General features: G+C 56.5%; 34 protein-coding genes and 1 other annotated feature. Of the genes, 17 read left to right on the top strand and 17 right to left on the bottom strand.

Features of this window, described 5'->3' with window-relative positions; genetic code table 11:
• Positions 1–256 precede the first annotated feature (256 nt).
• Both ybbP and ybbA read right to left on the bottom strand, forming a co-directional pair.
• Complete coding sequence (gene ybbP, locus HX778_RS16605; RefSeq protein WP_176982578.1) at positions 257–2,671, bottom strand: putative ABC transporter permease subunit YbbP; 2,415 nt, start codon at positions 2,669–2,671, stop codon at positions 257–259.
• Positions 2,668–3,354 (bottom strand): putative ABC transporter ATP-binding protein YbbA, encoded by a 687-nt coding sequence (gene ybbA / locus HX778_RS16600; protein ID WP_154187828.1) that lies wholly within the window; start codon positions 3,352–3,354, stop codon positions 2,668–2,670. The genes ybbP and ybbA overlap by 4 nt, the downstream gene beginning before the upstream one ends.
• Here ybbA and tesA point away from each other — a divergent pair.
• From tesA to HX778_RS16585, 3 genes are all read left to right on the top strand, one after another.
• Positions 3,322–3,945, top strand: coding sequence for a multifunctional acyl-CoA thioesterase I/protease I/lysophospholipase L1 (tesA, locus tag HX778_RS16595; RefSeq protein ID WP_038483278.1), 624 nt, complete (start codon positions 3,322–3,324; stop codon positions 3,943–3,945). The genes ybbA and tesA overlap by 33 nt on opposite strands.
• Before the next feature lie 77 nt (positions 3,946–4,022).
• Positions 4,023–4,793: an SDR family oxidoreductase gene (locus tag HX778_RS16590; RefSeq protein WP_176982577.1), complete on the top strand. Its 771-nt coding sequence runs from the start codon at positions 4,023–4,025 to the stop codon at positions 4,791–4,793.
• 58 nt (positions 4,794–4,851) lie between these two features.
• Positions 4,852–5,706, top strand: coding sequence for a co-chaperone YbbN (locus HX778_RS16585; protein ID WP_176982576.1), 855 nt, complete (start codon positions 4,852–4,854; stop codon positions 5,704–5,706).
• Positions 5,707–5,748: 42 nt separating this feature from the next.
• Here the strand turns inward: HX778_RS16585 and cfa are convergent, their stop codons facing one another.
• On the bottom strand, positions 5,749–6,900 hold the full coding sequence (gene cfa / locus HX778_RS16580; protein ID WP_176982575.1) for a cyclopropane fatty acyl phospholipid synthase: 1,152 nt from the start codon (positions 6,898–6,900) through the stop codon (positions 5,749–5,751).
• A gap of 243 nt (positions 6,901–7,143) precedes the next feature.
• On the opposite strand from cfa, the gene HX778_RS16575 reads away from it, so the two are divergent.
• On the top strand, positions 7,144–8,058 hold the full coding sequence (locus tag HX778_RS16575; protein ID WP_176982574.1) for an SPFH domain-containing protein: 915 nt from the start codon (positions 7,144–7,146) through the stop codon (positions 8,056–8,058).
• Positions 8,055–8,501 carry an NfeD family protein gene (locus HX778_RS16570; protein WP_061275271.1) on the top strand — a complete coding sequence of 149 codons (447 nt, stop codon included), beginning with the start codon at positions 8,055–8,057 and terminating at the stop codon, positions 8,499–8,501. The genes HX778_RS16575 and HX778_RS16570 overlap by 4 nt, the downstream gene beginning before the upstream one ends.
• Here HX778_RS16570 and cueR read toward each other — a convergent pair.
• The gene (gene cueR, locus HX778_RS16565) at positions 8,498–8,908 is read right to left on the bottom strand and encodes a Cu(I)-responsive transcriptional regulator (protein WP_038480251.1); all 411 of its coding nucleotides are present in this window, start codon (positions 8,906–8,908) and stop codon (positions 8,498–8,500) included. The two genes, HX778_RS16570 and cueR, sit on opposite strands and share 4 nt — an antisense overlap.
• A gap of 107 nt (positions 8,909–9,015) precedes the next feature.
• On the opposite strand from cueR, the gene copA reads away from it, so the two are divergent.
• The 3 genes from copA to ybaK all read left to right on the top strand — a co-directional run bounded on the left by copA (position 9,016) and on the right by ybaK (position 13,114).
• Positions 9,016–11,520, top strand: a complete 2,505-nt coding sequence (gene copA, locus HX778_RS16560; protein WP_176982573.1) for a copper-exporting P-type ATPase CopA — start codon at positions 9,016–9,018, stop codon at positions 11,518–11,520.
• Positions 11,521–11,624: 104 nt separating this feature from the next.
• A complete protein-coding gene (locus HX778_RS16555) occupies positions 11,625–12,425 on the top strand; it encodes a TraB/GumN family protein (protein WP_176982572.1) in 801 nt (266 codons plus the stop codon).
• Positions 12,426–12,634: 209 nt separating this feature from the next.
• Positions 12,635–13,114 carry a Cys-tRNA(Pro)/Cys-tRNA(Cys) deacylase YbaK gene (gene ybaK, locus HX778_RS16550; RefSeq protein ID WP_038480242.1) on the top strand — a complete coding sequence of 160 codons (480 nt, stop codon included), beginning with the start codon at positions 12,635–12,637 and terminating at the stop codon, positions 13,112–13,114.
• Positions 13,115–13,117: 3 nt separating this feature from the next.
• Here ybaK and ushA read toward each other — a convergent pair whose 3' ends face one another.
• A complete protein-coding gene (ushA, locus tag HX778_RS16545) occupies positions 13,118–14,770 on the bottom strand; it encodes a bifunctional UDP-sugar hydrolase/5'-nucleotidase UshA (protein WP_176982571.1) in 1,653 nt (550 codons plus the stop codon).
• 188 nt (positions 14,771–14,958) lie between these two features.
• Between ushA and HX778_RS16540 the strand changes: the two genes are divergently transcribed.
• Entirely contained in the window at positions 14,959–16,176 is a 1,218-nt protein-coding gene (locus tag HX778_RS16540) for an MFS transporter (protein WP_038480236.1), read from the top strand.
• A gap of 217 nt (positions 16,177–16,393) precedes the next feature.
• On the top strand, positions 16,394–18,070 hold the full coding sequence (gene ybaL, locus HX778_RS16535; protein ID WP_038480233.1) for a YbaL family putative K(+) efflux transporter: 1,677 nt from the start codon (positions 16,394–16,396) through the stop codon (positions 18,068–18,070).
• 72 nt (positions 18,071–18,142) lie between these two features.
• Here the strand turns inward: ybaL and HX778_RS16530 are convergent, their stop codons facing one another.
• The 3 genes from HX778_RS16530 to adk form a co-directional block, all read right to left on the bottom strand.
• On the bottom strand, positions 18,143–19,447 hold the full coding sequence (locus HX778_RS16530; RefSeq protein ID WP_038480230.1) for an inosine/guanosine kinase: 1,305 nt from the start codon (positions 19,445–19,447) through the stop codon (positions 18,143–18,145).
• A gap of 64 nt (positions 19,448–19,511) precedes the next feature.
• Positions 19,512–20,474 (bottom strand): ferrochelatase, encoded by a 963-nt coding sequence (hemH, locus tag HX778_RS16525; protein WP_038480228.1) that lies wholly within the window; start codon positions 20,472–20,474, stop codon positions 19,512–19,514.
• A 134-nt stretch (positions 20,475–20,608) separates the two neighbouring features.
• Positions 20,609–21,253: an adenylate kinase gene (gene adk / locus HX778_RS16520; protein ID WP_038480225.1), complete on the bottom strand. Its 645-nt coding sequence runs from the start codon at positions 21,251–21,253 to the stop codon at positions 20,609–20,611.
• A 400-nt stretch (positions 21,254–21,653) separates the two neighbouring features.
• Between adk and HX778_RS16515 the strand changes: the two genes are divergently transcribed.
• A complete protein-coding gene (locus HX778_RS16515) occupies positions 21,654–22,004 on the top strand; it encodes a hypothetical protein (protein WP_038480222.1) in 351 nt (116 codons plus the stop codon).
• A 154-nt stretch (positions 22,005–22,158) separates the two neighbouring features.
• Here the strand turns inward: HX778_RS16515 and htpG are convergent, their stop codons facing one another.
• The 3 genes from htpG to HX778_RS16500 form a co-directional block, all read right to left on the bottom strand.
• Positions 22,159–24,033 (bottom strand): molecular chaperone HtpG, encoded by a 1,875-nt coding sequence (gene htpG, locus HX778_RS16510; protein ID WP_176982570.1) that lies wholly within the window; start codon positions 24,031–24,033, stop codon positions 22,159–22,161.
• Between the two features lie 110 nt (positions 24,034–24,143).
• Entirely contained in the window at positions 24,144–24,749 is a 606-nt protein-coding gene (recR, locus tag HX778_RS16505) for a recombination mediator RecR (protein ID WP_176982569.1), read from the bottom strand.
• A 103-nt stretch (positions 24,750–24,852) separates the two neighbouring features.
• Positions 24,853–25,722 carry a pirin family protein gene (locus tag HX778_RS16500; protein WP_038480216.1) on the bottom strand — a complete coding sequence of 290 codons (870 nt, stop codon included), beginning with the start codon at positions 25,720–25,722 and terminating at the stop codon, positions 24,853–24,855.
• A gap of 108 nt (positions 25,723–25,830) precedes the next feature.
• Here HX778_RS16500 and HX778_RS16495 point away from each other — a divergent pair, with 108 nt between their 5' ends.
• Positions 25,831–26,736 (top strand): LysR family transcriptional regulator, encoded by a 906-nt coding sequence (locus tag HX778_RS16495; RefSeq protein WP_176982568.1) that lies wholly within the window; start codon positions 25,831–25,833, stop codon positions 26,734–26,736.
• A 40-nt stretch (positions 26,737–26,776) separates the two neighbouring features.
• Here HX778_RS16495 and HX778_RS16490 read toward each other — a convergent pair whose 3' ends face one another.
• The 4 genes from HX778_RS16490 to HX778_RS16475 all read right to left on the bottom strand — a co-directional run bounded on the left by HX778_RS16490 (position 26,777) and on the right by HX778_RS16475 (position 30,312).
• Positions 26,777–27,106, bottom strand: a complete 330-nt coding sequence (locus tag HX778_RS16490) for a YbaB/EbfC family nucleoid-associated protein (protein WP_008460260.1) — start codon at positions 27,104–27,106, stop codon at positions 26,777–26,779.
• 86 nt (positions 27,107–27,192) lie between these two features.
• On the bottom strand, positions 27,193–29,121 hold the full coding sequence (dnaX, locus tag HX778_RS16485) for a DNA polymerase III subunit gamma/tau (protein ID WP_038480210.1): 1,929 nt from the start codon (positions 29,119–29,121) through the stop codon (positions 27,193–27,195).
• Positions 27,793–27,857 (bottom strand) — a sequence feature (DnaX frameshifting element). (Overlaps the previous gene by 65 nt.)
• A 110-nt stretch (positions 29,122–29,231) precedes the next feature.
• The gene (gene apt, locus HX778_RS16480) at positions 29,232–29,783 is read right to left on the bottom strand and encodes an adenine phosphoribosyltransferase (protein WP_038480207.1); all 552 of its coding nucleotides are present in this window, start codon (positions 29,781–29,783) and stop codon (positions 29,232–29,234) included.
• A 151-nt stretch (positions 29,784–29,934) separates the two neighbouring features.
• Positions 29,935–30,312 carry a DUF454 family protein gene (locus HX778_RS16475; RefSeq protein ID WP_038480204.1) on the bottom strand — a complete coding sequence of 126 codons (378 nt, stop codon included), beginning with the start codon at positions 30,310–30,312 and terminating at the stop codon, positions 29,935–29,937.
• A 35-nt stretch (positions 30,313–30,347) separates the two neighbouring features.
• On the opposite strand from HX778_RS16475, the gene priC reads away from it, so the two are divergent.
• Both priC and rsmS read left to right on the top strand, forming a co-directional pair.
• Positions 30,348–30,884 (top strand): primosomal replication protein PriC, encoded by a 537-nt coding sequence (gene priC / locus HX778_RS16470; RefSeq protein ID WP_038480201.1) that lies wholly within the window; start codon positions 30,348–30,350, stop codon positions 30,882–30,884.
• 20 nt (positions 30,885–30,904) lie between these two features.
• Complete coding sequence (rsmS, locus tag HX778_RS16465; RefSeq protein ID WP_071842853.1) at positions 30,905–31,063, top strand: pleiotropic regulatory protein RsmS; 159 nt, start codon at positions 30,905–30,907, stop codon at positions 31,061–31,063.
• A gap of 9 nt (positions 31,064–31,072) precedes the next feature.
• Here rsmS and mscK read toward each other — a convergent pair whose 3' ends face one another.
• Positions 31,073–34,447 carry a mechanosensitive channel MscK gene (gene mscK, locus HX778_RS16460; protein ID WP_038480198.1) on the bottom strand — a complete coding sequence of 1,125 codons (3,375 nt, stop codon included), beginning with the start codon at positions 34,445–34,447 and terminating at the stop codon, positions 31,073–31,075.
• 150 nt (positions 34,448–34,597) lie between these two features.
• Positions 34,598–35,236 (bottom strand): multidrug efflux transporter transcriptional repressor AcrR, encoded by a 639-nt coding sequence (gene acrR / locus HX778_RS16455; RefSeq protein ID WP_176982567.1) that lies wholly within the window; start codon positions 35,234–35,236, stop codon positions 34,598–34,600.
• A gap of 143 nt (positions 35,237–35,379) precedes the next feature.
• Here acrR and HX778_RS16450 point away from each other — a divergent pair, with 143 nt between their 5' ends.
• The 3 genes from HX778_RS16450 to tomB all read left to right on the top strand — a co-directional run bounded on the left by HX778_RS16450 (position 35,380) and on the right by tomB (position 40,690).
• The gene (locus HX778_RS16450; RefSeq protein ID WP_038480192.1) at positions 35,380–36,579 is read left to right on the top strand and encodes an efflux RND transporter periplasmic adaptor subunit; all 1,200 of its coding nucleotides are present in this window, start codon (positions 35,380–35,382) and stop codon (positions 36,577–36,579) included.
• 22 nt (positions 36,580–36,601) lie between these two features.
• Positions 36,602–39,751 carry a multidrug efflux RND transporter permease subunit AcrB gene (gene acrB / locus HX778_RS16445; protein WP_038480189.1) on the top strand — a complete coding sequence of 1,050 codons (3,150 nt, stop codon included), beginning with the start codon at positions 36,602–36,604 and terminating at the stop codon, positions 39,749–39,751.
• Between the two features lie 564 nt (positions 39,752–40,315).
• Positions 40,316–40,690: an Hha toxicity modulator TomB gene (gene tomB, locus HX778_RS16440; RefSeq protein ID WP_008460297.1), complete on the top strand. Its 375-nt coding sequence runs from the start codon at positions 40,316–40,318 to the stop codon at positions 40,688–40,690.
• The last annotated feature ends 75 nt before the right edge of the window (positions 40,691–40,765 follow it).

Genomic DNA, 40,765 nt, shown 5'->3' with positions numbered 1-40,765 from the left:
AATCAGTAATGGTAAAGCGCGCAAATTTGCTTTCATGGAGATCCGTAGTAACCGTATTTATTATAAGCGCGGGCATATTAACGCTTATTAAGTCCGATTTCTGAGGGATTTTTATTAATTCGTGCGGTTATCTATCAGTCTTTTCTTAATAGATATTAAAAAAACATCAAAAAATGCAGAAAATATGTTCTGACGCAATAAATATCGAAATATAACAAATTTTATAACGGTAGCCGGGCGTCCCTGCCCGGCCTCCTCAGACGACAAACTGGCGGAACAGCGCCTTCCCTTTCAGTAAACGAACGCCCAGCCAGCCGCCGCAAAGCGACAGCAATATCGCCCCGGTAACAGGCAGCACGATCCACAGACGCAAATCAGGCTCCCACGGGAAGTCGAACACCCGGGTTTGCAGCACGCCAAGCGCTGTTTCGGCCCCGATGGCGGCCACCAGGCCGGATACCAGCCCCAGCACGGCGAACTCGCACCATAGCGTGGTTCTGAGCAGCTTTTTGCCCGCGCCCAGCGTGCGGTAAACCACCAGTTCCTGATGGCGCTGGCGCATGCCAACCTGTACCTGAGCCAGCAACAGCAGCAGGCCGCAGGCGGTCACCAGCACCACCATCACCTCCAGCGCGCGGCTGACCTGCTCCAGCACCTGGCCGATTTGTTTCAGGATAGCCCCGATATCCAGCAGGCTGACGGTCGGGAATTCGCGGTTAAGCTGGGTCAGCAGGCCGTTACTTCCCTCCCAGCGGAAGCTGGTGAGCCAGCTCTGCGGCTGCCCGTCGAGCGCCCCCGGCGGGAAGATAAAGTAGAAGTTTGGCCGCAGGCTTTCCCAGTCCACTTTGCGCAGGCTGGTCACCTTCGCGGTGAAGTCCTGGGTATCTCCCATGAAGGTCACGCTGTCGCCGAGTTTAATGTTCAGCCGCTTCGCCACGCCGTCGTCCATCGACACTTCCCCGGCCTTCGGCGGCCAGCTGCCCGCAAGGATCGGGTTGTGATCAGGCTTCTGGCTCTGCCAGGTCAGATTCAGCTCGCGGTTCAACGCTTCGTCCGGGTTGCCCTCGGTGGACTGGCCGTTAATCGCCGTCATGCGCGCCCGAACGATGGGGTAAAACGAATCCGGGATCACCTGATGGTCGGCGAGGAAGGTTTTCACCGGCTGAACCTGCTCCGGCGCAATGTTCACCAGGAAGTAGTTCGGGCTTTCCGGCGGCAGCTGCTGCTGCCATCTGTCCAGCAAATCGCCCCGCAGCACTAGCAGCAGCGCCAGCAGCATAAAGGAGAGCGAGAACGCCGCCAGCTGGCTGAGCGTCGCCCACGGCTGGCGAAGCAGGCGGTTAACCGCCAGGCGCAGGGCCAGGTTTTTTAGCGTCAGCTTCTTAAGCAGCTTCAGCACGCCCCAGCCAACGAGGCCGCACAGCGCCGCCAGCACCAGCGTGCCCGCCAGCACCGCCCAAAGTAGCGAACTTCCGCCCATGAGCAACGCCAGCAGCAGTACCACAACGACGCTAATCACCGGCAGATAAATTTTCAGCGGCCAGACGCTGGCTACGGCGTCACGGCGCAGCACGCGCAATGGCTGAGTCGCCAGCAAAAGTCGATACGGACGCAGTCCCACCAGCACGGAGATTGTTACCATCGAGCCGATAGCCCACACCCACGGCCAGAGGCTCGCTGGCGGCAGCGCGGCCGGCAGCACCGGCTTCAACAGCTGCATCAGTGCGGCTTCAAACAGCAGCCCGACGGCGCCCCCGGCAATCGCCGAAAGCAGCAGCACCATCAGCCACTGGCCGATAATCAGCTTACGCAGCGCCGCCCTGCCCGCGCCCAGCGTTTTCAGGATGGCCACCAGGTCGTAGCGGCTGCGGCAGTAGTGGCTCATCGCCACGGCAATCGCCGCCACGGCCAGCAGCAGCGTCAGCAGGGCAGAAAGCAGCAGGAACTGCTGAGAACGCTCCAGCGACTTGCCCAGCGCGCCTTCGTCCTGCTCCATGCCGATCCAGCGCTGCTCCGGCTTCAGCTTCGGCAGCAGGAAGTTTTCAAACTGCTGCAATTGCTGTGCGTCGCCGCCAAACTTGTAGCGCCAGCTAATGCGGCTGCCGGGCTGTACCGCCCCGGTTTTCTCGACGTCGGCCAGGTTCATCATCAGCCGGGGCGCAATCTGGAACGGGTTAAACCCGGCGTCCGGCTCCTGAATCACCTGCCCGGCAATACGCAGCGTGGCATCGCCCACGTCAATATTGTCGCCCACTTTCAGGTTGAGCAGAGCCAGCAGGCGAGGCGCAAGCAGCGCGGTGCCCGGCTCTGGTTTCAGGCCCGGCGGGTTAGTTTCCAGCTCGCCGTACATCGGGTAAACTCCGTCGACCGCTTTCACATCCGCCAGCTGCGGCGTGTCGCCGGCAAAGGTCATGGTGGCGAAGCTCAGCTGTTTGCCGACCTTTAAGCCATCGCTTTGCGCCTGAGTCAGCCATTCATCCGGCACGGCGCGGGCGCTACGCAATGTCCTGTCGCCCGCCATATACTCGCGGCTTTGCTGGCTGAGGCCTTTTTCCATTCTGTCGCTGATGCTGCCGAGCGCCAGCACGCAGGCCACCGCCAGGCTCAGCGCCAGCCAGACAATCAGCAGCGAGGGAGAGCGCCACTCGCGCCAGAACCAGCGGGCTATCATGCTTCCTCCCACAGTTTGCCTTCGCGCAGCCGCAGGCGGCGGTCGCAGCGTGCCGCCAGCTGCTCGTCGTGGGTGACGAGGATCAGCGTGGTGGAGAAATCGCGGTTAAGGGAAAACAGCAGGTCGGCAATGCGGTCGCCGGTTTGCCTGTCGAGATTACCGGTAGGCTCATCGGCAAACAGCACGCCCGGTTTGCCGTTAAACGCCCGAGCCAGCGCCACGCGCTGCTGTTCCCCGCCGGAGAGCTGTGCTGGCAGGTGATCCAGGCGTTTGCCTAAGCCCAACTGCTCCAGCAGCGCTTTGGCCTGAGCCCGGCTGGCCGAGCTGTTTTCACCGCGTAGCAGCGAGGGAAGCTCTACGTTTTCGAGGGCATTCAGGGTGGGCACCAGCATAAAGGACTGAAACACAAAGCCGACGTTCCTGGCACGCAAGGCCGCTCTCGCCTCTTCATCCATGCTGTGCAGCGGCTCGCCGCAAAGGTGGACTTCGCCGTCCGTGCCGTCATCAAGCCCGGCCAGAATCGCCAGCAGCGTGGACTTGCCCGAGCCTGACTCGCCAATCAGGGCGATGGTTTCGGCCGGTTTGACAACCAGCTCAACTCCGGTAAGGATGGAAAGCTCGTGTTCACCCTGACCCACGGACTTACTAAGATGATGAACTTCAACAATGTTTTCCGCTGGCATTTGCCCTTCCTGTTTCTGGCTTTGATGACCTTCCGCGCCGCCGCGGCGGACACGTTATTGATTTTAGGCGATAGCCTGAGCGCCGGTTACCGTATGGCAGCCACCAGCGCCTGGCCCGCTCTGCTGGATGCCAAATGGCAGCCGCAGAATACAAAAGTCGTGAATGCGAGCATCAGCGGTGATACCGCTGCGCAGGGCCTGTCTCGCCTGCCCGCGCTGTTAAAGCAGCATCAGCCTCGCTGGGTTTTAGTGGAGCTTGGCGGCAACGACGGCCTGCGTGGGTTCCAGCCTCAAGAGGTAGAAAAAACCCTTAAGCAGGTTATCACCGACGTGAAGGCCGCCAATGCCCAACCGCTGCTGATGCAAATTCGCCTGCCCGCCAACTACGGACGCCGCTATAATGAGGCGTTTAGCGCTATTTATCCGCAGCTTGCCAAACAGTTTGATATCCCTTTGCTTCCGTTCTTTATGGAAGAGGTGTATCTGAAACCGCAATGGATGCAGGATGACGGCATTCACCCTAACCGTGATGCTCAGCCGTTTATCGCCGACTGGATGGCGACGCAGCTGACTCCGTTACTCTCTAAATAACCGGCGCAGCAGCGCCAGGCATGACGAGATAGTTAAACACGACTGATAAATAATCGGGGCACCCTTCGGGTAAAGTTATGCAAAAATCCGTTTTAATTACAGGCTGCTCCAGCGGGATTGGCTTAGCCAGCGCGCAGGAGTTACAGAAGCTTGGCTACAACATTCTCGCCGCCTGCCGTAAACCGGAAGACGTAGAGCGCATGAATCAGCTCGGTTTTACCGGCGTTCAGCTCGATCTTGATGACCCGGAAAGCGTCAAACGTGCCGCCGCCGAAGTGATTGAAATTACCGGCAATCGCCTGTTCGGGCTGTTTAATAACGGCGGTTATGGCGTGTATGGCCCGCTGAACGCCATTTCCCGCGAACAGCTTGAACAGCAGTTTTCCACCAACTTCTTCGGCACGCACCAGCTCACCATGCTGCTGCTGCCCGCCATGCAGCCTCACCACGAAGGCCGCATCGTGATGACCAGCTCGGTGATGGGGCTGATTTCCACGCCGGGGCGCGGGGCCTATGCCGCCAGTAAATATGCGCTGGAAGCCTGGTCAGACGCGCTGCGCATGGAACTTCGCCACAGTGGGATTAAAGTCAGCCTGATTGAGCCCGGCCCAATCCGCACCCGCTTTACCGATAACGTTAATCAAACCCAGAGCGACAAGCCGGTAGAGAACCCTGGCATTGCCGCAAGGTTTACCCTCGGCCCGGAAGCGGTGGTGGCGAAAGTGCGCCATGCCTTTGAAAGCCCAAGGCCGAAGCTGCGCTACCCGGTGACCGTGGTGACCCACGTGATTACCGTGCTCCGCCGCCTGTTGCCGGCGTGCGCAATGGACAAAATTTTACGCAGCTGAGTTGAAGTCCCGGCCTCAGCCCCCATGTAAAAAACAAATGCTTAACAGAGAATCGCCCATGTCCGCAGAAAACATTATCAACATTACCGAAGCGAACCTGCACCAGACGCTGGAACAGTCCGTGGCTAAACCCGTGCTGTTTTATTTCTGGTCTGCCCGCAGCCAGCACTGCGAACAGTTAACGCCGGTTCTGGACAGGCTCGCAGCCCAATACAACGGCCAGTTTATTCTCGCCAAAGTTGACTGTGACGCAGAGCAGATGGTGGCTTCGCAGTTTGGCCTACGCTCCATTCCGACCGTGTATCTTTTCCAGAATGGTCAGCCGGTGGACGGCTTCCAGGGGCCGCAGCCGGAAGAAGCGATTCGCGCCCTGCTCGACAAAGTGCTGCCGCGTGAAGAAGAGCTGAAAGCCCAGCAGGCAGTGGAGCTGATGCAGGAAGGCAAACACGCCGAAGCGCTGCCGCTGCTGAAAGATGCGTGGCAGCTGTCCGACCAGAACAGCGAGATTGGCCTGCTGCTGGCGGAAGTGCAGATCGCCCTGAACCGCAGCGAAGACGCCGAAGCGGTGCTGAAAACTATTCCACTGCAGGATCAGGACACGCGCTACCAGGCGCTGATTTCCCAGATTGAACTGCTGAAACAGGCTGCCGACACGCCGGAAATTCAGCAATTGCAGCAGCAGGTACAAAACGAGCCGGACAACGCCCAGCTCGCCAGCCAGCTCGCATTGCAGCTTCATCAGGTCGGCCGGAACGAAGAAGCGCTGGAGCTGCTTTATACCCACCTGAAAAAAGACCTGGGCGCAGCAGACGGCCAGGCGCGTAAAATGATGATGGAAATTCTGGCCGCGCTGGGCACCGGCGACGCGCTGGCGTCCAAATACCGCCGTCAGATTTACGCCCTGATGTATTAATTAGCTAAAAACTAAAAAAGGCCGGTAATTCCGGCCTTTTGCTTATCTGTAAACGCGGATCCCGCCGTCCACGCCATTCGGACTGAACAGCACCTGCCAGAGCTGAATATTTCGCGCACGGAATGCGCCCGCACAGGCGTTTAAATAGTAGGTAAACATCCGTTTAAAACGCTCGTCATAATTGCGTGAAATATTAGGCCAGCAGCGGAGGAAATTATCGTTCCAGGCCATCAACGTTCTGTCGTAATCCGCGCCGATATTGTGCCAGTCTTCCATAATAAAATGTTTTTCACTGGCGCTGGCAATATGGCGCACGGACGGTAAACAGCCGTTGGGGAAAATATATTTATTGATCCAGGGATCGACGTTTAAATCCGTTTCATTCGAACCGATGGTGTGCAGCAGAAACAGGCCGTCGTCTTTAATATTGCGGGCGGCAACCTCAAAATAGGTGCTGTAGTTTTTCGGCCCGACGTGCTCGAACATGCCCACGGAAACAATGCGATCAAATTTGCTGTTGAGGTCGCGATAATCCTGCAGCAGGATCTCGACGTCCAGGCCCCGGCAGCGATCCTGCGCCATTTTTTGCTGCTCCGCCGATATCGTTACGCCGACCACCGACACGCCGTATTCCTGCGCCGCATACTGCGCCAGACCGCCCCAGCCGCAGCCGATATCCAGCAGCGTCATGCCCGGCTTGAGCTGCAGCTTTTCGCAGATCATGTGCAGCTTATTACGCTGGGCAGAGGCAAGATCCGTGGCGTCTTTCCAGTAGCCGCAGGAATATTGCATATACGGATCGAGCATCGCGGCAAACAGATCGTTGCCGATATCGTAGTGCTCCTTGCCGACTATCCAGGCACGCTTACGGGACTGCAAATTAAAGACTCTGGCCCCGGCAATACGCAGCAGGTCAGAGAAATGCTTCGGCATTTTGCTGTCCAGGCCGTGGCGCAAAATATGGGTAAATAAAATATCCATCCGGTCGCAGTCCCACCAGCCGTCCATATAGCTTTCCCCCAGGCCGAGAGAACCTTCCTGTAATATTCGCTTGAAGAAGTCTGGATTATTCACCCGAATATCTGCCGGACCGTTGCCGTCAATATCAATCGCCATGGGTGAAATTAATTCTTCCACGATTTTCTGCCAATGGCTGTTATTGGTCCGATGCTGCTCAGCTATTATTGTCCCCATTGCTTCCTCACCGGGATAAGTACTCTTGCCAAATACCGCCCGCCCAATAGCGCGAGCTGCCGAAGCATCCGATATTACGCCTGCGCACACCATGCGTGAAATGAACTTACTCCATGAAAATCATTCCATTTAGGAATAATTAAATGATAAGCAGCAATTAATTCTCAGCGGGCGCCGGACTGTTGCTGAATGTTTCAGGTTAAGCAGTTAGACTGAATGCAAAACAAACAGGAGGTTTTTTTAATGCTTATCGTGATCCCCGTATTAATTCTCGTGGCGCTGGTGGTTGTAGCGGCCGGGGTAAAAATCGTGCCTCAGGGCTTTCAATGGACCGTCGAACGCTTTGGCCGCTATACCAACACCCTGATGCCGGGCCTGAACCTTGTGGTGCCGTTTATGGATCGCGTGGGCCGCAAAATCAACATGATGGAACAGGTGCTCGACATCCCTTCCCAGGAAGTCATTTCCAAAGATAACGCCAACGTTTCCATTGACGCCGTGTGCTTTATTCAGGTGGTTGACGCCCCACGCGCCGCCTATGAAGTCAGCAACCTTGAGCTGGCGATCATCAACCTGACGATGACCAACATCCGTACCGTGCTCGGCTCAATGGAGCTGGATGAGATGCTGTCCCAGCGCGACAACATCAACACCCGCCTGCTGCACATCGTGGACGAAGCCACCAACCCGTGGGGCATTAAAATCACCCGTATCGAAATCCGCGACGTGCGCCCGCCGGCTGAGCTGATTGATGCCATGAACGCCCAGATGAAAGCCGAACGTACCAAGCGCGCCTACATTCTTGAGGCCGAAGGGATCCGCCAGGCAGAAATCGTCAAAGCCGAAGGTGAGAAACAGTCGAAAATCCTGAAGGCCGAAGGGGAACGCCAGTCAGCTTTCCTTCAGGCAGAAGCCCGCGAACGTAGCGCCGAAGCGGAAGCCCGCGCCACGCAAATGGTGTCCGAAGCTATCGCCAAAGGGGATATTCAGGCGGTGAACTACTTCGTCGCCCAGAAATACACCGACGCGCTGCAGCAAATCGGCTCGGCCAATAACAGTAAGGTGGTGCTGATGCCGCTGGATGCCTCCAGCCTGATGGGCTCCATCGCCGGGATCAGCGAACTTATCGCCCAGAGCGGCAACGAGAGTAAAAAATGATCGACAGTATTCTCGCGCACCCACACGTCTTCTGGCTTGCGCTAGGCGGACTGCTGCTGGCGGCGGAGATGCTCGGCGCCAGCGGCTATTTGCTGTGGAGCGGCGTGGCGGCGGTCATCACCGGGCTGCTGGTCTGGCTGCTGCCGCTCGGCTGGGAAACGCAGGGCGTCTGTTTTGCCCTGCTGACGCTGGTCGCCGCCTTTCTCTGGTGGCGCTGGCTGTCCAGCCGCAAGCAGCAAATTCCAGGTGAAGTGCTCAACCAACGCGGCCAGCAACTGGTTGGCCGCCGTTTCCGTCTGGAAACCGCGCTGGTCAACGGCCGGGGGCATGTTCGCGTGGCAGACAGCAGCTGGCCGGTGACCGCCGATGAAGATTTACCGGCGGGCTGTGAGGTTGTGGTGCAGGCCGTGGAAGGCATTACGCTAAAAATTAAAGCGGTTTAGTTTATCTCGTGGCGATGGCAGCAGCCGGAAAGGTTGTCGATGATCGGGCAGTCGGCGCTTTCATCGCCTGGGCAGGCTTCTGCCAGCGTCAGCAAATGCTGACGCATATTTTGTAGCTCAATAATGTGCCGTTCGATATCCGCGACCTTCTGTAAGGTGCGGGCTTTTACGTCCGCGCTGTGCCTCGCCGGATCGTTAAACAGGCTTACCAGCTCCTTGCACTCTTCCAGATTAAACCCGACCTGGCGGGCCTGGCGCAGCAGCGTCAGCTCATCGAGATGCTTTTGCGTATAGCTCCGGTAGCCGTTGTCGGCGCGAAACGGCGGCGTGACCAGGCCTTTCTCTTCGTAAAAACGAATCGCCTTGCTGGTTAGCCCGGTTTTTTTCGCCACATCGCTAATATTCATTTTTGCTCCTTGACCTTCCCCTTGATGGAAGGTTTAACCTTTCTCATAGTTAACCGAATCATCCTTTCGGTCAATATTTCACCTCACCATCATACAGGAGTCTTGCGATGTCACACATTGTGGATCTGAATCTGGATGGCCTGACCTGCGGCCATTGTGTTAAACGCGTGAAAGAAAGCCTCGAGCAGCGTGCAGACGTTGAGCAGGCTGAAGTCAGCCAAACCCACGCCCGCGTCACCGGCAGCGCCACGCCGGAAGCACTGGTAGAAACCGTGAAGCAAGCGGGATACGGCGCAGAAGTCGCCAGCCACCCAAAGGCTGAACCGCTGGCAGAGTCATCAACTCCGTCGGAAGCACTGACAGCGGTCGCCCCTTCGCTTCCGGCAGCGTCTACCGACGATGACAGCCAGCAGCTGTTGATCAACGGTATGAGCTGCGCCAGCTGCGTCTCCCGGGTGCAAAATGCCTTACAGAATGTCCCGGGCGTCAGCCAGGCACGGGTTAACCTTGCGGAGCGTAGTGCGCTGATAATGGGCACCGCCTCCGCTGAATCGCTGGTCAAAGCCGTGGAAAACGCAGGCTATGGCGCCGAAGCGATTGAAGACGACCAGAAACGCCGTGAACGTCAGCAGGAAACGGCGAACGCCGCCATGAAGCGCTTCCGCTGGCAGGCGATTGTCGCCCTTGCCGTCGGGATCCCGGTGATGGTCTGGGGCATGATCGGCGACAACATGATGGTCACCGGGAGCAACCGCTCCCTGTGGCTGACTATCGGCATTATCACCCTCGCGGTGATGGTCTTTGCCGGCGGCCATTTTTACCGTAGCGCCTGGCGCAGCCTGATGAACCGTGCGGCCACTATGGATACGCTCGTCGCCCTCGGCACCGGCGCGGCCTGGCTCTACTCAATTACCGTGAACATCTGGCCGCAGCACTTCCCGATGGAAGCCCGCCACCTCTACTACGAGGCCAGCGCGATGATCATCGGCCTGATAAACCTCGGCCATATGCTTGAGCAGCGTGCACGTCAGCGCTCCTCCAAAGCCCTTGAACGTCTGCTGGACTTAACGCCGCCGACCGCGCGAGTAGTGACGGATGAAGGCGAAAAAACCTTACCGCTGGCGGAAGTCACCGCCGGAATGACGCTGCGCCTGACCACCGGCGACCGCGTCCCCGTTGACGGCGAAATTACCCAGGGTGAAGCCTGGTTCGACGAAGCAATGCTGACCGGCGAACCGGTCCCGATGCAAAAATCAAACGGCGACGGCATTCATGCCGGTACCGTGGTGCAGGACGGCAGCGTGCTGTTCAAGGCCACCGCAACCGGCAGCCACACTACGCTGTCCCGTATTATCCGCATGGTTCGCCAGGCGCAGAGCAGCAAGCCGGAAATCGGTCAGCTTGCCGATAAAATCTCTGCCGTATTCGTGCCGGTGGTGGTGGCTATTGCGCTGATTAGCGCCGCTATCTGGTACTTTGTCGGCCCGGCGCCGCAAATCGTTTACACCCTGGTTATTGCCACCACGGTGCTGATTATCGCCTGCCCTTGCGCCCTGGGGCTTGCGACGCCGATGTCGATTATTTCAGGCGTGGGCCGTGCCGCCGAGTTCGGCGTTCTGGTACGCGATGCCGATGCCCTGCAGCGCGCCAGCACGCTGGATACCGTGGTCTTTGATAAAACGGGCACGCTGACCGAAGGCAAACCGCAGGTGGTTGCCGTGGAAACCCGTTCGGGGGTGGATGAAGTACAGGCAGTACGCCTTGCGGCCGCGCTTGAGCAAGGTTCAAGTCATCCGCTGGCTCGCGCCATTATTGAAAAAGCAGGCAGTTCGACGCTGCCGGAAGTCACCTCGTTTCGCACTCTGCGCGGGCTTGGCGTCAGCGGTGAAGTTGACGGGCATAAACTGCTGCTGGGCAACAAAGCGCTGCTTGATGAGCAGGGTGTGGACACGCAGCCGCTTGTCGACAGCATTGATACGCAGGCACGTTCAGGCGCCACGCCGGTTCTGCTGGCGGTAGACGGCCAGCTCATGGCGCTGTTAGCCATACGCGATCCGCTTCGCAGCGACAGCGTAAGTGCGCTGCAACGCCTGCATCGCAACGGCTATCGTTTAGTGATGCTCACCGGTGATAACGCCGTGACCGCCAACGCTATCGCCAAAGAAGTTGGCATTGACGAGGTGATTGCGGGCGTGCTGCCGGACGGCAAAGCTGACGCCATCAAACAGCTGCAGCAGCAGGGCCGCCAGGTGGCGATGGTGGGCGACGGCATCAACGATGCTCCGGCGCTGGCTCAGGCAGAAGTGGGGATTGCGATGGGCGGCGGCAGCGACGTCGCGATTGAAACCGCAGCCATTACCCTGATGCGTCACAGCCTGGTCGGCGTTGCCGACGCGCTGGCCATTTCTAAGGCTACGCTGCGCAATATGAAGCAAAATCTGATGGGCGCCTTCGTGTACAACTCGCTTGGTATTCCGATTGCCGCTGGCGTGCTGTACCCGCTGACCGGCACGCTGCTCAACCCGGTGGTTGCCGGTGCCGCGATGGCGCTGTCTTCCATCACCGTGGTCAGCAACGCCAACCGCCTGCTGCGCTTTAAACCGAAAGACTAACATCTCTGCGGCCTGCCGTTCTCCTTTTGAGCGGAAGGCCGACTTTTTACTTTCCCCTTCCAGCCCAGGGCGTTAGCATGGCTTTTTAGCCAGGGAATCGCGATATGGGTTTGTTCCAACGTCTTAGCTCACTGCTTTCCAGTCTGACAGCCTCTACTTATCCCTGGCCTGCCCTTGATATCACGCTCCCCGGCAAGCGCTATCTGCACCTCGTGGGCAGCATTCATATGGGCACACGCGACATGACTCCGCTTTCCTCGCGGCTGGTGAAAAAGCTGCGTGAGGCAGATGCGCTGATTGTCGAAGCGGATATCCGCACCGGTGATTCGCCGTTCAGTGAAATCGCGGAGGACATCGAGCTGGAAGCGCGTATGGCACCGGACGATTACCAGCAGGTGCTGAGCCTTTGCAGCGAACTGGGTATCTCGCTAAGCAGCCTTGAACGCCAGCCAGCCTGGCAGGTGGCGCTGATTTTACAGGCACACCAGGCGCAGCGGCTTGGTCTCCGTCCTGACTACGGCATTGACTATCAGCTCCTGGAAGCCGCGCAGCGCTATAACGTGCCGGTCACCGAGCTTGAAGGTGCACAAAGCCAAATCGAGTTACTGAAGGGGCTGCCTGAGGGTGGGATGCCGCTGCTGAACGACACGCTGGAGCACTGGCACACCAACGCCCGCCTGCTGCAAATTATGATCGGCTGGTGGCTGGAAACGCCACCCCAGCAGGGCAATATTGCTCTACCCAACACCTTCGGCGATGCGCTTTATGACGTATTAATGCATCAGCGAAACCGCCAGTGGCAGGCGTTTCTGCAGCAGTTGCCCGCCGGACGCTACGTGGTTGCGGTCGGCGCGCTGCACCTTTACGGCGAAGGTAACCTGCCGGAAATGCTGAAAAAAGGGTAAAAAAAATGGCCAATATTTCTATTGGCCCGTCAAAGAGGAATTTCATTTATTATTCTGTTTATCCCGGCTGCCGAAGCAACCGAAGCTGAATTGTCGCTCAATGTGATGGTTTACGCCATCACTATTGTGTAGCGCTATATTACTCGTCAAGTATATCACTACGATTACTATTTTGTGCGTTTTCAAAACAACGAATAAAGAAGGAAACCATGACTCCCGCGGTAAAACTCCTCGAAAAGAACAAAATCAGCTTTCAAATTCATGCCTATGAGCACGATCCGCTGGAAACCAACTTTGGTGACGAAGTGGTTCGCAAGCTGGGGCTGAACGCCGACCAGGTTTATAAAACGCTGCTGGTGGCGCTGAATGGCGATATGAAACACCTGGCCGTGGCGGTGACGCCGGTTGCCGGGCAGCTTGACCTGAAAAAGGTCGCGAAGGCGCTGGGCGTGAAGAAGGTTGAAATGGCGGACCCGATGGTCGCGCAGCGGATCACCGGCTATCTGGTCGGCGGCATCAGCCCTCTCGGGCAGAAAAAGCGCTTACCGACGGTGATTGATGCTCCGGCACAAGAGTTTGCCAGCATCTACATTTCCGGCGGCAAGCGCGGGCTGGATATCGAACTCGCGGCAAACGACCTGGCAAAGCTGCTGGATGCCAGCTTCGCTGATATCGCCCGCCGCGATTAACGCTTAGTTCCAGCTCACCTCACCCTTAGGTTGGTAAGCATTTACGTCCAGCGGAGAGTTCTGCTCGATGTACTGTTTCAGGACTTCCGCATCGACAAAGCCGGTGTTGACGTAACCCGGCTTTTTATCGATTTCCGGGTAACCGTCGCCGCCGGTGCCGTTGAAGCTCAGCGTCGCCATGCGGTAGGTTTTCGCCGGGTCAATCGGCTGGTCTTTGATTTTCAGATTGCTGAGCTTGCCGCCGGTTGAGGTGAAGCTCACGTTTGAGAACTGCGGATAGGCGCCGGAGTCCGGCGTTTTCTGCGCCACCGCCGTCAGATACGCCTCAACGTCTTTGCCACTCATATCGATGTAGGCCACGGTGTTGCCGAACGGCTGCACCTTAAGCACGTCTTTATAGGTAATATCCCCGGCTTCAATGGAATCACGCACGCCGCCGCCGCTCATCACCGCAAAGTCAGCGTTGGTTCGCGCCATCTGTGCCGCCAGCAGTAGGCGCGCCAGGTTAGTTTGTACGAAACGCACCTTGCTGCGGTCCCCTTCCAGATGCCCGTTCACGCTGCCTACTTTGACCTTCAGCGCGGCCTGGCCTTTGTTCTGGAACGGCGTCAGCAGGGAAAGCATCTGCTGGTTTTCAGCGATTTCAGGCGTGTAGAGTACGCGCTCACTTTGCCCGTTGTCGTAGGTGATTTTCTTTTTCAGGTTGATAGGGATCAGCTGATAGTGCACCAGCTTCATCTCGCCGTTGCGGAACTCAAAGTCCGCCCGTCCGACGTATTTCCCCCACTCGTGCGCCTGCACAATCCAGGTGCCGTTTTGTCTGTCCGGCGCGCAAGGCGTGCCCGGCATATAATCCTTCTGCTTCTGGTTTTCCTGCGCCATGCAGACCGGATCCTGTGAGTGACCACCCACAATCATCGTTAGCGCCCCGGCAGGCAGGCTTCTGGCCATTTCGACATCGCCCGGCGCATTCGAGCCGTGGTTGCCATTATCGTAATGGCCCATATGGGTTGCGGCGATAATCACGTCAGGTTTTTCGGTGCCCTGCAGCTCCTGAATCACCAGTTTGGCTTCCTCCGCAGGCTGGCGGAATTCGATGTCGGTGAAGTATTCCGGGTTACCGATTTTTGCCGTGTCGTCGGTGGTCAGGCCGATAACCGCCACCTTGATGCCCTGGGGTTTAAAAATCGCATAGGGCTTAAACAGGCGCTCGCCGGTGCTTTTCTGGTAAATATTGGCGGACAGCAGCGGGAACTTCGCCCATTTTTCCTGCTGGCGCAGGACGGAGAGCGGGTTGTCGAATTCGTGGTTGCCGACGGCCATCGCGTCATAGCCAATCAGGCTCATGCCGCGGAAGTCCGGCTCGGCATCCTGCAGGTCTGATTCCGGCACGCCGGTGTTGATATCACCGCCCGACAGCAGCAGCACGCTGCCGCCTTCGGCTGCAACCTCTTTACGCACGCTGTCTACCAGCGTTTTTTGCGCCGCCAGGCCGTATTCCGAGTACTCATTGCGCCAGAAGTGGCCATGATGATCGTTGGTATGAAGAATCGTAATTTTGTAGGTCTTGTCTTTTTCCCAGGCCAGCGCGGAAGCGCTGGTTAAGCTCAATGCCACCAGCAGCGCCGTGGTTATTGTTTTAGTAGCAAAACGCATTGTCCATCTCCATGTCAAAATGTAACTGCGCAGGAATACCAGATAGCGGCCAGGATAGACAACTAACTTTTCCGAAATGCGACTTTCTTCAAATCCCCCGCACGAGTATGTTAGCAGGGTAAGAATTTCTTCCGGGCGATTTCCTGCGTCGCCCGCTCTAAAAACAATAACCGTTCGTACAGGTAATTATGGCAAGCTCTCAAACCCTCACGCAGCCGGGCACGCCCCCGGAGCAAAAAAAAGCGCGCACCGCATTTGGGATCCTCGGCGCTATAAGCCTTTCCCATCTGCTTAATGACATGATTCAATCGCTGATTCTGGCTATCTACCCTCTGCTACAGGCCGAGTTTTCCCTGAGTTTTATGCAAATCGGGATGATAACCCTGACCTTCCAGCTTTCTTCATCGCTGCTGCAGCCGCTGGTGGGCTACTACACCGACAAATACCCGATGCCGTGGTCGCTGCCGATTGGCATGTGTTTTACCCTTTGCGGCCTGGTGCTGCTGGCGCTGGCGGGCAGCTTCCCGGCGGTTCTGGTGGCTGCGGCCTTAGTGGGCACCGGCTCGTCGGTATTCCACCCTGAGTCCTCGCGCGTGGCGCGTATGGCGTCCGGCGGCCGTCACGGGCTGGCGCAGTCGCTGTTCCAGGTGGGCGGCAACTTCGGCAGCTCTCTGGGGCCATTGCTGGCGGCAGTCATTATTGCGCCTTACGGTAAAGGTAACGTGGCGTGGTTCGTGCTGGCAGCGCTGCTGGCAATTGTCGTCCTGCTGCAAATCAGCCGCTGGTATTCCGCTCAGCACAAAATCGCGAAAAGCCGCCCTGCCGTGCCGGTGGTCAACCCGCTGCCGCGCAACAAAGTTATCCTGGCGGTCTCTGTTTTGCTGCTGCTGATCTTCTCTAAATACTTCTATATGGCGAGCATCAGCAGCTACTTCACTTTCTACCTGATGCAAAAATTCGGATTATCGGTACAAAACGCCCAGATTCACCTGTTCGCCTTCCTGTTTGCCGTCGCGGCGGGGACGGTTATCGGCGGGCCATTAGGGGATAAAATTGGGAGAAAATACGTGATTTGGGGCTCAATCCTCGGCGTCGCGCCATTTACCCTTGTTTTACCCTATGCGTCGCTTTACTGGACCGGCGTGCTGACGGTGATCATTGGCTTTATTCTGGCCTCGGCTTTTTCGGCAATTTTGGTGTACGCCCAGGAGCTGCTTCCTGGCCGTATCGGCATGGTTTCCGGGCTGTTTTTCGGATTTGCCTTTGGAATGGGTGGCCTGGGTGCCGCGGTGCTTGGGCTTATTGCCGACCATACCAGTATCGAATTGGTCTACAAAATATGTGCCTTCCTGCCGCTCCTCGGTATTATGACAATATTCCTACCCGATAACCGCCATAAAGCGTAGGTTTTAGCGGCCAAAGTATTGCTTTGGCCGCTTCCCACCCCCATACCCTCCTGGTTGCTGCCCCACATAACTGAGTTAAATGCTACTCAGAGCCTTTTTTTTATCGAAATGCGCCTTTTATTCAAAATTCAACAATTATTCATAAACGCCGATAAGGAAATTGTCATAAACTGTGTAACAGAACGTTTTGGAACATCGGCCAACCAAAGGAGACGGAATGCACCACGCCACACCGCTTATCACCACCATTGTTGGTGGTCTCGTGCTCGCTTTTTTACTCGGTATGCTGGCTAACAAGCTGCGCATATCTCCGCTGGTGGGCTATTTATTAGCCGGCGTGCTGGCGGGACCTTTTACTCCAGGTTTTGTTGCTGATACCAAACTTGCCCCCGAGCTGGCGGAATTAGGCGTGATTCTGCTGATGTTCGGCGTCGGGCTGCATTTTTCATTGAAGGACTTGATGGCGGTAAAGGCCATCGCCATCCCCGGTGCGATCGCGCAGATTGGCGTTGCAACGCTGCTGGGCATGGCGCTTTCCTGGCTGATGGGCTGGTCATTGATGACCGGCATCGTCTTCGGGCTGTGTTTGTCGACGGCAAGTACCGTCGTGCTGCTGCGGGCGCTTGAAGAGAGGCAGTTAATCGATACCCAGCGAGGGCAGATTGCCATTGGCTGGCTGATTGTTGAAGATCTGGTGATGGTGCTGACGCTGGTGCTGCTGCCGGCGGTGGCCGGGATGCTGGAAAAAGGCGACGTTGGCCTGGCTTCCCTAAGCCTGGATATGGCTATCACCATCGGTAAGGTCGCCGCCTTTATCGCCCTGATGATGCTGGTAGGCCGTCGCCTTGTGCCGTGGATTCTGGCACGCAGCGCCGCCACCGGCTCCCGCGAGCTGTTTACCCTTTCCGTCCTCGCGCTGGCGCTCGGTATCGCCTTTGGTGCGGTGGAGCTGTTTGACGTCTCCTTTGCGCTGGGGGCCTTCTTTGCCGGTATGGTGCTGAATGAGTCCGAGCTAAGCCACCGTGCGGCGCACGACACGCTGCCGCTGCGCGACGCCTTTGCGGTGCTGTTCTTTGTTTCCGTTGGGATGCTGTTTGACCCGCTGATCCTGATTCAGGAGCCGCTGGCAGTGCTGGGCACGCTGGCTATCATTATCTTTGGTAAATCACTGGCGGCGTTCCTGCTGGTACGCATGTTCGGCCACTCCCAGCGTACCGCGCTGACCATCGCCACCAGCCTCGCGCAGATCGGTGAATTTGCGTTTATTCTGGCAGGCCTCGGCATGGCGCTGAACCTGCTGCCACAAACGGGGCAGAATTTAGTGCTCGCGGGCGCAATCCTGTCGATTATGCTGAACCCGATTCTGTTCGCCATTCTTGAGCGCTACCTCGAAAAAACCGAAACGCTGGACGAGCAGACGCTGGAAGAGGCTATCGAAGAAGAGAAGCAAATCCCGGTGGATATCTGCAACCACGCGCTGCTGGTGGGCTATGGCCGCGTCGGCAGCCTGCTGGGCGAGAAGCTGCTGGCCGAAGGCGTGCCGCTGGTGGTGATTGAAACCTCCCGCAGCCGCGTGGATGAGCTGCGCGAGCGAGGCATCCGTACCGTGCTGGGCAATGCCGCTAACGAAGAGATCATGAATCTGGCGCATCTGGACTGCGCGCGCTGGCTGCTGCTGACTATCCCTAACGGCTACGAGGCGGGTGAAATCGTCGCGACGGCCAGAGCAAAATGCCCGGATATCGAAATCATCGCCCGTGCCCACTATGACGACGAAGTCGATTACATCACCGAGCGTGGGGCTAATCAGGTCGTGATGGGAGAAAGAGAGATTGCCAATACCATGCTGGGGCTGCTGGTACCGCCGGTGGCTCAGGAAGTGGTGACAGGTTAGTACGCTTATAGGGCAGGTTTCGCGCCTGCCCGCATCAAAAAGCAGAGCCTTCTTCAGGCTCTGCTCTGCTGCTTAACGTTCCCAGTAAGATTCTTCGAGACTGTCTTCCCGCTCGGGCAGGCCGCGCGTCAGGCGTGGAGAATGCTGGTTCAACACCTGATAGCTAACGCGGTTAGCGTATTTGCACACCTGCGCCAGCGAGGAATAGGTCAGCCAGGTCAGTTTGTGCTTGCTGGAGTTCGGCACGTTGCTGCGGTGATAGTTGTTCGCGGTAATATCATGCAGTAGCGCCGCAAGCGCGCCGTCACCCGCCCCGTTGGTGTTCATTATCTTCTCCGGGCCGCCCATGTAAGGAGCGATGTGGGAGTAGATACGCAGCGGTTCAGCACAATCTTTCAGGCGCATCGCGCGGCTAAATTCGTACTGATTAAATTCCGCAATAGCGCCCGGCAACAGAGGATGTTGGGTATTACGTTTCGCGGTTTCTTCCGTGTAGCCCGCCATATAAAGCCCGACCGGCCCGGCGGTGCACAGTACCAGGTCAACCCAGTCCAGCGCCTTGTCGGCGGCCAGCAGCGGATCGCTTTCGCCGGTTAGCGCCTCGCCTTCTTCTTCGTTCATCGCCAGGATAGAAACGTGTTCGCGCAGGAATGCCTGCCACCAGGCCGGGTTCTCGGCAATCACGTATTTAGTGCCCAGGGTCAGTACCACCGGCACGTTGTGTTTCTTCGCCCAGGCAATGGCCTGCATGGTGGCGTCCGGCATCGGCTCGCCCGGCTTGCAGCGTACCAGATAAGAGGTCAGCACCAGTGCGGACGCCCCGGCAATCACCTCTTCAGGAATGCTTTCAGCACGCAGCTGGTTCATGTGGCCAGGGCTGATGGCGAACGTACGCTCACCCTGGTCGCCAATCAGCGTAAAGCAGCGGCCAATCGCGCCGTCAACGCCCTGCAGGTAGTTAAGATCGGTCCGGCTGGAGGTGTTGCAGAGATAGCGGTAGGCGTAGCTGCCAATTTCGACATTGCGGCACATCACGCCGAGCAGCACCGAGCGGTCATCGGCCAGCACAGAGTAGTTGTGCATGGTATTGCCGATGGTGCCCCCGGCAAACTGGTGGGTAATCAGGTTGCTGTCGACCAGTTCTTTGTAGAGCGCGTCGGCCACATCATCCTCAATCACCAGGGAATGACCGAAGCTCAGCCCGTAGCGCTGTACAAATTCGTCGTCCACTTTGGCCTCAATGTCGACCAGCGTTTGATCGATGCCGACCACCCAGGAAGCGCCGCTTTCGGCTTCAGGCTGAGTTTGCTGCAGGAGCGGATCGCGGGCGTTGACGGGGAAGTAGTGTTTGGATTTGCGTTTACCGGGAAATTTCATGGTGTCGTTACGGGGCTGAATAATAAGGCGGAGAATAGTAACATTCCCCGCCTCAGGATTCTATTTAGCGATACCGCTCCACCAGATTCACCATCATTGCGATATGGGCCGGATCGTCGTTCAGCGCCGGGATATACTCGTACTTCGTCCCGCCCGCTTCGATAAACACTTCCCGGTTCTGCACCGCCATCTCTTCGAGGGTTTCCAGGCAGTCGGCGGAGAAACCGGGGCACATCACCTGAATATGCTTCACGCCCTTTTCGGCCAGCATTTTCAGCGTTTCGTCGGTGTACGGCATCAGCCACGGCTCGCGGCCAAAGCGTGACTGGTAGGTCATCATCACTTTTTCCGGCGGCAGCTCAAGGGCGCTCAGCAGCTCACGGGTGGTGTCACGACAGCGCTGCGGGTAATCATCGCCTTCGTTAGCATAGCGCTGCGGAATGCCGTGATAGGAAAGCAGCAGCACGTCCGGCTCGCCGTGTTCGGCAAAAGAGCGTTTAACCGAGGCCGCCAGCGCGTTGATGTACGCGGGATCGGTCGCATAGTCACGAATCAGGGAGATAGAAGGCAGGCTGCGATAATCGGCGAAGATCCGCCCCAGTTCGTCCCATACCGCCGCAACGGTAGAGCAGGAAAACTGAGGGTAAAGCGGCAGCACCACAATGTGCGTCACGTTCTGCGCCAGCAGCTCCTCAACGGCGCTTTTCAGCGACGGTTCGCCGTAGCTCATCCCCAGCGCAACCGGCGTGTCCGGCAGCTGCTGCGCCAGCGCTTTCTCCTGCCGACGGCTGTAAACCATCAGCGGCGAGCCCTCTTCCATCCAGATGGACTGGTAGAGTTTGGCGACGCGCGGCGAACGCAGCGGCAGAATGACGCCGCGCAGCAAAGGCCACCACAGCAGGCGAGGCGTATCCACCACGCGCTTATCGCTCAGGAACTGACGCAGATAGCGGTTGACCGCCGCCGGAGTCGGGGCGCTCGGCGTGCCAAGGTTAGCCAGTAAGATGCCAATTTTTTCCTGATTCATTCCCACCCCTTATCTATAAATTGCCGTCAATTGTAACGTAAAAGAGCGAAACGAGAACCGATTACAGCAAAAGGGGAAAATGAGGGCAAAAAAATACCAGGGCATGCCCTGGTATTGATTGTCGCGGCTGGAAATTATCCGAGGATTTTTTCCAGCTCTGCGCGAACGTCAGCCACGGCCTGAGTGCCGTCGACTTTAGCGTATTGGGTGTTACCCGCCTGCGCTTCTTTAGAGTAGTAGCCGATCAGCGGCGCGGTCATCTGATGGTATTCCACCAGACGTTTACGCACGGTTTCTTCCTGATCGTCTTTACGGGTGCTCAGCTCTTCGCCGGTCACGTCATCTTTGCCTTCAACCTTAGGTGGGTTGAATTTGATGTGGTAAACGCGGCCGGAAGCAGCGTGTACGCGGCGACCCACGATACGGTCAACGATCAGCTCGTCCGGAACGTCGAACTCCAGCACGAAGTCAACTTTGATGCCCGCTTCTTTCATGGCGTCAGCCTGCGGGATAGTGCGTGGGAAACCGTCCAGCAGGAAACCGTTACGGCAGTCTTCCTGCGCAATGCGTTCTTTAACCAGGGCGATAACCAGCTCATCGGTCACCAGCTTGCCAGCATCCATGATGTCTTTGGCCTGTTTACCCAGTTCTGAACCAGATTTGACCGCGGCACGCAGCATATCACCGGTGGAGATTTGCGGAATGCCGTATTTCTCCATGATGAACTGAGCCTGAGTCCCTTTACCTGCGCCCGGCGCGCCGAGCAGAATGATACGCATTGCGTAATTCCCCATACGTTTAATTATTCAATCGAATTTGAGGCCAAAACCATACCACTAAAGGCGGTATCATCACAAGGAAGGGAGGCACTCAGGCTGAGGCTCCGGGCCTGGATTCCGTCCGGATCTCGCCCCATTTTTTGCTGCGGCCGAAGTCAGAATCGCTTCAGCCAAACAGCGTTTTTATTTTTACAGCAGCTTACTTATCCCCTGTATCACCAGGGATAAATTAGGTCTTCGTCTGCTGGTTTATCAACTGCCAGACTTCCTGAAAAGGGTGCGCTATATAGATTACGTTTATATACAGCAATTATAATGACGCCCAACACTCCTGCCGATTCTGTATGGCGTCAGGCTGTTAATCAGGAGATCTATTTTGCTAAGAGGAAGAGCGCCCGCCATGAATAAGACTTTACTCCCCCTCATCTGTTGTTTGCTGCTCAGCGGATGCACATCACAGTGGGTAAAAACTCGCAGTAACGCGCAGGAATACACCAGCGCCCGTGCTGCCTGTGAAACCCAGTCCCAGCAGGCTTTTCCGGTGAGGAACGAGGTTGCACAACGGACTAAGTACACCACTTACTATGAAGCCTGTACCAAAAAAGATGATTGTGACGGCGAGAAAACCAGGGCGGTAAAAAAGCCTGAAATAGAAAGCTATGTGATGGACGTGAATAGCGAAAGCCGCGATCGGTTGTTTAATCAGTGCATGGAACTTAAAGGCTGGGAAAGCAAAATAAAGTGGCTGTAATAGCTGAAATTCAATATCAGACACTCGCATGACGGCAGTGAAATAACCTTACTTTTATATCATTTATTTTTAAGGTGATTACCATGCCCCCAAATTTAAGCGAAAAAAAACCACCTGCCTGTGCAGGTGGTTTTTGTCAGTCTTTCAACCCGACTTAAGAAACCAGCAATTGGTTCATACGGCGGATGAACTGGTTAGGATCTTCCAGCTGACCACGCTCGGCTAACAGCGCCTGGTCCAGCAGCAGCTCGACCCACTCGCCGAACTGAGCGTCGTCCTGCGTATCCGCAGCGCGTTTCACCAGCGCATGCTCCGGGTTAAGCTCGAAGATGTACTTCACGTCCGGCACTTCCTGGCCCGCAGCGGCAAACAGTTTCGCCATCTGGGTGCTCATGTCGTTGCTGTCGGTGGTCACGATCGCCGGCGTATCGGTCAGGCGGTGAGTCAGGCGCACTTCCTTCACGCGCTCGCCCAGCAGGGTTTTCACGCGGTCCACGAACGGCTCCAGGGCTTTCTCGGCCTCTTTCGCTTCTTCGCTCTCTTCGTCCGTCAGCTTATCCAGCGATTCGTCGGTTTTGCTCACAGACTGGAACGCTTTGCCGTCGAACTCGGTCAGGTAGCTCATCATCCACTCATCGATGCGGTCGGAAAGCAGCAGAACCTCGATGCCTTTCTTACGCAGCAGTTCCAGATGCGGGCTGCTCTTCGCCGCCGCGTAGCTGTCTGCGGTGATGTAGTAGATCTTCTCCTGGCCTTCTTTCATGCGGGAGACGTACTCTTCCAGCGACACGGTCTGGGCTGAAGAATCCGTGTGCGTGGTCGCGAAGCGCAGCAGCTTAGCGATAGCTTCCTGGTTCGCGTTATCTTCCGCCGGGCCTTCTTTCAGCACGAGGCCGAAGTTTTTCCAGAAGGTCTGGTACTTCTCGGCATCGTCTTTCGCCAGCTTGTCCAGCATCTGCAGCACGCGTTTGGTCAGCGCGCTACGCAGGTTCTGGGTCACGCGGCTGTCCTGCAGGATTTCACGGGAAACGTTCAGCGGCAGGTCGTTAGAATCTATCAGGCCACGCACAAAGCGCAGGTAGTTCGGCATGAACTGCTCCGCGTCGTCCATGATGAACACGCGCTGTACGTAGAGTTTCAGCCCGTGTTTATGGTCGCGGTTCCACATATCCCACGGTGCCTGGGAAGGGATATACAGCAGGCTGGTGTACTCCTGCTTGCCTTCCACGCGGTTATGGCTCCAGGAAATAGGGTCGGTAAAGTCGTGGGCGATATGCTTGTAGAACTCTTTGTATTCGTCTTCGCTGACTTCCGACTTGCTGCGGGTCCACAGCGCCTGAGCCTTGTTGATTTTTTCCCAGCTGATAACGGTTTCGCCGTCTTTCTCTTCACGCTGTTCAATCTCAACCGGCAGCGCGATATGGTCGGAATACTTGCTGATGACGGAGCGAACGCGCCAGTCGTCCAGGAATTCATCTTCGCCTTCGCGCAGGTGCAGCGTGATTTCGGTGCCGCGATCGGCTTTATCAATGTCGGCCACGGTGTATTCACCCGCGCCTTCAGATTCCCAGAACACGCCCTGATCCGCGCTGGCACCGGCGGCGCGAGTGCGAACGGTAACTTTGTCAGCCACGATAAACGCAGAGTAGAAGCCAACGCCGAACTGGCCAATCAGCTGGCTGTCTTTCGCCTGATCGGAGCCCATGGACTCGAGGAAAGCTTTGGTGCCGGATTTAGCGATGGTACCCAGATGATCAATAACCTCATCTCGGGTCATACCGATGCCGTTATCGGCGATTGTCAGGGTGCGATTCTCTTTGTCAAAAGAGACGCGAACGCGCAGCTCACCGTCGCCTTCATAAAGGCTGGCGTTCGACAGCGCGCGAAAGCGCAGCTTGTCTGCCGCATCAGAAGCGTTGGAGATCAGCTCACGCAGGAAGATTTCTTTGTTTGAATACAGAGAGTGGATCATCAGGTGCAGAAGCTGTTTTACCTCTGACTGAAAACCGCGGGTCTCTTGTCCTTTCATGGTCATGGATACCTCAACAAAATCATACGGGATGAAGAAAACGTTGAGGGGGATATGGTAGCGATTTGTGCCTTTTCAAGCAGGAGGAGGCAAAAACCTCCTCCGGACGGCTAAAAATTAATCTTGTGGCGGCCAACCAGCGAGTGCGACAGCGTGGTGCCGTCCACCATTTCAAGCTCGCCTCCTACCGGCACACCATGCGCGATACGGCTGGCTTCAACGCCATATTGGGCGCACAGCTCGGCAATATAGTTGGCGGTAGCCTCGCCTTCCACCGTCGGGTTAGTGGCGAGAATAACCTCTTTCATCGGCTCGCTCGCAAGGCGATGCTCAAGGCGATCCAGGCCGATGTCGTTCGGGCCAATGCCGTCCAGCGGCGAAAGGTGCCCCATCAGCACAAAATAGCGGCCGGAGAACTGCCCGGTTTGCTCGATGGCGTGAATATCCGCCGGGCTTTCTACCACGCATATCTGGCCGTTTTCCTGGCGGCGCGGGTTGGAGCAAATGGAACACACTTCCTGCTCGGTAAAGGTACGGCAATCCGAACAGTGGCCAATCTCGGACATCGCGCGGGTCAGTGCCTGAGCCAGACGCATACCGCCGCTGCGGTCGCGCTGCAGCAGGGCAAACGCCATACGCTGGGCGGATTTCGGGCCAACGCCGGGCAGGCAGCGCAGGGATTCCATAAGGGCTGAGAGTAAAGGACTGGTTTGCATCGCTCGGGCTTGTGAGAAAAAGTGGGGTATAGCCTAACATTAGCCCCGAGGATGGGTATAGGAAAAGATATCCCCCGCACGATAGCTCGCCGGGGGATAAAATTTACGCGATGTCTTTGCCGAAACGGCCCTGGTTAAAATCATCGATGGCCTGATGAATTTCCTCTTTGGTGTTCATCACGAACGGACCGTAACCCACAACCGGCTCATTCAGAGGCTCGCCGCTGAGCAGCAGAACCACCGCGTCATTGTTGGCTTCAAGGGTCACCCTATCGCCTTTGGCATCCAGCACCACCAGCTGCGCCTCCCGAGCCACCTCTTCACCGTTGACCAGCACCGTGCCTTTCAGCACCACCAGCGCCGTGTTCCAGCCGTCTTTAACCGCCAGCTGAGTGACGCCCTGCGGGTTCAGGCGCAAATCCCAGATGCTCATCGGCGAGAAGGTCCGGGCCGGGCCTTTGGTCCCGTCAAACTCACCGGCAATCACGCGAACCTTCCCGGCATTGTCCGGCAAATCGACCACCGGAATATCGCCGTCGGTAATCGGCTGATAGCCAGGCGCGGTCATTTTGTCTTTTGCAGGCAGGTTAACCCAAAGCTGGACCATTTCCAGGCTGCCGCCGGCTTCGCTAAACGCCGGGGAATGGTACTCTTCATGCAGGATCCCGCTCCCGGCGGTCATCCACTGCACGTCGCCTGGGCCAATCACGCCGCCGTTGCCCGCGTTATCGCGGTGCGCCACTTCGCCTTTGTAGACGATAGTCACGGTTTCAAAGCCGCGGTGCGGGTGCTGATCCACGCCGCGCTGCCCTTTATTGCTCGGCTTAAACTCCGCCGGGCCCGCGTAGTCCAGCAGCAGGAACGGGCTAAGCTGCCCGGCAAATTTAGAGTACGAAAACATCGAACGAACCGGGAAACCATCGCCCACCCAGTGGGAAGCCGGTGCGGTATAGACGCCAAGAATTGATTTCATGATTCTCTCCACAAAGGTTGTTTCTGATGGGATAAAGCTTACTCGTCAGACACTCAGTCCGGTAGAGTGCTAAAGTAGACTCAGTGTTCCATAAACAGGACAATAGAAATGCAGGACCTCAACGATCTGTGGTATTTCGTGCAGGTGGTCGACAACGGCGGTTTCTCCCCCGCCAGCCGGGCGATCGGCATTCCGAAATCACGCCTGAGCCGCCGCATTGCGCTGCTAGAAGAGCGGCTTGAAACCCGCCTGTTACAGCGCTCGACGCGTAGCTTCACCGTCACGGAGGCCGGGCAGATCTTCTATCGCCACTGCAAGGCGATGATGATTGAAGCCGAAGCGGCACAGGAGGCCATCGACACGCTGAAATCAGAGCCGCGAGGGCTGATTCGCCTCACCTGCCCGATTGCGCTTTTGCATGTCCACATCGGCGATATGCTGGCGCGCTTTATGCGCCTCTATCCGCAGATTGTGATTCAGCTTGAGGAAACCAACCGGCGCGTGGACGTGCTGAACGAAAACGTCGATCTGGCTATTCGCGTGCGGCCCCTGCCGCTGGAGGATAGCGATCTGGTGATGCGCAAGCTGGCGACGCGCAGCATGTGCCTGGTCGCCAGCCCGGAGCTGGTAGCCCGTCAGGGTATGCCTGCCGCGCCAACAGATCTCGCCCACTGGCCAAGCCTGGCGCTGGACAGGCCGCAGCAAACCTACCGCTGGTGCCTGTTTGGCCCCGAACAGCGGGAAGTGATTGTCCACCATAAACCCCGCTTTATTACGACGGATATGATTGCGCTGCGAACCGCGGCGCTCAACGGCATTGGCGTCGTGCAGCTCCCGAAGCTGATGCTTAACGACGCGCTGGAACAGGGCAAGCTGGTTCACGTTCTGCCTGAATGGCGAGCAAGAATGGAGGTAGTGCACGTGGTGTTCCCTTCCCGGCGTGGGCAGCTGCCGGCGGTACGGGCGTTGATTGATTTTCTGGCAGAGAGTTATCAGGCACTGAACGAGGAGTGAGAAAACGGCCTTCTCCCGGGCAGGAGAAGGCGGGAATGCATCAGAATGGCATTTTGAAGCCCGGCGGCAGCTGCATGCCGTTGGAAACCCCGGCCATTTTTTCTTTCTGCGCTTCACCGATACGGCGAGCGGCATCGTTGAAGGCTGCGGCAACCAGGTCTTCAACCATTTCTTTGTCATCTTCCATCAGGCTTGGATCGATTTCGACGCGGCGGCAGTTATGCGCCCCGTTGATGGTCACTTTCACCAGGCCCGCGCCGGACTCGCCGGTGACTTCCATGTTGGCGATTTCTTCCTGAGCCTGGGCCATTTTTTCCTGCATCTGCTGGGCCTGCTTCATCAGGTTACCCAGACCGCCTTTTCCAAACATAATCTTCTCTCTTTCATCGGGCCAGCCTCGCGGAATGCGAGAGTGGCTATCGGGGTTTCACACTATGCCGCGCAAAACGAGGCATATCAAACAGGGCGAATACTATCTTCATCCAGCTCTGCGTCAAAGAACCTTTGCAGAGTCTGAATATTGCTGTCGCTGTTCATCGATTCGCGCGCCTGCGCCAGCTTCTCTTCGTAGATAGCCTGACGCCACTCAAGCGGCGTGCGGCGAGCCAGATTCTCATCTTCAATAATAGTCAGTTCTATCGCCTCGCCATGGAACGTGCTCATGGCATCCGAGAGCGTTTTTTGCGCCGAGGGCGAATTCAGGTGGCGCTGGCCCGGACGCAAATGCAGGCAAACCCGGTTGCCGTCCGCCTCTTTCCAGGCATTGAGCGCCAGCTGTTGCACCAGTTTTGGCAGCATCAGCTGATTGATTTCCGCCGCCCACTCGTCGCGCTCGATAGCCTCTTCGGCCAGCTTCTGCGCCAGTTCCGGCGTTTTTTCATGCTCGAGCGCTTTTTTCAGCGCCTTTGGCGTCGCAACCGGCTCGGGCGCCGCTTCAATCGGATTTTGTGATTTCCAGCGATAGGCTTCTGGCTTCGCCGGTTTTTCCGGCACCGATGGCGCAGGGCGTGCCTGAACGCGTTCGGTCACCGAGGCCAAACGTTCCAGCGCGGTGCTTTTTGCCGGCCGCGCTAGTCGTTGCGCTGCCGGCTCATTCTTTTTTGCTTTGTCAGTCTCCTGATGGCGCATCAGCTGGCTGCGCGCCTGAAGGATCTGGCTGGTAGCATCCGGCAGCGGAGGGGCTTCCCTGTCCGGCGGCGGAGCCGCCTGCTGCTGCCTTGCTGCTGGCTGATGCGACGCCGGGTTAATCACCGGAATGCTTGCCGCCTGGCGTGGCACTTCCGGCTCGGGCAGCGGTTTGCGCGGATGGAAGGCCAGCGCACGCAGCAGCGTCATTTCTACGCCCATGCGGCGATCCGGCGCCCACGGCAGCTCTTTGCGGCCAATCAGCAATGTCTGGTAGTAAAGCTGTATGTCGGCGGGCGGGACAACGCGCGCAAGTTCACGCATACGCTGTTCGATAGCCGCCATATCGCTGCCAAGTGCGGAAGGAGAAAGCTGGACCATCGCCACGCGGTGCAGCAGCGCGGACATTTCCACCAGCAATGCTTCCCACTCAACGCCACGTGCCGCCGCGTCGTTCAGCAACGCCATTACGCGCTGCCCGTCGGCATGCACCACCGCTTCAATCAGCGACAGCGCCTGGTCATCATCAAGGGTGCCAAGCATGGTGCTGACGGCCGACGTCGTGACCTGGCCGTCACCGCTGGCAATCGCCTGGTCGGTCAGGCTCAGCGCATCACGCAGGCTGCCGTCTGCCGCCCGGGCTAACAGCTGCAGCGCGCGGGGCTCGCTAACAACCTTCTCCTCACCAAGAATGTGTTCCAGCTGATGGCGGATTTGTTCGACGTCCAGCGCTTTCAGGTGGAACTGCAGGCAACGGGAAAGAATCGTCACCGGCAGCTTTTGCGGATCGGTGGTGGCCAGCAGGAATTTTACGTGCGGAGGCGGCTCTTCCAGCGTCTTAAGCAGCGCGTTGAAGCTGTGGCGCGAGAGCATGTGCACTTCATCGATAAGGTAGACCTTAAAGCGGCCACGCGCGGGGGCGTACTGAACGTTGTCCAGCAGGTCGCGGGTGTCTTCCACTTTGGTACGCGAGGCAGCGTCTATCTCAATCAGGTCGACAAAGCGGCCTTGTTCTATTTCGCGGCAGTTATCGCAGACTCCACAAGGGGTCGCGGTAATGCCGGTTTCGCAATTCAGCCCTTTCGCCAGCAGACGGGCGATTGAGGTTTTCCCCACCCCTCGGGTGCCGGAAAAAAGGTACGCATGGTGGATGCGGCCCAGCGACAAACCATTAGCCAGCGCGGTCAGTACGTGTTGCTGGCCGACAACATCAGCAAAAGTTTGTGGGCGCCATTTGCGGGCTAAGACCTGGTAGCTCATCTGGAGTTAGGCTCTGGTTCGCGGGAAAGGTGAATTGAGGGGGTAATGCTAACATATGCCTCGCCCGATGGGCGAGCGAGGCTTGTCACTGTATGGCAATACGGTCGAACTTAGTGACCCGGGAAAGGCACCAGGCAGAAGCTTTTCACGCCCATTTTTTCCAGGCGCTGCTCGCCGCCAAGGTCAAACAGGTTAATCACGAATGCCGCATCGGTCACTTCGCCACCCAGGCGACGAATCAGTTTTACCGTCGCTTCAATGGTGCCGCCGGTCGCCAGCAAATCGTCCACCACCAGCACTTTATCGCCCGGCTTGATGGCATCTACGTGGATTTCAAGGCTGTCGGTGCCGTATTCCAGCTCATAGCTTTCGGCGATGGTTTCACGCGGCAGCTTACGAGGTTTGCGCACAGGAATGAACCCAACGCCCATCTCCAGCGCAACCGGGGCGCCAAACAGGAAGCCACGCGCTTCGGTGCCAACCACTTTGGTGATCCCTGCGTCTTTAAAACGAGAAACTAAAAGGGCAATGCTGGTGGCATATGCTTTCGGATCTTCCAGCAAGCTGGTGACGTCACGGAACAGAATTCCTGGTTTTGGGTAATCAGGAACGCTTTTAATGCTGTTTTTGAGATATTCAAGCTGCTGCGCAGTCGCGGTCATCGGTTTATGCCTGCAAAAAACATGATACTAAACAGAGTACATGTGGGTTCGAATGTGAACCACTGGTTAACGGTTAACCAGCTGTACCCGTGCTCGAAAACGCTCGAATTTACTGGCTGGGCGCGACAATTGCAACAGCTTCTGCTGCGCTTTATCGCTTTTGTTGTGCTTCATCAACCACCGGAATGCGCCACATAAAAGCAAGCAGCGCACAAAGAATCACCAGCAGCAAAATTCTAACCCACACTATCTTCACCAGCCACAGCGAAATCGCGAAAGTGGCGAGAATAAACAGAATCGCCTTTGGCTTCGCCCCTCGGGGCATCGCCCGATGCTGCTGCCAGTAGCGCAAATAGCTGCCAAACCACGAACGGTAGAGCAGCCAGTGGTGAAAGCGCGGCGACGAGCGGGCAAAACACCACGCGGCCAGCAGCAGAAAAGGCGTGGTCGGCAACAGCGGCAATATCACACCCAGCGTAGCAAGCACTACCGCCAACCAGCCGATGATGATTAGAATAAGACGCTTCATGCTGTAACCTCTGACAACCCCTGGAGAGCCATTTTGTGAAAACCGCTTCGCTGTTACAAGCCCTTGAAGCTCGGGTCGTCGAGCTGGCAGCCGCCGTTGAGCCGGTCGCCCTGCTGCGGGCAAGCCAGGCGCGCTTTGACCGTAAGCTCTTCCATACCCACAGCACGCAGCTGAAAGATTATCTTCAGGAAGCCCAGGCCAATCTCGCCCAGCTTCAGCTTAGCGTCAGCCACGGTAAAACCGATCAGGTGGCGTTTATCGCCGAAAAACTGGTCGCACAGATTGCCGCGCTGCAGCGGGAATTAGCCACCGCGCATTTACGCAAAAGCGAGCCGCAGCACAAGGTGCAGGAAAATCTGTACGAAAAACTGTCCACCCATCAGGATTATGAACGGCGCCTGCTGGCGATGGTGAGCGATCGCGAAACCCAGCTTACGGTGCAGGCCACGCTCGCGGGTCAGCAAAAGCTACAGCGTGAACTCGCCGCGCTGGAAGGCCGCCTGCAGCGCTGCCGCCAGGCGCTGGCCCGCATAGAAAAAGCCATCGAAAGACGTGAACGCGGGCTGAGTTAACCCCAAAATAAGGAGCAAGAATGTCGCTGGATAACGCCCCGGACGAGGTCAAACTGGCCGTCGATTTAATTATGCTGCTGGAGCAGCACCAGATCCCAACGGACACCGCGCTTGCGGCGCTGGACATCGTTCGTGAGGATTTTCTACGCAAACAGCGGGAAGAAAAGGCTTCCCGCTGATTGTCACGCTTAGAGAGACGGCGGCAGCAGACCGCCATTTTTGCCCAAATCGCGCTTCACTTCCGTTAGCTCATCGCCCTTTTCGTTATGCAGATGCACTTCAAGCTGATTGAAGGCGATATTGATATTGTTTTCGCGGCACAGCCTGTCGATGGCGCGGTTCAGCTCATCCACGGTGATGCTGCGGTCACGCAGCTCACGGACATACAGCCGCAGTTCGTGGTCGAGCGTACTGGCGCCAAACGTCGTGAAGTACACCGCAGGTTCCGGGTCGTGCATCACGCGCGGATGATCCATCGCCGCTTTGAGCAGGATCTCTTTCACTTTGTCGAGATCTGAGCCGTAAGCCACCCCGAGCTTGATAACCACGCGGGTGATGGTGTCCGTCAGCGACCAGTTGATCAGGCGTTCGGTGACAAACGCTTTGTTCGGGATGATCACTTCTTTACGGTCAAAATCGGTGATCGTCGTCGCACGGATACGGATCTTGCTGACGCTGCCGGAGAACGTCCCGATAGTGACGGTATCGCCGATACGCACCGGGCGTTCGAACAGGATGATCAGGCCGGAAACGAAGTTACCGAAGATCTCCTGTAAGCCAAAGCCCAGGCCTACCGACAGCGCCGCCGCCAGCCATTGCAGCTTGTCCCACGACACGCCGAGCGAGCCGAATACCGTCATCGCGCCAATCACGATAATGGCATAGTTGAGAATAGTGGTAATGGCGTAAGACGCGCCCTGGCGCATTTTCAGGCGTGACAGCACCAGCACTTCCAGCAGGCCAGGCAGGTTTCGAATCAACGCCCAGGCTACCATCGCGGCCACCACGGCAAACAGAATGCTGCCCATGGTGACGTTTTTCATTACCGCCGCGCCGGCTTCGCTGCCGGTGTAGTGCCACAGCACGATGCTATCGAGGTAGGCAAAGACGGTGATTAAATCCGACCAGATGGCGTAAAACACCACGGCGAACAGGGCGAACATCAGCAGCATGGTCAGGCGCATCGTCTGCTGGTTAATCTGATCCAACGCCAGCGGCGGTTCTTCAACCGGCTCAGCGCCTTCCGCCCCTTCTTTCACCATATTCTGGCGACGAGCCAGCGCACGGCGATAGGCAATACGGCGTGCCGCAACGCTCAGGCCACGGATCACCGTCTGGTGAATCAGGTTCCAGATAATCACCAGATAGACCGTGTCTATCCAGCGGTTCGCCAGCCGCAGCGTGGTGTAGAAGTAGCCGGTTGCCGTCAGCACCAGCAGCGCCACCGGCACGACAGACAGCACGGTAATGGTCAGCAGACGCAGCGGATGCGACTCTTTATCGCGCCAGTTGTCACGGCACATCGGGATAATCAGGCAGGTTATCAGCAGCAGGTTAAGGAAAATCATAAACTGCCCGAGCACGTCGTCCATCAGGTGCAGCGGCGACAGCTCGCCGACCACGGACCAGAACAGCAGCGGCAGCAAGGCAAAGCTGATGCGCACAATCTGACGGCGATAATGGCGGGTAAGATGTTCCGGCATGTTAAACCAGATAACGGCCAGGCCACGGCTGCTCAGAATGCGCCACGCCATGCCGAAGACCAGCCAGAACAACGCCAGCTCTTTGGCAAATGCCCACAGCAGTTCGCTGATATTGAGCTGCATAAACAGCAGCACTAAACCTACCGAAAGAATCGCCATCGTCAGCGGCAGTACTTTCAGGAAGTTCAGCAGAATTGCCTTCGGCGTGTTGAGCTGAGTGTCGGTGCGCAGCTGCCCCACTTCAGAAGCAAGCTTAGCCAGCTGCCTGTCGATCCATTTGTAACGCCAGCGCAGCAGGCCGGCCAGCAGCATCAGCGGCAGCGCGGTGAACAACGACATGAACAGCCCGTCCAGCACCTTGTGCCAGCTGATGTCCAGCTTCATAGCTTTGATTTGGTCGTGCAGCGCGCCCGGGAAGGATTTGATCCACTCCCAGTTCATCGGCTTGTTGCTGTTTACCCAGAAGATTTGCTGGGTCAGCATTTTCTGCAGGCTGGTGCTGACGCTCATCAGCTGCTGCTGGTTAATTTGCAGGTTAATCGCCATCATCAGCTGGTTGCCCAGCTGCTTGTTAAGCTGGTCGAGCAGCTCGCGGCGCATATCCACCACCTGCAGCAGCGCATCGTGAACCTCGTCGTTAACCTCGTTCTTGTGGCCCTCTTCAATCTTGCCGACGTAGCTGTCGCTCTGGAACATCGCATCACGCTGCTGGTTAATGTCGAACTGCTCAAGACGCAGGTCAGCAATGCGGTTGGTGAGGTCTTCAAGGTCATCGGCGGACGGCAGCGTCTGCTGCTGCTGATAAAGGATACGCGACAGCAGGAGGCTGCCCTTCAGCACCGAGATTTGTTCTTTCAGGTTACGTTCGGACTGAAGCGCACGGTCCAGCCAGTTTTTGACGCGGATATTGCGCTGTACCAGCTCGTTTCCGCTTTGCGTGGCGTTAATCAGGCGCTGGCTGAGCTGGTGATTGACGTCCAGCTCCTGGCGCACCAGCGGGTTATTCTGGATAGCGCTGGTGTCGGCATCGTCAGGCGTGACGGCTTCCTGGGCGGTTTTTTCCGTCAGCGTTAAGCGTTTGCTGTTCACCGCCTCCTGCAGCAGCTGAAGCGAATGCTCAAGCTGGCCAATATTGGCGTTGGTGTAGTCACGCTGTTTCTGCAGCGCATCCTGCAAGACGGTGTTGCCTTCAAGGCTCTTACGCTGCTGCTCAATCTGCGTGTTGAGCAACGCCTGCTGCACCAGCAGCAGATTTTGCTGGCTCGGCCGCAAAGTGGCTTCGCCCGGCGTGGTGCCATTCAGGCGGTTGCGCACCTGCAGGAGCTGCTGCGAAGCGCTGTACATCGCATTCTGCACGCGTTCGGGCTGAGTTTGCAGCGACACCAGTTGGCTATTCAGGGTAGACAGGTCGTTATTTGCCGACTGCAGCTGATCCAGCACGCTGGTCAGACGGGCTTCCAGCTGGCGCAAAGAGAGCGTACTCAGCGTTTTGCGGGTCGCGTCGTCGTCGGCTGGCGTACTGAGCGAATTGAGCGCCTCGGTGGCCTGCTTCAGCTTATCCGGCGCCTGGGCAACCGTGGTTTTAAGCTGAGCCGTCTCCTGCTTCACCCGGTCAAGCTTGTCCAGCATCTCAAGCGTTTCGGTGAGATCTTTCTGGGTGAGCTTATCGTCGGCGGTCAGCGTTTTTTGCTTGTTCAGCGTGTCCAGCTGCGACTGAACCTCTGCTCTTGCAGGCAGATCGCCATTATTTTGCGCCGCCTGAGCCAGCGAAAACGGCAACAGAGTGGAGACAAACAGAAACAGGAAAAGAATGAATGCGGAACGGGACGTCCGCGACAGAGCGTTGTGCTGCGTAGTCATGGTTGAGTCATTACGGTGCTGCGCATGTAAGTGCCAGCTAAAAGTCAAAGGCCACGGAAGATGCGCAGAATAGCACGGCTTCAGGGCGTAGAATAGCAATCGCCCTCAGAGGAATCTCAAATCATTTTCAGGGTGAAAGTAAGCCGAAAATTACGCCGGTTTGTTCAGCGTTGGGCTCAGTTGGAACATCTCCAGAAGCACGGCGATAAAGTCCGGCGCTTTGGCATGAAGATCGAAGGTTTCCGGCGCTACCAGCCAGTTTTCAATCAGGCCGGTAATGTAGCTGCGCATCAGCGTAACGGCGAGGGAGAGACGCAGGCTCGAAGGCAATTTTCCGGCGTCGATACAGCGCTGTAAGGCGGCCTCAATACGTTCATTTCCTTCCATATAGAGCGTGCGTCTGGCCTGCTGCAGAACTTCAAGTTCGCCGACAAACTCGCATTTATGGAAAATGATTTCGGTCATCAGGCGGCGGCGTTCTTCTGTCACCGTTGCCTGTAAAATATAAATGAGTAATTCTCTTATCACAGACAGTGGATCGTCTGGATATTTTGCCCGATACTCAATCTCTAAGTCACCGATACTGGATTCGGTTAGCTCCCAGATCTCACTAAACAATTCCGACTTATTTTTGAAATGCCAGTAAATCGCACCACGTGTTACCCCGGCAGCCTGAGCGATATCCGCAAGCGAAGTCGCAGAGACGCCCTGCTGTGAAAACAGGAGAATCGCAACGTCGAGGATGTGCTGGCGGGTTTCAAGCGCCTGAGCTTTGGTTTTTCGTGCCATAAGTGGGTGAATTTACTTTAGTCAGATTTACATACATTTGTGAACGTATGTACCATAGCACGACGATAATATAAACGCAGCAATGGGTTTGTGGACATTTGATCCATTGAACAACTTTGAAATCGGACACTCGAGGTTTACATATGAACAAAAACAGAGGGTTTACGCCTCTGGCGGCCGTTCTGATGCTCTCAGGCAGCTTAGCGCTTACAGGATGTAACGAGAAAGAGACTCAGCAGAGTGCGCCGCACGCCCCGGAAGTGGGTGTAGTGACTCTGAAAAGCGCGCCATTACAGATAACTACTGAGCTGCCAGGGCGTACCAACGCTTTTCGCATTGCAGAAGTTCGTCCTCAGGTTAGCGGCATTATTCTGAAGCGTAACTTCACCGAAGGCAGCGACATTCAGGCCGGTGTCTCGCTGTACCAGATCGATCCTGCAACCTATCAGGCTGCGTACGACAGCGCGAAAGGCGACCTGGCGAAAGCCCAGTCCAGCGCGAATCTTGCACAGTTAACCGTCAAGCGTTATCAGAAACTGCTGGGTACCAAGTACATCAGCCAGTCTGACTACGACACCGCCGCAGCAACCGCACAGCAGGCAAACGCTGACGTTGTTGCAGCCAAAGCTGCTGTAGAAACCGCACGTATCAACCTGGCGTACACCAAAGTGACCTCGCCTATCAGCGGCCGCATCGGTAAATCCGCGGTCACCGAAGGTGCGCTGGTCACCAGCGGGCAAACCACCGCCCTGGCAACCGTTCAGCAGCTCGACCCTATTTATGTGGACGTTACCCAGTCCAGCGATGACTTCCTGCGCCTGAAGCAGGAGCTGGCCGACGGCAAACTGAAACAGGAAAACGGCAAGGCGAAGGTCAAGCTGATGACGAACAACGGTGTAGCCTATCCTCAGGAAGGGACGCTGGAATTCTCTGAAGTGACCGTTGACCAGACCACCGGGTCAATCACCCTGCGCGCTATCTTCCCTAACCCGGACAAAACCCTGCTGCCAGGGATGTTTGTTCGCGCCAGTCTGGAAGAAGGCGTTAACCCGAACGCTATCCTGGTTCCGCAGCAAGGGGTGACTCGTACTCCGCGCGGCGACGCCTCAGCGATGGTTGTCGGCAAGGATGACAAGGTTGAAGTGCGCCAGCTGCAAACCAGCCAGGCAATCGGCGACAAATGGCTGGTGACCGGTGGCTTAGAAACCGGCGATCGCGTCATTGTTACCGGCCTACAGAAAGTAAAACCGGGTGTTCAGGTAAAAGCGCAGGAAGTTGCGGAAGACAATAAAGGCCAACAGCAACCCGCCGCAGGCGCGCAGCCAGAACAACCGAAGTCTTAACTTAAACAGGAGCCGTTAAGACATGTCTAAGTTTTTTATCGATCGCCCCATCTTTGCCTGGGTAATCGCCATCATCATTATGTTGGCGGGTGCGCTTGCGATCATGAAATTGCCTATCGCGCAGTATCCAACGATCGCGCCACCGGCCATTCAGATCTCGGCAAACTACCCGGGTGCAGATGCTAAAACGGTACAGGATACCGTCACGCAGGTTATCGAACAGAACATGAACGGTATCGATGGCCTGTTGTACATGTCCTCTACCAGTGATTCCTCTGGTACCGTTCAGATAACCATTACCTTCGACTCCGGCACCGATGCCGACATCGCACAGGTTCAGGTTCAGAACAAGCTGCAGCTGGCGATGCCGCTGCTGCCGCAGGAAGTGCAGCAGCAGGGTGTTAGCGTCGAGAAGTCCTCCAGTAGCTTCCTGATGGTTCTCGGTATGATCAATACCGACGGCACCATGAACCAGGAAGATATCGCGGACTACGTTGGCGCCACCATCAAAGATCCGGTCAGCCGTACTCACGGCGTCGGTGACGTGCAGCTGTTTGGTGCCCAGTACGCGATGCGTATCTGGATGGACCCGAACAAACTGAACAACTACCAGCTGACGCCTGTTGACGTGATTAACGCCATCAAAGCGCAAAACGCCCAGGTCGCGGCCGGCCAGCTCGGCGGGACTCCGCCGGTTAAAGGCCAACAGCTGAACGCCTCCATCATTGCGCAGACCCGTCTGAAATCCGCAGACGAGTTCAGCAAAATCCTGATGAAGGTTAACCCGGACGGCTCTCGAGTCCTGCTGAAAGACGTGGCGAAAGTTGAGCTTGGCGGCGAGAACTATGATGTTATCGCGCGTTATAACGGCCAGCCTGCTTCCGGCCTGGGGATTAAGCTGGCAACCGGTGCTAACGCCCTGGACACCGCCGAAGCGGTACGTGCTACGGTTGAAAAACTGGAGCCGTTCTTCCCGGCAGGTCTGAAAGTTGTTTACCCGTACGACACCACGCCGTTCGTTAAAATTTCCATTAACGAAGTGGTAAAAACGCTGGTGGAAGCCATCGTGCTGGTGTTCCTGGTGATGTATCTGTTCCTGCAGAACTTCCGGGCAACGCTGATTCCAACCATTGCCGTACCGGTGGTACTGCTGGGTACGTTCGCCATTCTTGCCGCGTTTGGCTACTCGATAAACACCCTGACGATGTTCGGCATGGTGTTGGCGATAGGCCTGTTGGTGGATGACGCCATCGTCGTGGTAGAAAACGTTGAGCGCGTTATGGTGGAAGATGGACTGCCACCGAAGGAAGCCACGCGCAAATCCATGGGCCAGATTCAGGGCGCCCTGGTGGGTATCGCGATGGTGCTGTCGGCGGTATTTATCCCGATGGCGTTCTTCGGCGGCTCTACCGGCGCAATCTATCGTCAGTTCTCGATTACTATCGTTTCCGCGATGGTGCTGTCGGTGCTGGTGGCCATGATCCTGACCCCGGCGCTCTGTGCGACCATGCTTAAGCCAATCCCGAAAGGTCATCACGATGACAAGAAAGGGTTCTTCGGCTGGTTCAACAGAATGTTCGACAAGAGTACGCATCACTATACCGACAGCGTCGGTAACATCCTGCGTAGCACCGGTCGTTATCTGGTCTTGTATCTGCTGATTGTGGTTGGCATGGGGCTGCTGTTCATCCGCCTGCCAAGTTCGTTCCTGCCTGACGAAGACCAGGGCGTACTGCTGGCGATGGCTCAGTTGCCCGCGGGCGCGACCCAGGAACGTACGCAGAAAGTCCTGGATGAAGTGAACGACTACTTCCTGACCAAAGAGAAAGCGAACGTTAACTCGGTGTTTACCGTTAACGGCTTCGGCTTCTCCGGTCGCGGTCAGAACACCGGCCTGGCGTTCGTTTCACTGAAAGACTGGAGCGAGCGTTCGGGTGAAGAGAACAAGGTTCCGGCGATTGCTGGCCGGGCCATGGGCACCTTCTCGCAGATTAAAGACGCGATGGTATTTGCCTTTAACCTGCCGGCGATTGTCGAGCTGGGTACCGCTACCGGCTTTGACTTCCAGCTGATTGACCAGGCAAACCTTGGCCACGAGCAGCTGACTCAGGCTCGTAACCAACTGTTCGGCATGATTGCTCAGCATCCTGACCTGCTGGTTGGCGTGCGCCCGAACGGCCTGGAAGATACGCCGCAGTTTAAAATCGATATCGACCAGGAAAAAGCACAGGCGCTGGGGGTATCCATCAGTGATATCAACACCACGCTTGGTGCAGCCTGGGGCGGCAGCTACGTCAATGACTTCATCGACCGTGGCCGCGTGAAGAAAGTGTATGTGATGGCTGAAGCGCCATACCGTATGCTGCCAAGCGATATCGGCAACTGGTACGTCCGTGGCTCTTCCGGCCAGATGGTACCGTTCTCCGCGTTCTCCACATCGCGCTGGGAATACGGCTCACCGCGTCTGGAGCGTTACAACGGCTTGCCGTCAATGGAAATCCTCGGCCAGGCCGCACCGGGTAAAAGTACCGGTGAAGCAATGGATATGATGGAACAGCTGGCGGCGAAACTGCCAACCGGCATCGGCTTTGACTGGACTGGCATGTCCTATCAGGAACGTCTGTCCGGCAACCAGGCCCCTGCCCTGTACGCCATCTCGCTGATTGTGGTGTTCTTGTGTCTGGCGGCGCTGTACGAGAGCTGGTCGATTCCGTTCTCGGTCATGCTGGTTGTTCCGCTTGGGGTATTCGGTGCACTGCTGGCAGCCACCATGCGAGGCCTGACCAACGACGTTTACTTCCAGGTAGGCCTGCTGACAACCATTGGGCTGTCGGCGAAGAACGCGATACTTATCGTGGAATTCGCCAAGGATCTGATGGAGAAAGAAGGCAAAGGCCTGATAGAAGCGACGCTGGATGCGGTCCGTATGCGTCTGCGTCCGATTCTGATGACCTCTCTGGCATTTATCCTCGGGGTAATGCCGCTGGTCATCAGTACCGGGGCAGGCAGTGGCGCACAGAACGCCGTAGGTACCGGCGTAATGGGCGGGATGGTTACCGCTACCGTGCTGGCTATCTTCTTCGTGCCGGTGTTCTTCGTGGTGGTACGCCGCCGCTTCAGCCGCAAGAATGAAGATATTGAACATGCGCATACGGTAGAGCACCACCAGTAAGCCATTCAATAACTTAACAAAAGGCCGCTTTAAGCGGCCTTTTTTATTAACAGAGAAACCGGTTTCAGCGAGCTTATTTCAGCGGCGTTATTTCCACTTTTATTTCCGTCCTGGCCGTTATCCACCCCATAAGCCCCTTCTCATTTCGGGAAAAATAACGTTTAAATGCTCGTTAATCCATGATTAACGAAACAACAAAAACCGATGTGTGGCATTAACCTGGGAATATTCTTATAAATTAACGCCTGCGCCTTAACCGGATGCAGAATAGTCTTATAGCTTGATTAACCGGCTGAAAGTTATAAATATTGCCTGCTGCTCTTTAATCCATACCTGAGCATTTAAGTTAAAATTCATACTAAAGTCTTAATTCACATTTAGTAACGTATTCTCCTTTTTTAACTTAATTGTAATTTTTCGTTAGAGCAGCATGAAATTCAGGCGACATTGATTTATAGTTACAGCACATGCAATAATCGTGGCAACAGTTCTTCACCTCTTCAGGTGTGTCCACCCCAACCCGTTGTGTTTATCATTTGTTTTACCGATAAAGGGGGCAGCACTATGGACGAATACTCACCAAAGCGGCATGATATCGCGCAGCTTAAGTTCCTCTGTGAGAGTCTGTATCACGATTGTCTGACCAATCTTGGTGAGAGCAATCATGGATGGGTTAATGATCCGACCTCGGCCATTAATCTACAGCTGAATGAATTGATTGAGCACATTGCCGCGTCGGCGCTTAATTATAAGATTAAGTATCCGGACGAGAGCAAATTGATTGAACAGATTGATGAATACCTGGACGATACTTTCATGTTATTTAGCAATTACGGCATTAACGCACAGGATCTGCAGCGGTGGCGTAAATCAGGGAATCGCTTGTTCAGATGTTTCATCAGCGAGAGCCGCGCTAACCCAGTAAGCCACTCGTTCTAAAAAATATTAAAATACTTAAGGCGAATTTATGACTACCAAACTTACCAAGACCGATTATTTGATGCGTCTGCGACG

Source organism: Cedecea sp. P7760 (assembly GCF_013386425.1).
In the GTDB taxonomy this organism is placed as follows: domain Bacteria; phylum Pseudomonadota; class Gammaproteobacteria; order Enterobacterales; family Enterobacteriaceae; genus Cedecea; species Cedecea selenatireducens.
The sequence above is the reverse complement of the archived record's forward strand: the minus strand, read 5'-3'. Positions and strand labels throughout refer to the sequence as shown.

Coding starts and splice junctions, on each gene's coding strand:
- ybbP (WP_176982578.1), bottom strand. CDS start 2,671: ATGATAGCCCGCTGGTTCTGGCGCGAGTGGCGCTCTCCCTCGCTGCTG.
- tesA (WP_038483278.1), top strand. CDS start 3,322: ATGATGAACTTCAACAATGTTTTCCGCTGGCATTTGCCCTTCCTGTTT.
- ybbA (WP_154187828.1), bottom strand. CDS start 3,354: ATGCCAGCGGAAAACATTGTTGAAGTTCATCATCTTAGTAAGTCCGTG.
- HX778_RS16590 (WP_176982577.1), top strand. CDS start 4,023: ATGCAAAAATCCGTTTTAATTACAGGCTGCTCCAGCGGGATTGGCTTA.
- HX778_RS16585 (WP_176982576.1), top strand. CDS start 4,852: ATGTCCGCAGAAAACATTATCAACATTACCGAAGCGAACCTGCACCAG.
- cfa (WP_176982575.1), bottom strand. CDS start 6,900: ATGGGGACAATAATAGCTGAGCAGCATCGGACCAATAACAGCCATTGG.
- HX778_RS16575 (WP_176982574.1), top strand. CDS start 7,144: ATGCTTATCGTGATCCCCGTATTAATTCTCGTGGCGCTGGTGGTTGTA.
- HX778_RS16570 (WP_061275271.1), top strand. CDS start 8,055: ATGATCGACAGTATTCTCGCGCACCCACACGTCTTCTGGCTTGCGCTA.
- cueR (WP_038480251.1), bottom strand. CDS start 8,908: ATGAATATTAGCGATGTGGCGAAAAAAACCGGGCTAACCAGCAAGGCG.
- copA (WP_176982573.1), top strand. CDS start 9,016: ATGTCACACATTGTGGATCTGAATCTGGATGGCCTGACCTGCGGCCAT.
- HX778_RS16555 (WP_176982572.1), top strand. CDS start 11,625: ATGGGTTTGTTCCAACGTCTTAGCTCACTGCTTTCCAGTCTGACAGCC.
- ybaK (WP_038480242.1), top strand. CDS start 12,635: ATGACTCCCGCGGTAAAACTCCTCGAAAAGAACAAAATCAGCTTTCAA.
- ushA (WP_176982571.1), bottom strand. CDS start 14,770: ATGCGTTTTGCTACTAAAACAATAACCACGGCGCTGCTGGTGGCATTG.
- HX778_RS16540 (WP_038480236.1), top strand. CDS start 14,959: ATGGCAAGCTCTCAAACCCTCACGCAGCCGGGCACGCCCCCGGAGCAA.
- ybaL (WP_038480233.1), top strand. CDS start 16,394: ATGCACCACGCCACACCGCTTATCACCACCATTGTTGGTGGTCTCGTG.
- HX778_RS16530 (WP_038480230.1), bottom strand. CDS start 19,447: ATGAAATTTCCCGGTAAACGCAAATCCAAACACTACTTCCCCGTCAAC.
- hemH (WP_038480228.1), bottom strand. CDS start 20,474: ATGAATCAGGAAAAAATTGGCATCTTACTGGCTAACCTTGGCACGCCG.
- adk (WP_038480225.1), bottom strand. CDS start 21,253: ATGCGTATCATTCTGCTCGGCGCGCCGGGCGCAGGTAAAGGGACTCAG.
- HX778_RS16515 (WP_038480222.1), top strand. CDS start 21,654: ATGAATAAGACTTTACTCCCCCTCATCTGTTGTTTGCTGCTCAGCGGA.
- htpG (WP_176982570.1), bottom strand. CDS start 24,033: ATGAAAGGACAAGAGACCCGCGGTTTTCAGTCAGAGGTAAAACAGCTT.
- recR (WP_176982569.1), bottom strand. CDS start 24,749: ATGCAAACCAGTCCTTTACTCTCAGCCCTTATGGAATCCCTGCGCTGC.
- HX778_RS16500 (WP_038480216.1), bottom strand. CDS start 25,722: ATGAAATCAATTCTTGGCGTCTATACCGCACCGGCTTCCCACTGGGTG.
- HX778_RS16495 (WP_176982568.1), top strand. CDS start 25,831: ATGCAGGACCTCAACGATCTGTGGTATTTCGTGCAGGTGGTCGACAAC.
- HX778_RS16490 (WP_008460260.1), bottom strand. CDS start 27,106: ATGTTTGGAAAAGGCGGTCTGGGTAACCTGATGAAGCAGGCCCAGCAG.
- dnaX (WP_038480210.1), bottom strand. CDS start 29,121: ATGAGCTACCAGGTCTTAGCCCGCAAATGGCGCCCACAAACTTTTGCT.
- apt (WP_038480207.1), bottom strand. CDS start 29,783: ATGACCGCGACTGCGCAGCAGCTTGAATATCTCAAAAACAGCATTAAA.
- HX778_RS16475 (WP_038480204.1), bottom strand. CDS start 30,312: ATGAAGCGTCTTATTCTAATCATCATCGGCTGGTTGGCGGTAGTGCTT.
- rsmS (WP_071842853.1), top strand. CDS start 30,905: ATGTCGCTGGATAACGCCCCGGACGAGGTCAAACTGGCCGTCGATTTA.
- mscK (WP_038480198.1), bottom strand. CDS start 34,447: ATGACTACGCAGCACAACGCTCTGTCGCGGACGTCCCGTTCCGCATTC.
- acrR (WP_176982567.1), bottom strand. CDS start 35,236: ATGGCACGAAAAACCAAAGCTCAGGCGCTTGAAACCCGCCAGCACATC.
- HX778_RS16450 (WP_038480192.1), top strand. CDS start 35,380: ATGAACAAAAACAGAGGGTTTACGCCTCTGGCGGCCGTTCTGATGCTC.
- acrB (WP_038480189.1), top strand. CDS start 36,602: ATGTCTAAGTTTTTTATCGATCGCCCCATCTTTGCCTGGGTAATCGCC.
- tomB (WP_008460297.1), top strand. CDS start 40,316: ATGGACGAATACTCACCAAAGCGGCATGATATCGCGCAGCTTAAGTTC.